Annotated in this window: 62 protein-coding genes (1 of these 62 cut by a window edge); 31 read left to right on the top strand and 31 right to left on the bottom strand. The window is 37.8% G+C overall.

Annotated features, from left to right (window positions below):
• Positions 1–36, top strand: the end of a protein-coding gene (locus tag AC59HC_RS18045) for a DNA-3-methyladenine glycosylase I (RefSeq protein ID WP_343644189.1). Its footprint begins 525 nt before the window's first position; the window shows 36 of its 561 coding nt (coding positions 526–561); its start codon lies beyond the left edge, outside the window; the stop codon is at positions 34–36.
• A gap of 104 nt (positions 37–140) precedes the next feature.
• On the opposite strand, the gene AC59HC_RS18040 is transcribed toward AC59HC_RS18045, so the two are convergent.
• Complete coding sequence (locus AC59HC_RS18040; RefSeq protein ID WP_411413962.1) at positions 141–518, bottom strand: winged helix-turn-helix transcriptional regulator; 378 nt, start codon at positions 516–518, stop codon at positions 141–143.
• A 91-nt stretch (positions 519–609) separates the two neighbouring features.
• On the opposite strand from AC59HC_RS18040, the gene AC59HC_RS18035 reads away from it, so the two are divergent.
• The gene (locus AC59HC_RS18035) at positions 610–1140 is read left to right on the top strand and encodes an NAD(P)H-dependent oxidoreductase (RefSeq protein ID WP_496559107.1); all 531 of its coding nucleotides are present in this window, start codon (positions 610–612) and stop codon (positions 1138–1140) included.
• Positions 1141–1232: 92 nt separating this feature from the next.
• On the opposite strand, the gene AC59HC_RS18030 is transcribed toward AC59HC_RS18035, so the two are convergent.
• Both AC59HC_RS18030 and AC59HC_RS18025 read right to left on the bottom strand, forming a co-directional pair.
• Complete coding sequence (locus tag AC59HC_RS18030; RefSeq protein ID WP_496559106.1) at positions 1233–2819, bottom strand: patatin-like phospholipase family protein; 1587 nt, start codon at positions 2817–2819, stop codon at positions 1233–1235.
• A gap of 92 nt (positions 2820–2911) precedes the next feature.
• Positions 2912–3811: a magnesium transporter CorA family protein gene (locus AC59HC_RS18025; RefSeq protein ID WP_202839000.1), complete on the bottom strand. Its 900-nt coding sequence runs from the start codon at positions 3809–3811 to the stop codon at positions 2912–2914.
• Positions 3812–3884: 73 nt separating this feature from the next.
• Between AC59HC_RS18025 and AC59HC_RS18020 the strand changes: the two genes are divergently transcribed.
• Together AC59HC_RS18020 and AC59HC_RS18015 are read left to right on the top strand one after the other, a co-directional pair.
• Complete coding sequence (locus AC59HC_RS18020; protein WP_202839002.1) at positions 3885–4907, top strand: 3-oxoacyl-ACP synthase III family protein; 1023 nt, start codon at positions 3885–3887, stop codon at positions 4905–4907.
• Positions 4908–5265: 358 nt separating this feature from the next.
• Positions 5266–5973 carry a hypothetical protein gene (locus AC59HC_RS18015; RefSeq protein WP_202839004.1) on the top strand — a complete coding sequence of 236 codons (708 nt, stop codon included), beginning with the start codon at positions 5266–5268 and terminating at the stop codon, positions 5971–5973.
• A gap of 78 nt (positions 5974–6051) precedes the next feature.
• Here AC59HC_RS18015 and AC59HC_RS18010 read toward each other — a convergent pair whose 3' ends face one another.
• Positions 6052–7212: a thioredoxin family protein gene (locus AC59HC_RS18010; protein WP_496559105.1), complete on the bottom strand. Its 1161-nt coding sequence runs from the start codon at positions 7210–7212 to the stop codon at positions 6052–6054.
• 301 nt (positions 7213–7513) lie between these two features.
• On the opposite strand from AC59HC_RS18010, the gene AC59HC_RS18005 reads away from it, so the two are divergent.
• On the top strand, positions 7514–9121 hold the full coding sequence (locus tag AC59HC_RS18005; RefSeq protein WP_496559104.1) for a tetratricopeptide repeat protein: 1608 nt from the start codon (positions 7514–7516) through the stop codon (positions 9119–9121).
• Between the two features lie 338 nt (positions 9122–9459).
• Here the strand turns inward: AC59HC_RS18005 and AC59HC_RS18000 are convergent, their stop codons facing one another.
• From AC59HC_RS18000 to pruA, 3 genes are all read right to left on the bottom strand, one after another.
• Positions 9460–9660: a hypothetical protein gene (locus tag AC59HC_RS18000; protein WP_110011430.1), complete on the bottom strand. Its 201-nt coding sequence runs from the start codon at positions 9658–9660 to the stop codon at positions 9460–9462.
• A gap of 298 nt (positions 9661–9958) precedes the next feature.
• Positions 9959–10180, bottom strand: coding sequence for a cytochrome C551 (locus AC59HC_RS17995; RefSeq protein WP_202839012.1), 222 nt, complete (start codon positions 10178–10180; stop codon positions 9959–9961).
• 401 nt (positions 10181–10581) lie between these two features.
• On the bottom strand, positions 10582–12207 hold the full coding sequence (gene pruA, locus AC59HC_RS17990; RefSeq protein ID WP_110011428.1) for an L-glutamate gamma-semialdehyde dehydrogenase: 1626 nt from the start codon (positions 12205–12207) through the stop codon (positions 10582–10584).
• A gap of 405 nt (positions 12208–12612) precedes the next feature.
• On the opposite strand from pruA, the gene AC59HC_RS17985 reads away from it, so the two are divergent.
• From AC59HC_RS17985 to AC59HC_RS17925, 13 genes are all read left to right on the top strand, one after another.
• Positions 12613–12978 (top strand): hypothetical protein, encoded by a 366-nt coding sequence (locus AC59HC_RS17985; RefSeq protein WP_496559103.1) that lies wholly within the window; start codon positions 12613–12615, stop codon positions 12976–12978.
• A 153-nt stretch (positions 12979–13131) separates the two neighbouring features.
• Positions 13132–13434 (top strand): urease subunit gamma, encoded by a 303-nt coding sequence (ureA, locus tag AC59HC_RS17980; RefSeq protein WP_002977652.1) that lies wholly within the window; start codon positions 13132–13134, stop codon positions 13432–13434.
• Positions 13435–13445: 11 nt separating this feature from the next.
• Complete coding sequence (gene ureB, locus AC59HC_RS17975) at positions 13446–13814, top strand: urease subunit beta (RefSeq protein WP_034697259.1); 369 nt, start codon at positions 13446–13448, stop codon at positions 13812–13814.
• Between the two features lies 1 nt (position 13815).
• Positions 13816–15537 carry an urease subunit alpha gene (ureC, locus tag AC59HC_RS17970; RefSeq protein WP_343644088.1) on the top strand — a complete coding sequence of 574 codons (1722 nt, stop codon included), beginning with the start codon at positions 13816–13818 and terminating at the stop codon, positions 15535–15537.
• A 113-nt stretch (positions 15538–15650) separates the two neighbouring features.
• Positions 15651–16298, top strand: a complete 648-nt coding sequence (locus tag AC59HC_RS17965) for a hypothetical protein (RefSeq protein ID WP_496559102.1) — start codon at positions 15651–15653, stop codon at positions 16296–16298.
• Complete coding sequence (gene ureE / locus AC59HC_RS17960) at positions 16288–16797, top strand: urease accessory protein UreE (protein WP_429813391.1); 510 nt, start codon at positions 16288–16290, stop codon at positions 16795–16797. Before AC59HC_RS17965 ends, ureE begins: the two co-directional genes overlap by 11 nt.
• The gene (locus AC59HC_RS17955) at positions 16790–17482 is read left to right on the top strand and encodes an urease accessory protein UreF (protein ID WP_202839031.1); all 693 of its coding nucleotides are present in this window, start codon (positions 16790–16792) and stop codon (positions 17480–17482) included. Before ureE ends, AC59HC_RS17955 begins: the two co-directional genes overlap by 8 nt.
• Before the next feature lie 124 nt (positions 17483–17606).
• Positions 17607–18245 (top strand): urease accessory protein UreG, encoded by a 639-nt coding sequence (gene ureG, locus AC59HC_RS17950; protein ID WP_047094673.1) that lies wholly within the window; start codon positions 17607–17609, stop codon positions 18243–18245.
• On the top strand, positions 18246–19034 hold the full coding sequence (locus AC59HC_RS17945; RefSeq protein ID WP_062674606.1) for an urease accessory protein UreD: 789 nt from the start codon (positions 18246–18248) through the stop codon (positions 19032–19034).
• A 163-nt stretch (positions 19035–19197) separates the two neighbouring features.
• A complete protein-coding gene (locus tag AC59HC_RS17940; protein WP_496559101.1) occupies positions 19198–19899 on the top strand; it encodes a hypothetical protein in 702 nt (233 codons plus the stop codon).
• A gap of 217 nt (positions 19900–20116) precedes the next feature.
• Complete coding sequence (locus AC59HC_RS17935; protein WP_496559100.1) at positions 20117–21004, top strand: urea transporter; 888 nt, start codon at positions 20117–20119, stop codon at positions 21002–21004.
• 157 nt (positions 21005–21161) lie between these two features.
• Positions 21162–23408, top strand: coding sequence for a TonB-dependent receptor (locus AC59HC_RS17930; RefSeq protein ID WP_411413973.1), 2247 nt, complete (start codon positions 21162–21164; stop codon positions 23406–23408).
• A gap of 193 nt (positions 23409–23601) precedes the next feature.
• Positions 23602–24492 carry an AraC family transcriptional regulator gene (locus AC59HC_RS17925; RefSeq protein ID WP_411413974.1) on the top strand — a complete coding sequence of 297 codons (891 nt, stop codon included), beginning with the start codon at positions 23602–23604 and terminating at the stop codon, positions 24490–24492.
• A gap of 131 nt (positions 24493–24623) precedes the next feature.
• Here AC59HC_RS17925 and AC59HC_RS17920 read toward each other — a convergent pair whose 3' ends face one another.
• Positions 24624–25730 (bottom strand): DNA topoisomerase IB, encoded by a 1107-nt coding sequence (locus tag AC59HC_RS17920; protein WP_496559099.1) that lies wholly within the window; start codon positions 25728–25730, stop codon positions 24624–24626.
• Between the two features lie 199 nt (positions 25731–25929).
• Positions 25930–26367 carry a DUF6526 family protein gene (locus AC59HC_RS17915; protein ID WP_110011422.1) on the bottom strand — a complete coding sequence of 146 codons (438 nt, stop codon included), beginning with the start codon at positions 26365–26367 and terminating at the stop codon, positions 25930–25932.
• Positions 26368–26582: 215 nt separating this feature from the next.
• Here AC59HC_RS17915 and AC59HC_RS17910 point away from each other — a divergent pair, with 215 nt between their 5' ends.
• From AC59HC_RS17910 to AC59HC_RS17895, 4 genes are all read left to right on the top strand, one after another.
• Positions 26583–28352 carry an aminopeptidase P family protein gene (locus tag AC59HC_RS17910; protein ID WP_496559098.1) on the top strand — a complete coding sequence of 590 codons (1770 nt, stop codon included), beginning with the start codon at positions 26583–26585 and terminating at the stop codon, positions 28350–28352.
• Positions 28353–28957: 605 nt separating this feature from the next.
• The gene (locus tag AC59HC_RS17905) at positions 28958–29524 is read left to right on the top strand and encodes a Crp/Fnr family transcriptional regulator (protein WP_062674624.1); all 567 of its coding nucleotides are present in this window, start codon (positions 28958–28960) and stop codon (positions 29522–29524) included.
• Positions 29525–29577: 53 nt separating this feature from the next.
• Positions 29578–30600: a saccharopine dehydrogenase gene (locus tag AC59HC_RS17900; protein WP_433631661.1), complete on the top strand. Its 1023-nt coding sequence runs from the start codon at positions 29578–29580 to the stop codon at positions 30598–30600.
• Entirely contained in the window at positions 30597–31175 is a 579-nt protein-coding gene (locus AC59HC_RS17895) for an NAD(P)H-dependent oxidoreductase (protein WP_411413978.1), read from the top strand. The genes AC59HC_RS17900 and AC59HC_RS17895 overlap by 4 nt, the downstream gene beginning before the upstream one ends.
• A 114-nt stretch (positions 31176–31289) precedes the next feature.
• On the opposite strand, the gene AC59HC_RS17890 is transcribed toward AC59HC_RS17895, so the two are convergent.
• The 3 genes from AC59HC_RS17890 to AC59HC_RS17880 form a co-directional block, all read right to left on the bottom strand.
• On the bottom strand, positions 31290–32012 hold the full coding sequence (locus AC59HC_RS17890) for a siderophore-interacting protein (RefSeq protein WP_343641975.1): 723 nt from the start codon (positions 32010–32012) through the stop codon (positions 31290–31292).
• Positions 32013–32102: 90 nt separating this feature from the next.
• Positions 32103–32966, bottom strand: coding sequence for a helix-turn-helix domain-containing protein (locus AC59HC_RS17885; RefSeq protein ID WP_343641973.1), 864 nt, complete (start codon positions 32964–32966; stop codon positions 32103–32105).
• 175 nt (positions 32967–33141) lie between these two features.
• Positions 33142–33777: a LysE family translocator gene (locus tag AC59HC_RS17880; RefSeq protein ID WP_343641971.1), complete on the bottom strand. Its 636-nt coding sequence runs from the start codon at positions 33775–33777 to the stop codon at positions 33142–33144.
• A 205-nt stretch (positions 33778–33982) separates the two neighbouring features.
• Between AC59HC_RS17880 and AC59HC_RS17875 the strand changes: the two genes are divergently transcribed.
• The 4 genes from AC59HC_RS17875 to AC59HC_RS17860 all read left to right on the top strand — a co-directional run bounded on the left by AC59HC_RS17875 (position 33983) and on the right by AC59HC_RS17860 (position 36736).
• Positions 33983–34696, top strand: a complete 714-nt coding sequence (locus AC59HC_RS17875; protein ID WP_343641969.1) for a hypothetical protein — start codon at positions 33983–33985, stop codon at positions 34694–34696.
• 94 nt (positions 34697–34790) lie between these two features.
• Complete coding sequence (locus tag AC59HC_RS17870) at positions 34791–35327, top strand: hypothetical protein (RefSeq protein WP_343641967.1); 537 nt, start codon at positions 34791–34793, stop codon at positions 35325–35327.
• Positions 35328–35401: 74 nt separating this feature from the next.
• Positions 35402–36046 (top strand): sensor histidine kinase, encoded by a 645-nt coding sequence (locus AC59HC_RS17865; protein WP_496559097.1) that lies wholly within the window; start codon positions 35402–35404, stop codon positions 36044–36046.
• A gap of 9 nt (positions 36047–36055) precedes the next feature.
• Entirely contained in the window at positions 36056–36736 is a 681-nt protein-coding gene (locus AC59HC_RS17860) for a response regulator (RefSeq protein ID WP_429813422.1), read from the top strand.
• Between the two features lie 66 nt (positions 36737–36802).
• Here AC59HC_RS17860 and AC59HC_RS17855 read toward each other — a convergent pair whose 3' ends face one another.
• The 11 genes from AC59HC_RS17855 to AC59HC_RS17805 all read right to left on the bottom strand — a co-directional run bounded on the left by AC59HC_RS17855 (position 36803) and on the right by AC59HC_RS17805 (position 41357).
• Positions 36803–37066, bottom strand: a complete 264-nt coding sequence (locus AC59HC_RS17855; protein WP_496559096.1) for a RebB family R body protein — start codon at positions 37064–37066, stop codon at positions 36803–36805.
• 84 nt (positions 37067–37150) lie between these two features.
• Entirely contained in the window at positions 37151–37408 is a 258-nt protein-coding gene (locus AC59HC_RS17850; RefSeq protein WP_034697227.1) for a RebB family R body protein, read from the bottom strand.
• 85 nt (positions 37409–37493) lie between these two features.
• On the bottom strand, positions 37494–37751 hold the full coding sequence (locus AC59HC_RS17845; RefSeq protein ID WP_034697225.1) for a RebB family R body protein: 258 nt from the start codon (positions 37749–37751) through the stop codon (positions 37494–37496).
• Between the two features lie 76 nt (positions 37752–37827).
• The gene (locus AC59HC_RS17840; protein ID WP_034697223.1) at positions 37828–38085 is read right to left on the bottom strand and encodes a RebB family R body protein; all 258 of its coding nucleotides are present in this window, start codon (positions 38083–38085) and stop codon (positions 37828–37830) included.
• 78 nt (positions 38086–38163) lie between these two features.
• Entirely contained in the window at positions 38164–38421 is a 258-nt protein-coding gene (locus AC59HC_RS17835; protein ID WP_110011409.1) for a RebB family R body protein, read from the bottom strand.
• 463 nt (positions 38422–38884) lie between these two features.
• Positions 38885–39112, bottom strand: a complete 228-nt coding sequence (locus tag AC59HC_RS17830; RefSeq protein WP_496559095.1) for a hypothetical protein — start codon at positions 39110–39112, stop codon at positions 38885–38887.
• 20 nt (positions 39113–39132) lie between these two features.
• The gene (locus tag AC59HC_RS17825) at positions 39133–39516 is read right to left on the bottom strand and encodes a hypothetical protein (protein WP_496559094.1); all 384 of its coding nucleotides are present in this window, start codon (positions 39514–39516) and stop codon (positions 39133–39135) included.
• Between the two features lie 41 nt (positions 39517–39557).
• The gene (locus AC59HC_RS17820) at positions 39558–40385 is read right to left on the bottom strand and encodes a hypothetical protein (RefSeq protein ID WP_227941900.1); all 828 of its coding nucleotides are present in this window, start codon (positions 40383–40385) and stop codon (positions 39558–39560) included.
• Entirely contained in the window at positions 40382–40570 is a 189-nt protein-coding gene (locus AC59HC_RS17815; RefSeq protein ID WP_227941899.1) for a hypothetical protein, read from the bottom strand. The genes AC59HC_RS17820 and AC59HC_RS17815 overlap by 4 nt, the downstream gene beginning before the upstream one ends.
• A 38-nt stretch (positions 40571–40608) precedes the next feature.
• The gene (locus AC59HC_RS17810) at positions 40609–41124 is read right to left on the bottom strand and encodes a hypothetical protein (protein ID WP_227941898.1); all 516 of its coding nucleotides are present in this window, start codon (positions 41122–41124) and stop codon (positions 40609–40611) included.
• Between the two features lie 17 nt (positions 41125–41141).
• Positions 41142–41357 carry a RebB family R body protein gene (locus tag AC59HC_RS17805; protein WP_034697211.1) on the bottom strand — a complete coding sequence of 72 codons (216 nt, stop codon included), beginning with the start codon at positions 41355–41357 and terminating at the stop codon, positions 41142–41144.
• 427 nt (positions 41358–41784) lie between these two features.
• Here AC59HC_RS17805 and AC59HC_RS17800 point away from each other — a divergent pair, with 427 nt between their 5' ends.
• Positions 41785–43224: a hypothetical protein gene (locus AC59HC_RS17800; RefSeq protein ID WP_429813431.1), complete on the top strand. Its 1440-nt coding sequence runs from the start codon at positions 41785–41787 to the stop codon at positions 43222–43224.
• A 67-nt stretch (positions 43225–43291) separates the two neighbouring features.
• Here AC59HC_RS17800 and AC59HC_RS17795 read toward each other — a convergent pair whose 3' ends face one another.
• Positions 43292–44176, bottom strand: a complete 885-nt coding sequence (locus tag AC59HC_RS17795) for a CPBP family intramembrane glutamic endopeptidase (protein WP_496559093.1) — start codon at positions 44174–44176, stop codon at positions 43292–43294.
• Between the two features lie 172 nt (positions 44177–44348).
• Between AC59HC_RS17795 and AC59HC_RS17790 the strand changes: the two genes are divergently transcribed.
• The 3 genes from AC59HC_RS17790 (at position 44349) to AC59HC_RS17780 (ending at position 47036) form a co-directional block, all read left to right on the top strand.
• Positions 44349–44921, top strand: coding sequence for a helix-turn-helix domain-containing protein (locus AC59HC_RS17790; protein ID WP_496559092.1), 573 nt, complete (start codon positions 44349–44351; stop codon positions 44919–44921).
• An 87-nt stretch (positions 44922–45008) separates the two neighbouring features.
• Complete coding sequence (locus AC59HC_RS17785) at positions 45009–46496, top strand: serine hydrolase domain-containing protein (RefSeq protein WP_202839080.1); 1488 nt, start codon at positions 45009–45011, stop codon at positions 46494–46496.
• A gap of 111 nt (positions 46497–46607) precedes the next feature.
• The gene (locus tag AC59HC_RS17780) at positions 46608–47036 is read left to right on the top strand and encodes a DUF3592 domain-containing protein (protein ID WP_202839082.1); all 429 of its coding nucleotides are present in this window, start codon (positions 46608–46610) and stop codon (positions 47034–47036) included.
• A 41-nt stretch (positions 47037–47077) separates the two neighbouring features.
• On the opposite strand, the gene AC59HC_RS17775 is transcribed toward AC59HC_RS17780, so the two are convergent.
• The 3 genes from AC59HC_RS17775 to AC59HC_RS17765 are packed head-to-tail and all read right to left on the bottom strand — an operon-like array spanning position 47078 to position 49219.
• Entirely contained in the window at positions 47078–47974 is an 897-nt protein-coding gene (locus tag AC59HC_RS17775) for a cyclase family protein (RefSeq protein WP_202839084.1), read from the bottom strand.
• Between the two features lie 31 nt (positions 47975–48005).
• Positions 48006–48614 (bottom strand): Crp/Fnr family transcriptional regulator, encoded by a 609-nt coding sequence (locus AC59HC_RS17770; RefSeq protein ID WP_202839086.1) that lies wholly within the window; start codon positions 48612–48614, stop codon positions 48006–48008.
• Between the two features lie 59 nt (positions 48615–48673).
• Positions 48674–49219, bottom strand: coding sequence for a hypothetical protein (locus tag AC59HC_RS17765; protein ID WP_202839088.1), 546 nt, complete (start codon positions 49217–49219; stop codon positions 48674–48676).
• 227 nt (positions 49220–49446) lie between these two features.
• On the opposite strand from AC59HC_RS17765, the gene AC59HC_RS17760 reads away from it, so the two are divergent.
• Positions 49447–50496 carry an alpha/beta fold hydrolase gene (locus AC59HC_RS17760; RefSeq protein ID WP_496559091.1) on the top strand — a complete coding sequence of 350 codons (1050 nt, stop codon included), beginning with the start codon at positions 49447–49449 and terminating at the stop codon, positions 50494–50496.
• A gap of 66 nt (positions 50497–50562) precedes the next feature.
• Here AC59HC_RS17760 and AC59HC_RS17755 read toward each other — a convergent pair whose 3' ends face one another.
• The 4 genes from AC59HC_RS17755 to AC59HC_RS17740 form a co-directional block, all read right to left on the bottom strand.
• Entirely contained in the window at positions 50563–51705 is a 1143-nt protein-coding gene (locus AC59HC_RS17755; RefSeq protein WP_202839097.1) for a 1-acyl-sn-glycerol-3-phosphate acyltransferase, read from the bottom strand.
• Positions 51706–52144: 439 nt separating this feature from the next.
• On the bottom strand, positions 52145–53395 hold the full coding sequence (locus tag AC59HC_RS17750) for an McrC family protein (RefSeq protein ID WP_202839099.1): 1251 nt from the start codon (positions 53393–53395) through the stop codon (positions 52145–52147).
• Entirely contained in the window at positions 53395–55896 is a 2502-nt protein-coding gene (locus AC59HC_RS17745) for an McrB family protein (protein WP_496559090.1), read from the bottom strand. Before AC59HC_RS17745 ends, AC59HC_RS17750 begins: the two co-directional genes overlap by 1 nt.
• A gap of 42 nt (positions 55897–55938) precedes the next feature.
• Complete coding sequence (locus AC59HC_RS17740; RefSeq protein ID WP_429813457.1) at positions 55939–56355, bottom strand: hypothetical protein; 417 nt, start codon at positions 56353–56355, stop codon at positions 55939–55941.
• Positions 56356–56733: the final 378 nt, after the last annotated feature.

Genomic DNA, 56733 nt, shown 5'->3' with positions numbered 1-56733 from the left:
CAAAAGCCTTTGTGGAAAGAGGTTGAGGGGAAGTAGAATACAACTATTCTTTCAATTAATAAGCCTGGATTCTACGGAATTACATATAGAACTGTTTGACATTATGCATACATTGTGTATTCCGTAAGAGTCTCATTATTTTAATCATTCTTTGATGTCTCCTTCATCAAATCTTTATGTTCTTTGCCCCATTTTTCAAACTCAAGGATAATGGTGTTCAGTTTATAGCCTATTTCTGTTAGCTCATATTCTACCCGTGGAGGAACTTCGGCATACACGGTTCTGGTGATGATTTTGTCCTCTTCCAGCCTTCGAAGCTGAAGGGTAAGCATACGTTCGGTAATGTTCTGAAGCTTTTTCCTAAGTTCTCCAAATCTCATTTTTCCATTGATCAGATAACAGCATATTGCCAATGCCCACTGTCCTCCGATAATATTGGAAGCATAGATTTCCGGACATTCATCAGCAAGTGCTTTTTTATTGGCAAAATTGGTTGAGGTTTCCTTTATTTTAGTCATTACTTACATTTTTTATAGTACCATACAATAGGTTGCTAATGTACGAAATGTAAGTAACGTGTTGTAATTTTGTGATAGAAATTTAGACATAATGAAAACATTAGTGATTGTGACGCATCCTGATATTGAAAAATCAGTGATCAATAAAAAATGGATCGAAGAGTTAAAAAAATATCCTGAGAAATACACGGTTCATCAACTGTACGAAGCTTATCCTGATGGAAAAATCAATGTGGCAGAAGAGCAGAAGCTGATGGAATCGTATAACAAGATTGTATTTCAGTTTCCTTTTTACTGGTTCAGCAGTCCGCCGCTTTTAAAACAATGGCTGGATGAAGTGGTTTTGTATGGCTGGGCGTATGGAAGCAACAGCGGTTTCAAACTGGCCGGAAAGAAAATGACACTGGCTGTTACCGCAGGAATAGATGAAGATGGATATTCTGAAACAGGGGAATATAAATACACGATGAATGAACTTTTCCGACCTTATGAACTGACTTTCGATTATATAAAAGCCAATTATAAAGAACCTTTTGTGTATTATGGAATTGAAAGAGATTCTTCCGATGAATGGATCAACAGAAGTGTTCCGATGTATCTGGATTTTCTGGATAATTTATAACTGAATAAAAGTAAAGTTGAACTTGAATTAAAACGGGTTCAACTTACTTTTGTATGTATTTTTTTTAATACAAAGAAAAATACTTGAAATCTTTATCCCACCGTAGGCGTATCCTCTTCTTTGAGTATTTTTTTCTCCTTCATCGTAAGCATCATTCTTTCATATTTGTACTTTTCCCAATCAAATGTGTTGAGAAAATCAAGGGCAGCCTGAAAACCTCTGTTGAAGAGTTCTTCCTTTTCTTCTCTTTTCATAAAGAAATTCAGCCAGCTGCTGGTCCCACAGTTAACGGTCTGTATACTGTATAGCTTATAAAAAGTATGTTTGGTAAGGAATGTTTTATCATTAAACCCTTTCAGGGTACTGATGATATTCCCTGCGTAGCTGAACGGTGTTGTAAGGATTTCTTCACTGGTTTTTCCTTTTTCAGAATGAATGGCAGAATCACTGGTTAGCTGTACCCCAAAAAGAGGCATTCTCGGATAAAAAACTTCATCCGCGTGAAAAAGGTCAATAGGGAAGTTGGAGATACTGCCGCCATCAATGAAAACTCCTGCCGGATTTATATTTTCCGGTTGGGTATTCATCCAATACCTCCAGGCATATTTTACAGAATCATCGTTTCTGTTAATTTGTTTCTGGAAAGGTTCAAAGAAAAAAGGTACCGCCATAGAGGCTCTTACAAATTCAGCCGGGCTGATGTGTTTCAGTTCCTCTTCGGACCAGTAGAGATTGGCCATCGTAGGAAGTTCTACCTTAATTTTAGCATTGATATCAGTGGTAATAACCACATATTCTGAGGAAAGAAGGTAAAACGGATTGTTTTTATAATAATCATTATTGACGGCGCTTTCGTAGAAAATTCTGTATCGGGTTTGGTCGATATGTTCCTGATTTTTGACTTTAATTTTTTCAATGCTTTGCAAAGCCATGAGATAATATTCCTGCCCGTTCCCATAGCGGTAGCTGAGATTAAGGTCTTTTTCTTTCTGAATGAATTTTTCGTTAAGATGGGCAACTGTTTTTATTCCAAATTGATCCAGAGCATTTTGCATGGTATTCTGAAAAACATTTCCGGGATTCAGTCCGCTGTTTTCTTTCCTGAAATTATTATACAGTTTTTGGATGCAGAAAAAGAGGATGACAGCCGGAATCAATGGAATCAGGAACATTAGTTTGGCGTTCAGTATGGTTGTAGGAGGAGCCAGAAAAGGAATGCTCAGCAGAATAATGAAGAGAATGACCGCAATGATAGCATTGATCTTAAAAAAATCTTTATTGTTCAGCATCGCATGAAGGGTCGTCTTTACATATGTTTTCCCATCCATAAAATCTGCAAAATTCCAGCTGAAAAGTATATCCTTGATCAGCTCACTTTTAGGTTCTTCTTTGGTTTTGCAGGCTGCAATAAGCATGGTATTAATAGCTCCGGCACTCGTTCCTGCTACTTTCAGAAAACGGATTCCGAATATTTCCAGACCATAAAGATAGCCTACCAGTGCACTTCCCCAGACACCGCCACCTTCTTGTACAAACTCTATATACTGATTACCGGACTGATCCAGAAGATCAGAGAATTCTTTGGCAGCTATATTCCCGTGTAAGGCAAGCAATTTATCTTTGGATGCTTGTGAAAGAGAAGGATCTTCCAGAATTTTGTTGAGGTTTTCGGTAGTCATGGTATTTTGTTTTGAGGGTATGCCGGTAAAAGACAAAGATCATCAATTGGATTATTAAAATCCTTGTGTCTTTATATTGATATAAAAATGAATCACCATTGTTTTCGCCTTACATAAATAAATGTACTGATTACTACAGTAGCCATCGCTCCCAATGTTATAAAATATCCATACTTATGATGAAGCTCAGGCATATTATCGAAATTCATCCCGTAAACTCCGGCAATGAAAGTGATTGGTAAAAAGTAAACAGAATAAATGGCCAACACCTTCATCACCTGGTTGGCTTTTTGGTCCGAAAGTGCCAGGAACATGGAGATAAGGTTGGTAATCTGAATGTTTAAATGATCAAAATCGGCAACTACATCTTTATGTTTGTCTTTCAAATCGACAATTTCTGAGTCCTGTAAATTCAAGAGTTTAAATTTATCAATAGCATCTGTAGAAATTACCAGTACACGGGAATTCAATCCTGATTTTCGTTTCAGTTTGTAAAGACGGCGGATCTGGCTGGTATGATTCGTGTTTTTAAGAAAAATTTCATTCTCTATATTGTCCATCGTTTCGAACAGACTTAAAGATTCATCATCAAAACTTTTCATAATCAGGATAGCAATCATAAGGGTGATTTGCTGAGGAGTAACATCTTCCTGAATGAGGGAGACTTTTTTCTTGGTCTCTGTGATACTTCTGGTTTTCATCCTGTGGATGGTAATAATGGTATTTTCAACCAGAAAAATTCCAATCTTGGTACTGATATCACTGATGGTATTCAAATTCTTTCTTTCCAGCTCTGTACTTTCGCGGAGTAAAAAGAATTTTACATTCCCGTCTTCTTCATATTTCGGAAGGTGATTAGGATCCATCGTATCTTCCAGAAGAAGGTTGTTGATTTCATATCTTTCATGAAGAAATTTCAGGTCTTCTAAAGTAGGAGCCTCTACATCTACCCATTCGCACTGGGAGGTTCTGTATATCGTATCAATTGGCATAAAGTAAAAATACTAATATTTTGAAAAACTATGTGTTAAATAAGTTTTATCTTTGCCAAAATTAAAAAACTATATGATTAAAAGTACAATAAAAGGTGTGGGATTTTATGTTCCAGATAACGTTGTTACAAATGATGATTTAGCAAAACTAATGACTACCAATGACGAATGGATTACGGAAAGAACAGGTATCAAGGAAAGAAGACACAGAAAAAACAGATATGACTCTCAGGAAACCAGCGCTTATCTAGGTTTTAAAGCTGCGGAAAAAGCCATCCGTAATGCTGGTCTTACCTCAAAAGATATTGATTACATTGTTTTTGCAACGCTTTCACCGGATTATTATTTTCCGGGATGTGGTGTCCTGCTTCAGGACATGCTGGGATGTGATACGATCGGAGCATTGGATGTAAGAAATCAATGTTCAGGATTTGTATATTCTATGAGTGTGGCCAATGCATTCATCAAATCCGGTACTTATAAAAATATTCTTGTGGTAGGAGCAGAAGTTCATTCTTTCGGATTGGACTTTTCTGACGAAGGTAGAGGAGTTTCTGTTATTTTTGGTGATGGGGCAGGAGCAATTGTTCTTTCTGCATCAGAAGATGAGAATGCAGGAGATATTTTAGCAATGAATATGCATTCTGAAGGAAAATATGCTGACGATCTTTGTACCCAGTTCCCGGGTTCAAAATTCGGATGGAGCGACAGAATGAGAAAAGATCCTGAAAATGTAACGAACAAAGAAGTATATCCGATCATGAACGGAAACTTCGTATTCAAGCATGCGGTAACAAGATTCCCCGAAACCATGATGGAAGCTTTGAACAAAGCCGGAAAGACGGTTGAAGATCTTGATATGTTTATTCCGCACCAGGCGAACTTGAGAATTGCCCAGTTTGTACAGGAAAAATTCGGATTACCGGATGAGAAAGTCTTCAACAACATTCAGAAATACGGAAATACAACCGCTGCTTCTATTCCTATTGCTTTGAGTGAAGCGATAGAACAGGGAAAAATAAAAAGAGGTGACCTTGTACTTCTTTCAGCATTTGGAAGTGGATTCACCTGGGGGAGTGTTTTGTTTAATTTTTAATTTTTCATCATTTAATAAATTAGGCAGTTTTTTTAATTGATTTTATCTAATTGGTTGATTTTTAATTAATTGATTTAGGTAATGCATAACAAGACAAAATAAATCAAAAACCATAAACTTTAGTTTATGGTTTTTCTTTTGTAAAAGATTATATATTTTTTATTGTGATCATAGTAGTTGATTTTATTCTTTGCTTGTCAATATGTTGTATTTTTTTTTGTTGATTTTTAAACTTGCGAAGAGTATAGAACTTATAAGATATTTTATCATTTTTAATTGAGAATATTCATTATTATTAGGATGATTTGATTGTTTTTTCTTGTAATTTTACTTTTATTAAAAATTCTAAAAACAAAACATGAAAAACTATTTATTATCTGGGGCTTTTTTAGTTCCTTTATTTTCGTTTGCCCAAATTGGGATAGAAACTTCGACTCCTCAGAAAACTTTGCACGTTAACGGATCATTACAAGTGGTCAATGAAATCAATGTAGGAGGAAATGCCACAACAGCAGGTTCTGCAGGAACCACCGGTCAGATTTTAACTTCTAATGGACCAGCAGCCGCTCCTTCATGGCAAACCCTAAATACAATAAGCGGAACTATTAACGGCGCTTATTATGTACAGGGAACTACTACTGCCAGTGCTAATGCAGGACAAACAATAGATGTACCGGGAGTTACCTATACAGTAACTGTTCCGGCAGGAAAAACGCAAACCTTTTTGTTTACGATTATAGGTTATGCCCTTGATATATCCTCAGGAACAACTTCTCAGGGGGTTTTCACGCTTTTGCAGAATGGAACTAAAATTTCGTCTGCTTATGTCTCTAAAGCAGGTATTTTCTCTAATAGTGGTTTGTCGGGAGGATTAGTAAATATGCCTGTTCCTGTTACTTTTTTAAAATCTGTCAGCCTGTCTTCAGGAACATATACGTTCAAGGTTCAGTATGTTTCTTGGGTTGGTACAGCAAGTGTAAATGTAGTTCCTTCCACTTTTGCCGGATATAATGGTGATACCGAAGCAATGCTTACCAAGATGCAGATTCTGGTATATAATAATTAGAATTAAGCACTTTCTTAAAAAAACAAACCCCGCAGAACGGGAGTTCTGCGGGGTTTTGTTTTATGATTAGAATAACTCTTAAAGACTCTTCAATAATTTTTCTGTGTCTGTAGAATCCTGTCCTGTGCTTTTTGCCAGTTCAATAGACTTTTCAGCCCATATTTTTGCATTTTTCTTGTCACCTACCTTATTGTAAAGATTGGCTAAAGTATCTGTATTGGCAAAGTTCTGGTTTTTCTTTACAGATTCCTGCGCCCATGCAATGGCTTTTTCCAGAGAAGCTTTATTGCTCACATTTTCAAAGAAGTTCCATGCAAGAGAGTTCAGTTCTTCAGAACCTGCTGCAGAATAATCTTTGTAGATATCAAGGATCAGCTTTTCATACTCAGGAATATCTTTATTCTTTAAAGCCCTGTTTGCTTTCATTCTTTTTAAGATCTTGTCGGCCTCTTCTTTGCTTAGAAATTTCTGAGCTTCAGCCATAAAATAACTGTCATCCCATTTTTTAGTCTCTGCATTATAAGCTTTTTTAGAAATGGTATTCAGCTTGATATTTTTCTCAAACTTTTCGTATTTATCTTCCGGAAAGAACTTAACGATATCAGCCTTTTTATCCTGAAAAATTTTGTATAAAGGACTGTCTGTAGTCTGTACTCCTGAAAGAAGCATTTGGATATCTTCCTGATCTAAAATTGTTTTCTGCTGAAAGTAACGGTTAAGAACTTTCCCGGCAAACTCAGCATCGTTATACATAGTAAGGCCTGCAAGATTCTTTAAAAACTCAGGATCTTTTTCCCCTTTTTCAAACTGCTGTTTCAGAGAAGTAAGTGTTTTGTTTGGATCTTCCGCGTCTTTTGCAAACTGGATAAAGTCTTTTTCTTCCACATATCCTAAAGTTCTGTGTACAGCTTCACCATTTCCGTCAATAAACAGGTAAGTAGGAAATGCTTTTACATTATATTTTTTGGCCAGCTCAATTCCTTCTCCTTTTTCCATATCAATTTTAGCATTGATAAAGTGGGAATTATAGTAATCACCTACAGACTGAAGTGGGAAAATATTTTTAACCATCAGTTTACAAGGTCCGCACCATGAAGCATATGCATCAATGAAGACCAGTTTTTTTTCTTTTTTTGCTTTGGCAAGAATGGAGGCAAAATTGCCTTCTTCAAATTTAATTCCCTGTGCCCAGGCTAGGATCCCTATAAAGATTGAGGAAAGTATGGCTATTTTTTTCATAAAAACTTTTTATTCCATGCAAATGTAATAAATATGACGACACCTGAGCCGTCCATATTAAAAATAATTATACAGGAATTTTGGTTTTAAAACAGAAATCAGTTTATATTAAAGAAAACCATGTATTATTTCTGTCTTATTATTAAAATTAATACAAATTGATGTTTTTGGTTAAATGATTAAATTTCAATATAATATTTTAATAAAAAATAAAATATCACTAGTTTTGTAAAAAACAAAAAGACACTCCGTGAAATCAATGATGAATTATTATAAAATGAAAATAATAATTTGTTTTTCTATGTCTAAAAGTCTTTTGAAATTTTTGTTTTTGCTGGCAACAGCAATTCCCATATTCGCCCAGAAAAAAAATAACTTTGATCTTATCTGTGAAAGGACTTCTTCTGTTACAGCCTATAAAGATTTACCCAAAGCGATCAAAACTGCAGATTCTCTCTATATGAAGGCACAAAAGCCATCAGAGAAAATAAAATGTCTTGTCCTTTCTTCAGAGCTGTACCATCATGCAGGTGAGCTTAAAAAAGCAATCTGTTACAGTGAAAATGCCCATTCGGTAATCAATAAGATTAATGATCCTGAATGGATGGCTGTGGTGACCCGACTACTTGCGAGACAATATAGACAGGTAGGGTTATACGAAAGATCCAAAAAATATATTATAAAAGGGCTGCAGGCTTCAGCCCGGATCACCGATTTTCAGAAAAGTAATGAAGCCGCAGGACTGCTGAATCAGGAAATGGCTTTTTATGAAATGGAGATAGGGGATTATCCTAATGCCATACAACACATCGAATCCTCACTGAAATATTTTGAAAAGATCAGCAGTTATAATGAAAACAGAACGGCAGCGGCATCTTATCAACTATTGGGAGATGTCTATTTCAAACTTAGTAATTATTCTGATTCTGAAGATTATTATCGAAAAGCAGAACGTTTGCTGAAAAATGGAAATTGTACGCTGGGATTGGTTTATAATGGCCTGGGAGGAATCCGTTTGAAGCAGAAAAACTGGAAAGATGCTGAACTGTATCTTAAAAAAGCAGAAAAAATTGCCGATACTTCCCGAAGTCTTAAACTTAAAAAAGCAGTTTATTCCAATATTAATGATTATTATGAAGGAATAGGAGACAATTTCAAGGCTTCTTTATATGCAGTAAAATATGTGCGTGCCTATGACAGTATTGCAGCCCGCAATCAGAGTTTTGCCATAAAAGATTCTGAAAACCCCAAAGGAAAAGATAACAAAAAAAATGCGCAGATGAATGGAGTGAAGAATGCAGCTATTGTCATTCTGTCCATTTCATTGGTTGGTCTGTTTCTTTTTATCAGAAGGAAACAGAAAAAACAGCGGTCAAAGCTTAGAAATATCATCAGAACTCAGTTGAACATGATCGGTAAGAGGACACACTATCCTTTAAAACAATCTGGTGATTCTGAGTTTTCCAATATTTTTGTGGAAGAAATTGATGAAAAAGACTCCGAGACAGACCGAAGAAGGAATGACTCTCTGATGACCCCGGAAACAGAATCAAAACTGCTGGAACTGCTTGAGGATTTTGAAAAAGGTAATCTTTATAACAATAAAGGCATGTCCCTATCTTTTCTCGCCGGAGAATTGAACACCAATACAAAATATCTTTCTTATGTTATCAATCAGCATAAAAATGCAGATTTTAAAACGTATATCAATCGTTTAAGAATCAACTATATTGTAGACAAACTAATCAATGATGAGAAGTACAGACAGTATAAAATAAGTATCCTTGCTGATGAATGCGGATTCTCTTCCCACAGCAAATTTGCTGCGGTATTCAAGGCGGTCACAGACTATTCTCCATCAGCTTACATCAAATATCTGGATGGTGAAACGCGGTCAGATAAAAAATAGTCATTTTCCCGAAAATGATTAAAAAAGGACATTTTATTCAATTCTATATTGCTATTTTCACGAAAATGAACAACCTATTATTTTAAAGGAACCCTTTGCTATTATATCTTTGTGGCAGTTTCAAAGTACACAACAATTCTGTTACAGCTTATCACTTTTATTTCATTTTTGAACTAAGATCATTATAAGAGAAACTGCCATTCCCATTTTTTAAATTTTTTAAGGAAATATTCTGACCAGAATATCTGCCATATCCTATAATCGGGGTTGATTGCCCGGTTTTTTTTCAGTCAAGTTTTTTTAAGTGCAAATCCACAGACGTCTGTGGATTTGTGATTTTATTTAACTTTTGTACTGTCGGTTTTTACTTTTGAAGAATCCGGGGAAGGGATTGAATTCGCTACAGCAGAATCTCCCATTCTGTTTCTTAAGGAATCTTTATTGTGAGCATCTTTATATTCTTCTCTTTTTTCTTTGTTTTGAGCACAGCTTCCAAGGAAAAGAAGTCCAAGAACTGCTCCTATCCATAATTTTCTCATAATAGTTAATTTTGATTGTTGATGTTAATCAAATATAAGGATTAAAAGATAAAAGATAAAAGATAAAAGATAAAAGATAAAAGATAAAAGATGTTCCTTTAAATTTTGGATTCAATAGGGGTGGGTTTTAGCCCGCCGTTAGAAATAATATATAATCACAAACTGTAGTCAAAAACATGGAATAAGCGCCTTTTCAAGCCACAATTTCAATATCCTATATTTATATGGTTATCCAATAAAAAAATCTGCAGCGCTTTCATCTGCAGATTTTCCATTTTAAATTAAACGTATATACATGTTATTTGACAGGAGACGTTGCCATAGAATCCCTTTTGATCTTGATTGTATCAGGATTCGTCATTTTTTTAGTCATCGTATCAGTAGTTGTAGGCGGTATACTTTTTTGGGTACTGTCTACTGTTGCTGAATCTCTGCTACTTGTTGACATTGTCGATTCTTTGGTTCCACAGCTCACTGCAAATATTCCTATTCCGACGGCTGTTAGCAATAACTTTTTCATATTATTTTATTTTGGGGTGTATAATAACAGAAAATCAATAATTATTCCTAACAGGACATTTAAAATCGTAAAATATCGGTAAAGTTTGTTAAAAGATGTTAGGTAGCAGGTAGCGGATTGTAGGGATGAGGAGTTAGGTATTAGGAGTTAGAGTGTTGGAGAGTAGGAGGGTTAGAGAGTTGTGGGGAATTGAGTATTGAGTATTGAGTATTGAGTATCGGAGGAGTAAAAGTGTATTCTGGATACCCGTAACTTTAAACCTTGAACTCTAATCCCCGCAACTCGCATCCTGAACCTCGCATCCGCCTATCACCACAAAAAAGCCCCGAAACCGAAATTCCGAGGCTGTATTCAAAGAACAGACAACAATTACTCATTGCCTATTACTCATTATTTATTAATTATCCCAGGTATGGATATTTGTAGTTTTTAGGAGAAACAAAAGTTTCTTTTACGCTTCTTACAGAAACCCATCTTAGAAGATTCATTTTAGAACCTGCTTTATCATTTGTTCCTGAAGCTCTACCACCACCGAAAGGCTGCTGTCCTACTACAGCTCCCGTTGGTTTATCATTGATGTAGAAGTTACCTGATGCATTTTCTAAAGCTTTGTAAGCTTCAGCAATTGCGTAACGGTCTTGTGAGAACACAGAACCAGTCAATGAATAAGGAGATGTTGAATCTACAAGCTTCAACGTTTCTTTCCAGTCCTGATCTTCATATACGTAGATCGATAAGATTGGGCCGAAGATCTCTTCTACCATACTTTCATAGTGAGGATTTGTAGTTTCAATTACTGTTGGGTGTACGAACCATCCTTTAGAATCATCATATTTCCCACCGATTGCAACAGTAGCTTCACCTGAAGCGTTTGCTCTGTCGATATATCCTTTACATTTTTCGAAAGAATTCTTGTCGATTACAGCGTTGACGAAGTTAGAAGTATCTTCCGGCGAACCGATTTTGATAGTGCTCATCTGAGCTTCCATTACTTTTTTCACATCAGCCCAAAGAGACTTAGGAATATAAGCTCTTGAAGCAGCAGAACATTTTTGTCCCTGGTATTCGAAAGCACCTCTTACCAATGCAGTAGCTACAGCTTCCACGTTAGCAGACGGGTGAGCAATAACGAAGTCTTTACCACCAGTTTCTCCAACGATTCTTGGATATGTTCTGTAGTTGTGGATATTATCACCGATCATTTTCCACATTCCCTGGAATACTTTTGTAGAACCAGTGAAGTGAAGACCTGCAAAATCCGGGTGGGCCAATACTTTTTCAGCAGTTTCTTTTCCATCTGTAAAGATCATGTTGATAACCCCTGCAGGAAGACCCGCTTCTGTTAATACATCCATGATTACTTTTGCAGAATATACCTGTTTGTCAGACGGTTTCCAAACCACTACGTTTCCTAACATGGCCATACAAGTCGGAAGGTTTCCGGAAATCGCTGTAAAGTTGAATGGAGTTACTGCAAAACAGAACCCTTCTAATGGTCTGTATTCAACGCGGTTCCAGATTCCGTTATCAGAAACCGGCTGCTCAGCATACATTTCTGTCATGAACTCTACGTTGAATCTTAGGAAGTCGATGAACTCACAAGCAGAATCAATTTCAGCCTGGTGTACGTTTTTAGACTGCCCGATCATTGTTGCTGCATTAATCACATCTCTGTAAGGTCCTGCCAAAAGATCGGCTGCCTTTAAGAAAATTGCTGCACGCTGTTCCCAGCCTAGTTCATTCCATTCTTTTTTAGCTGCCAATGCCGCGTTGATAGCGTCATCCACATGCTGCATACCACCCTGATAGTAGAATCCGAAATCATGAGCATGATCCTGTGGAGACTGAAGCTGTACTTTTGTTTCAGTTTTTACTTCTTTTCCATTGATAATCATTGGGATTTCTACCTTTTCAGCCCACATTTTTTTATAAGTGTCGATAAGGCTTTTAACTTCCGGAGATCCCGGTTCGTATGAGTTTACAGGCTCGTTTACCGCTAATGGTACTTGCGAAATTGCTTTTGACATATTACGTTTTATTATTTTATTAAATTAATAAGATGTGTATACAAATTTACAATAATTATAAGGAAAGAAAAAATGCAGCCTTTTTTTGTCAGATAAACCAGAAAAAAGATCCGGTAATGTCATATACGTTTTTTTTGAGATTAATTTTTATTAAATTATGGTCTATTATGAGGATTCTTTAGGTTTTAGAAAAAAACACATCATTTTATTAGAATTATAGGAATTAAGACAATAAAACATTTGTCATAGTTTAAGAATTGCTGTTAATGGCTGTAAATAAATGGTTTATGTTACAATGTTAAAATTATATAAATTCACATTTGTTGCGATTTTGAACATTTTAAATAATTTTTTTGATAGCCGGAGGGATCAGATTGTTCTAATTTTACATCATTATTATCAGGTATGAAAAAAAGAGTCTTATTTTTCTCTTTTGTGATATTTTTCTCAGCGTTGTGTGCAGGTCTTTTTGCACATAAAGGAAAAACTCAGGCATATTCTGATATCCTTTCAAAAATTCATCTTTTACAGCAGAAATCTGATCAGCAGACCCAGCCTGAACTCTATAGTTTTTCAGATGTGCAGGATGTGCAGGATTCCAACGACTGGGAGAAAGTAAAATTTGATTATTCAATACTTGCACAGAATTGGTTACACTATTTCTTTGCAGATTATACTTACAACACACGGGTTGCGGCCGTTCAAAACCGTATTTACATTACAGCGCCAAGGTACATTCTGTATCATTCCCTGCAGATAGCGGGCTGCTAATTCTTTTTAATTTTTAATGATCCGCTATGGTTTGTATTCCCATGAGTACAGACTAGTAAAAATCATTCCCGATTTACATTTTTGAACATGTCTGTTTGCCTTTACGGAGAGGTGAATACGATATTGTTTGTCCAATTTTAAATAAAAAATATTATGCACTTAACACCGAGAGAAACGGAGAAGCTTATGCTGTTTCTGGCAGGCGAACTCGCTCTGAAAAGAAAAGCAAGAGGCCTTAAATTAAACTACCCGGAATCCATCGCTCTGATCAGCCACTTTCTGCTTGAAGGCGCAAGAGACGGGAAAAAAGTAGCCGAACTGATGCAGGAAGGCGCTAATCTCTTAACTAAAGAGGATGTAATGCCGGGCGTTGCGGAAATGATCCACGATGTTCAGATTGAAGCAACCTTCCCAGATGGGACAAAACTGGTAACCGTACACAATCCAATCCGCTAATACTACTGATTATGATACCAGGAGAAATTTTTGTAAAAGAAGGAACAATTATCTGCAATGAAGGCAGAGAAACTGTAAAAATAAAAGTAACCAATACCGGAGACAGGCCTATTCAGGTAGGTTCACACTTCCATTTTTTTGAAGTTAATAAAGCGATGAGCTTTGACCGCGAAAAAGCTTTCGGAAAGAGACTGAATATTGTAGCAAGTACTGCAGTACGTTTTGAGCCGGGAGAAGAAAAAGAAGTGGAATTGGTAGAAATAGGAGGAACCAAAAAAGCAATGGGCTTCAATAATCTTGTCGATGGGCAGGTAGATTCTGAAGAACAGAAAAAAGTAAGCCTTGCAAAAGTTGAAGAGTTAAACTTTAAAAATCATTAAGATGAGCTTACACGTAGACAGAAAACAATACGCCAATATATTAGGTCCTACAGCGGGAGATAAAATCAGGCTGGGAGACACTGAAATTATTATTGAAATCGAAAAAGATTTCACTCATTTTGGTGACGAAGCCGTTTTCGGCGGAGGAAAAACCGTTCGTGACGGGATGGGACAGAATGTCACGGCCAAAAGAGACGAAGGCGTTCTGGATCTTTGTATCACAGGAGCGGTAATTATTGACCATTGGGGAATTGTAAAAGGAGATATCGGAATCAAAGACGGAAAGATCGTAGGAATCGGAAAAGCCGGAAATCCTGATACGATGGACGGTGTAACACCTAATATGATCATCGGCGCCTCAACGGAAGTTCACGGAGGGAAAGGATATATTGTAACTGCCGGAGGAATTGATACTCACATTCACTACATCTGCCCTCAACAGATTGAAACATCTCTTTACAGCGGAATCACCACAATGATTGGTGGTGGTACAGGCCCCAATGACGGAACCAATGCTACAACAGTTACTCCCGGAAGATTCAATATGCAGAAAATGCTGGAAGCAGCAGAAGAATATCCTATGAATCTTGGTTTCTTCGGAAAAGGAAACTGCTCGGCAGAAGAACCTATCGAAGAACAGGTAGAAGCAGGTGCTTTGGGAGTGAAAATCCATGAAGATTGGGGAGCAACTCCTGCAACCATTGATGCAGCATTGAAAGTAGCCGATAAATATGACGTTCAGGTGGCCATCCACACAGATACTCTGAATGAAGGAGGGTTTCTGGAAGATACCATGAGAGCCATCAACGGAAGGGTAATCCATACTTTCCACACAGAAGGAGCAGGCGGAGGCCACGCGCCGGATATTATTAAAGCTGCTATGTATCCGAATGTATTGCCGGCTTCAACAAATCCTACGCGCCCTTACACCGTAAATACAATTGATGAGCACCTGGATATGCTGATGGTTTGCCATCATTTGAGTAAAAACATTCCTGAAGATGTAGCATTTGCAGATTCACGTATCCGCCCCGAAACCATTGCAGCAGAAGATATTCTTCATGATATGGGCGTTTTCAGTATCATGAGTTCAGACTCTCAGGCGATGGGAAGACCAGGAGAAGTGATTACCAGAACATGGCAGACGGCAAGTAAAATGAAAGAGCAGAGAGGTGATCTTACTGAAGATAAAGACAGTGGAAATGACAATTACCGTGCAAAAAGATATGTAGCGAAGTATACCATCAACCCGGCTATAGCACACGGTATTTCAGAATATGTAGGATCCATTGAGGAAGGGAAATTAGCGGATTTGGTGATCTGGAAACCGGCCTTATTTGGAGTAAAACCGGAAATGATTGTAAAAGGAGGATTTGTTATTGCTGCTAAAATGGGAGATCCCAATGCTTCTATTCCGACGCCTCAGCCTATTATTTACAGAAATATGTTTGGAGCCCATGGAAAAGCTAAGTTTGGTACTTGCGCGAACTTTGTTTCTCAGATCTCAATTGACAACGGAACCATTGCTTCTTACAAACTGGAAAAAATGATTCTTCCGGTGAAAAACTGTAGAAATATTGGTAAAAAAGACCTTATCCATAATGATAAGACACCTTTAATTGAAGTGAATCCTGAAAACTATAAAGTAACGGTAGACGGAGAATACATCAGTTGTGAACCGGCAGAAACACTTCCTTTAACACAGTTGTATTACTTGTTCTAAGATAAATTTTACGAATAAAACCTAACAGGTTTCAAAAACCTGTTAGGTTTATTTAACAACAAAAAAAGATTTATCAGACCCTATTTTAAAACAATTATAGAACTAAGTGTAAAATGAAATATTTAAATAAAACAGTTTTTTCTCTTGCGATAGCTGGTGTATGTATACTTTCAGGAAATCTGAATGCCCAGTTTTTGGGCGGACACAGGCTTAAAAGTGATGAAGACGGACCCAAAGGGCAGTTTATGGTGTACGGTTCATTAGACTATTCAAAACTTACAACACCATCAAGCAGCAGCAGTACCGTTTCCAGTGCACCGCTTGGAGTAGGGTACTTCATCAATAATAATGACCTTATCGGAGTTAATTATGCTTACTCGCAGAATACAGTGGATCACAATGTAGTTTACAAGCAAAATGAAGCAGGAATCTGGTATAGTCCTTCAGTAATGCTTGGAAAATATTTTATGTTGATTGGTCAAGTGGATGCCCACTATGTTTGGGGACAGCAGCTTTCAACAGCAGCGGATGCCATGCAGAATTTTAACGGATTCCGTCTTCGTGCCTATCCTTTGATCGGAATCGTATTAGGAGGAGGCAGGGCACTGAAATTCAAATTCGCAGAACTTTCAATGCTTCAGACTAAAACAAAAGAAGAGGGCTGGACGAAAAGCTATGTAGCCGGAATCAGCGGTTCAACATTCGGGGTGGGAATCTCCAAAAACTTAGACTTCAGAAAAAAAAACAAAAATGATAATTAATCAAATCATAGGCAATCTTGCTGAAAATCCTACGGAGAAAGCCATAGACTATCTTGATCTGGAATGGTTTGAAACCACCAAAAGAATCCAGCGTAAAAAAACCAGACAGGGAACTGATGTTGCCATCAAGTTTCTCAGAGAAGGACAACGATTACGTGAAGGTGATATTCTTTTTGAGGATGCCGAAAAAATAATTGCAATCAATGTTCTGGAAACGGAAGCCATTGTGATGTCACCCACCTCACTGCTGGAAATGGGAACTGTATGTTATGAGATCGGAAATAAACATATTCCGCTTTTTATTCAGAATGACAAAGTGTTGCTTCCTTTTGAAATGCCGATGTTCAGATGGCTGGAAGCAAGCGGCTTCAAACCGGAAAAACAATCGGTGAAACTGCTGAACCTTCTTAAATCTAATGTAGAGCCTCACGGACATGGAAGTCTCGGCTCCACAATCTTTACAAAAATCTTAAAAATGGCGGCTCCGAAAGATGAATAATATAAATTTCCTGTCAGGATTGCTTCACCTTGCAGATCCTACACTTCCCATCGGAGGATATACCCATTCCAACGGACTTGAAACGTATGTGCAGGAAAGCATTGTACATGATCTGGCAACCGCGAAAGAATTTGTACAGAACATGCTTCAGTACAACCTTAAATTCAATGACGGCGCTTTTGTAAAACTTGCTTATGAAGCAGCAGAAAAGGGAGATTTGCAGCAGCTTTTAGAACTGGATAATGAATGTAAGGCGATAAAATGTCCAAAGGAAATCCGCCAGGCCAGCCAGAAACTGGGTCTCAGACTGATTAAAATATTCAAAAGAAGAGAAAATTCTCCTTTAATGGAAGCTTTTGAGAAAGCCATTCAGCATAAAGAAGCTAATTCCCACTACTGTATTGTGTTCGGAGTGTATGCTTATTTAATGAAAATTCCTTTGTACGAAGCCCTTTTAGGATTTTATTACACTTCGGTTGCCGGGATGATTACCAACGCTGTAAAGCTTGTTCCTCTTGGACAGCTGGATGGACAGGATATTTTATTTTCACTCTATCCCGTCATGGAAAAAACAGCTTTAGAAACTATAGATCTGGACAGAGACATGGTGGGACTTTGTAATACGGCCTTTGATATCAGATGTATGCAGCATGAGAGGCTTTATTCAAGACTTTATATGTCGTAGAAGGTGAAAGGTAAAAGAGCAAATTGACGAATTGCCCATTGAGTGAAACGCACTTGCGATCGAAAAATATTCACAATCAAAAAAACTTAGCGCATATAGCGTTAAAAAATAAAATTTAAATAAAATGGAAAACAGAAAATATATAAAAGTAGGAGTAGCAGGACCTGTAGGTTCAGGAAAAACTGCATTGTTGGAACGTTTAAGCAGAAAATTATTCGGGACTTATGATCTTGGAGTCATCACGAATGATATTTATACCAAAGAAGATGCTGAATTTATGGCGAAAAATAGTCTTCTTCCTCATGACAGAATTATCGGAGTAGAAACAGGAGGCTGCCCTCATACCGCCATTCGTGAAGATGCAAGTATGAACCTTGAAGCGGTAGACGAACTGGCAGCACGTTTTCCGGAAATCGAACTGGTTTTGATTGAAAGTGGAGGTGATAACCTTTCAGCGACATTCAGCCCGGACCTTGCAGATGTTACCATCTTTATCATCGACGTCGCAGAAGGAGAAAAAATCCCTAGAAAAGGAGGTCCTGGTATTACAAGATCAGATTTACTGATCATCAATAAAATTGATCTTGCCCCTTACGTAGGTGCCAGCCTTGAAGTGATGGAAAATGATGCCCGAAGAATGAGAAAAGGAAATCCTTTCGTGTTCACCAACCTCAAAACAGATGAAGGACTGGATAAAGTAATAGGTTGGATTAAAAAATATGCCCTTTTAGAAGAAATTGAAGAACCGAATTTGGTAAGATAAATGGATAGTCATTTAAAAATTATTGCAGGATTTAAGGGAGGAGAATCCTATGTGAAAGACCTTTATGTCTCGCTTCCTTTCAGAGTAGTTTCTGTTGGGCAACGAAAAAGTGACAAAAAGCTCTATCAGATGGTGATGAGCTCCTCTCCGGGAATTCTGGATGGAGATCACTATCATTTGGATGTTGCGCTTGAAAAAGGAGCTGCGCTTCAGTTGCAGTCACAATCCTACCAAAGGCTTTTCAACATGCAGAACAAAGCGCTTCAGGAACTCAATGTTTCTATGGAGGATGAAACTTCTTTCGCTTATGTTCCTCATCCGATTGTTCCTCACGAGGATTCCAACTTTAAAAGTAAAGCCAATATTCATGTTGGTAAAAACAGTCAGATCATCATCAGCGAGATTATTACCTGTGGGAGAAAACATTATGGAGAAGTTTTTAAACTGAAACGTTTTCAGAATATCATGGAAATCTATCATAACAACAAGCTTGTGGTGAAAGATAACGTTCTGATTCAACCTGACATGATCCCGATCAGCAGCATCGGAAATCTGGAACAGTATACGCACCAGGGAACTCTGATCTTCTATAGTACAAAGGAAAATGTAGACAAAAATGGATTGATTGAAGAGATTGTTGAAGCCGCCGCACAGCACCATGAGCAAATGGAAGTAGGGGTTTCTGCAATGGATGAAAATGGTTTTGTAGTAAGAGCTTTGGGACATGGAGGAGAGTTGATGTACAACTTTTTCCTGCATATTCAGGAGATTCTCTGGTCGTTGGAGTAAAAAGAGGTCCTTGTCAAGGTTCAACCTCATGATGATTCGTCTACAAAATTTGAAAGAAGCATATTCAATAGAAGCGGGCTTTAGACCGCTTAACAAAAAGAAATCTTCCATTGGCTTCAGTCAAAACTTAATAAAGAATCTGAAATAACAGAATTAATAAAAAATGGATAGTACAGTTTGGGCACTTCTTGTAAGCGCCGTTTCAATAAGTTTTATACACACCGCTTCAGGGCCGGATCATTACCTGCCTTTCATAGTGATCTCAAAATCTAAGAAGTGGAGCGGCATGAAAACAGCCATATTAACGGTTGTCTGCGGTTTCGGACACGTATTCAGTTCTCTGATTTTAGGTTTTATCGGAGTTTTCCTCGGATGGCAGCTGAATAAAATCTCCTGGTTTCAGGATATGAGAGGGAATTTCTCAGGATGGGCACTGCTGATCTTTGGCGGTGTTTACCTTGTGTACGGCCTCATCCAGGCGATCAGAAACAAACCGCATAAGCATTTTGATGTAATGGGTGATGATGTGTACGTATACGAACATAACCACAGCGAAATCGTAATGCCTCAAAAAAGAATAAAGGTAACACCGCTTATCCTGTTCATGATTTTCGTGATGGGGCCAAGTGAACCTTTGATCCCCCTATTATTTTATTCAGGAGTAAAACATTCCATGTCTGAAATTGCCGTACTGGTAACTTCTTTCACAGCAACTACAGTATTAACCATGCTTGGGATGGTTCTTTTGGGGCGTTATGGTTACTCAACATTATTCAATACCGAAAAACTTGAAAGATATATGGGAGTAGTAAGTGGAGCAGTAGTAACTGTGTGCGGAGTTGGAATGGTCTTTCTTGGATGGTAAACGGGTTTCGGGGTTTTGAGTTTCGGGATTCGAGCGGGAGAGTTTGAGAGTTTTAAGGTTGAAGAAAAAATTAAAGCTGAAAAAGAAGAACTGTCAATCTCATATCTTTTATCTTAATCTAATCCCCGCAACCCACAACCCACAACTCGCAACTCGCAACCCGAATCTAGCAACGAAAAACAAGCAACAACCCCATTATTAATAAATTAAAAAAACTATGGACGAATTTTTCAAAAAACTGCCTTTTTTAGACCATATTTTAAAAGGAATCGGGCAGATTATGCTCCAGGAAAACAGATGGACAGGACTCCTGTTTCTGATAGGGATTTTTATGGGAAGCTGGCAGTGCGGAGTGGCGGTATTGCTTTCAACAGCAGCCGGAACTTTTATCGCAATGAAGCTTAATTATGACAAATCTGAAATCAATGCGGGACTTTATGGTTTCAGTGCAGCTCTTGTAGGGGTAGCATTGGCATTTCTATTTGAGACAACCTTGCTGATCTGGATTTTAATAGTTTTGGGCGGTGCATTGGCGGCTGTTATTCAGCATTTCTTTATCCAAAAGAAAATACCGGTGTTTACTTTTCCTTTTATCATTATTACATGGATATTGGTATTTGTACTCCATCATTTTACCAATATTCCGCCTTCTGAAATGCTAAGCAGTGAAGTGGTTCCTTCAGAATATGATGACTTTCTTACCTGTACCAATGGCTTTGGGGAAGTGATATTTCAGGGAGGAGTGCTTTCCGGGATTATTTTCTTTCTGGCGGTTTTTATTAGCTCTCCGATAGCTGCTTTATATGGATTGGCAGCGTCTATTTTGGGTGCAGGATTATCACAGTTGAATGGCGAACCCATCAAAGAAATCCACATGGGATTATTTGGATTTAATGCTGTGCTTTCCGCAATTGTTTTTTCCGGAGTCAAAAAAACGGATGGTTTATGGGTATTGATCGCCGTTCTCATTACCATTGCCATTGATGATCTTTTAATAGACAATCACTGTCTGGATATGGTGGGTGGAGTATTTACTTTCCCATTTGTAGCCGGAACATGGATTACACTTTTGATTCAAAAAATATTTCTTAAAACAAAAAAATAAAAAGTTGGAGAGTCTTAGAGTTTAAGAGTGAGAAAGTTCAATGTTTAAGGTTTTTTCATAATGATTGACAATTCACTTGCGAAGCAAAATTCACCATTGATATTCCTCTAACTTCTAACCTCTGGTTTCTAAAATCAAAATATAATTAAACTAAAAAATGAAAGTAACAAAAATAGCAGCCGTATTTCTGGCTATGGCATTCAGTGGAAAAATGATGGCGCAGGAAGCAGAAAAACAGTTGCTGATAAAAGATGCAGATGACAAATTTCCCATTGCCGATGCTTTGGTAAAATATGACCACGGAAACAGCCATACCCACACAGGAACAGACGGAACATTTTCCATTCCTGTAAAATCTCTTCCCGATACCCTTGTGGTCAGCCGTCAGGGATATGATGAGGTAAAATGGGTCGTGACCAATGATGATGATAAAAATAAAGTTATTTTTTTACAGCATAAGCCCTTTCAGATTTCTGAAGTAGCCATCAATCACAGTTCATTTCTGTCTGCTATTACCAAGGTTGATCTGAATAAATTTCCGGTAAATTCAGCGCAGGATCTGTTGAGGAAAGTTCCAGGATTATTTATTGCACAGCATGCCGGAGGAGGAAAAGCAGAACAGCTTTTTTTAAGAGGATTTGATGCGGATCATGGTACCGATGTAAGCGTCAATGTAGACGGAATGCCTGTGAACATTGTTTCTCACGCCCACGGTCAGGGATATTCTGATTTACATTTTGTGATTCCTGAAACAGTAAACAATATCGATTTTGGAAAAGGAGCCTATTACATGGACCGTGGGGACTTTAATACCGCTGGTTATGTTGATTTTCAGACCTACAATGGCTTGAAAAACAGTATGATTAAACTGGAAGGAGGTTCTTTCAACTCCAAAAGAGTATTGGGAATGTTCAATATTCTGCATGATGATCTTGGTAGAAAGAATGCGTATGTGGCAGCGGAATACAACTATACCGACGGACCTTTTGATGTAAAACAGAATTTTAACAGGGTTAATATCTTCGGTAAATACAATCAATGGCTGACTGACAAAGATTACTTCAATATCCAGTTCTCAACATTCAATTCTTCATGGAATGCTTCCGGACAGATTCCGGAACGTGCTGTAGACGAAGGAATCATTGGCCGATGGGGAAGTATAGATCCTACTGAAGGTGGGAAAACTTCCAGAACAAACCTCCAGATGAACTTTAAGCACATTATTTCTCCTTCCGAGCAGATTGATGCGATGGCTTTTTATTCAAAATACAATTTCAACCTGTATTCCGATTTTACCTTTAATTTAAAGGATAAAGAGCATGGAGACGAAATTCAGCAGACGGATGGAAGAAATATTTACGGTGCTGAAGTAAAGTATACAAAGACTTTTTCTTTTGCCAACAGCTCTTTAAACTGGACTTCAGGAATCGGACTAAGAAATGATGATATCAATACCTTACAGCTTAATCACGTTTATCACAGAGACCTTCTGCTGGACAGACTATCCGATGTGACAGGAACGGAAACCAATCTTCATGCCTATTCAGGATTGATATGGAAGACAGGAAAATGGACCATCAATCCGGCTTTGAGAGTGGATCATTTTATCTTTAATATGCACAATCTCCTGGATGTGGAGCAATTACCTTCCGGACAGTCGAAAGAAGCAACAAGACTGAGTCCCAAACTGAATTTTTCCTATGCTCAGAATGACAATGTCATGTGGTTCCTGAAAACAGGAATGGGTTTCCACTCCAATGACCTGAGAGTAGTAGTTCCCAATAAGAACGAAAATACTCTTCCGTACTCCATCGGAGCGGATTTTGGGGTAAGATTACACCCGTTCAAATCCTTGATCATTACTCCGGCATTATGGTATATGGATCTTCAGCAGGAATTTGTGTATGTAGGAGATGATGCAGTAGTAGAACCTTCCGGAAAATCAAGACGTTTCGGGGCTGATCTTGGTGTTCGTTTCCAGCCATTGGAAAATTTTTACCTGAATGCAGATATCAATTATTCCCACGCCAGATTTACCGAAGAAGAAAAAGGCCAGGACTACGTTCCGCTGGCTCCGGTAGTTACCAGTACCGGATCTGTCAACTGGGATTTCCTGAATGGTTTTTCTCTGGGACTTCAGTACAGATATCTGGGAGCAAGACCCGCTGTTGAGGATAACAGCATCAGAACAAAAGCCTATTTTGTGAATGATTTGATGCTTTCCTATAACCGTCAGAAATGGGGAGCGAATATTCAGATGAACAACCTTTTCAATGTAAAATGGAATGAAGCTCAGTTTGCCACAGAAACGCAGTTAAAAGGAGAAGCAGAACCCATTACAGATCTTACTTATACACCAGGAAGTCCTTTTGGAGTGAGAGTAGGAGTGTATTATAAGTTCTAAACATGAGAGTGGGAGAGTAGTAGAGTGAGAGGGTGAGAGAGTTTGAGAGTAGAAGGGTTGAAGAGAGTAAATTATGGGTTTCGGGATACGTGTTTCGGGGTCTTTACTATTTAGACTTTAGCTTTTTCACTCTTTTACTTACCTCCTTTGCTTTAAAATATTTTGTATAACTTTAAATAATCATAACAAGGATATGGAAGTACTATCCAATTTTCAATATAAAAAGCTTTTTCTGCCGAATATTACGGATAAGATATTGGCTAATAATGCTGATATACAGCTGTATCGGATAGAAAATTATCTTAAAGGTATTCTGATGCCGGTGATTCCGTATCGTACCACATTCAATTTTATTATTTTCGTTACCAATGGCCATATCAGACAATATCTTGAAAATAAAGAATATCATGCTGAAAAAGGAGGTGTGATCTTTATTAAGCAAGGGACAATTACCGCAACCGTAGAGCTGTCAGACGATATTGAAGGTTTCTTCCTTGCTTATGAAAATAATATTCTATCTGAACAGGAACTGCCAAAACATAAAAGCAGTATCTTTTTCATGACACCTTTCCTGAATCTGGACAGCTTAACCTACGGAACCATCACACAGCTTCTTCCGATAATGGAACAGGAATTATGGTTGAATAATCTCAATGTGAATGATGTCGTTGTGACAATGCTTCATTTGATTCTGATCAAAATGCTGAGTACAGATTCTGATACCCATCACAAATCTGCAACACGGCCCATGGAGCTGTCCCTGCAGTTCCGTGATCTTTTGTTCAAATACCATGTCGGAGAAAAGAGAGTGGCTTTTTATGCTGATAAATTGTCTGTTACAGAAAGTTATCTGAATAAATGTGTCAAAGGAGTTACTCAGAAATCCCCAAAACAATGGATCAATGAGATTGATATCAATTACAGCAAAGCATTACTTCACTCCAGTAAAGATATTGCAGAAATTGCCTATGAACTGAATTTCCATACCGCATCCCATTTTACCCAGCTTTTCAAAAAAATTGCAGGAATCACCCCGAAGGAATACAGGATTCAGTTTTTGAATAACAGCAGGATTTCAGTCTGATATAAAGAATCGAATTTGTGTAATGTCAATGGTCAATTTTTGCTGCGTAAGGGAATAGTCAATGATGCTGAAGTACAGAATAAAAAATTCACTGCGAAGCAAATTCACCATTCACTATTGATTGGTCTCCCTTACATCTTTTCATTTTCCAGAATCTTCAGCACCAGTCTTTCTTCTTTTGTAAGATCGGCTTTTCCGTCATTTTCTTCTATCACTTCCAGTTCATCAAGATATTTTTTGATACTATTATTCTCATAAAGGTTAATGACTAAAGGATGAACATAATACTTTTTGCAGACAGCCGATGTATTTCCCAGGTTTTCTGCCACGATATCCAGGGCTTCTTTTACCTTCTTTTTATATTCAGTGTCATTTTCCGCATATCCGATCTCTTTAAAAGCGATCAGAGCACTTACGGTTCCGGACCATGTTCTGAAATCCTTAGCGGTAAAATCTTCACCACTGATCTCTTTAATATAGTCGTTCACCATCCCGGAATCGACGGAATGGCGGTTTCCTTCATCATCAAAATACTGAAAAAGCTCTTTCCCGGGAATATCCTTGCATTTCTGAATAAGCCTTGCCAACCTTGGACTCCTGAGGTCGATTTGATGCATGACACCTTTCTTCCCTTTAAAAGAAAAAGAAATTTTTTGTCCTTTTACCTTTACATGTTTATCCATTAATGTGGTCAGACCAAAAGAACCGTATAATTTTTCATATACGTTATTCCCGATACGGATATTGGTTCTTTGCATAAGGCTTACAATTAAGGCAAGGATTTTTCGTTTCTCAAAATTTCTCAGGGCAAGATCCTGTTCTATATGCAGACGGATGTCCGGTAATGCATATCCGAACTGAAGCATTCTGTAAAATTTTGTATGATTTCTTAAAGCACTCCACAGAGGGTGGTAGCGGTACTGTTTTCTTTTTTTTACATCGAAACCCGTGGCCTGAAGATGGCCATTGTCAAGAGCACAGATCCATACATTTTCCCACGCAGGCGGAATCACCAGTTTATTGATCCGGGTAATTTCGTCTTTATCCTTTATTTTTTCTCCGTCTTTATAATAGGAGTATTTCTTCCCGGTTTTCTTACGGGTAATTCCGGCGGTTTCCGCATCGGTGGTATATACGAGATGTACCGCCTTTGCAGAAGCTTCCGGATCCTTCATTATTTTAACAATTTTTGAAGGCTTAAGGTGAGAAATGATTTCCAAATCTGTATTCTTCTCCATAAAACATGGTTAAGAGTTTTTACCCCTCGAAAAAATCAGTAAAATAATCCCTACTATCACACAGACTAAGATTATTCCCCACCACATTCCTGCCTTAAAAATTGTTTCTACGGCTTCACAACTTGTTAATGTCAGTATACTTAACAGTATAATACTATAAAAGCTCCATTTTTTCATAGGTATATATTTTGTAGGTGTGTTAAATTCTGAGTCGGTCAGCTCTCCATTTTTTGATAGACCTTTTAATTTCGTCTCCTGAGATGTTTTCATGAAGTGCTCTGTATAAAAGCTCTTTGAATTCATCATCATACGTAAATCTCAATGCAGCAATCTGATCGAATTTCAGTTTTTCAGCAGTTTCATCAGACCTTTTATTGAAAATTTCGAAATAACGCTGTTTAAATTCCAGTATAACCAACCGGTTTTGAAGTCCCAGCGCATAATGCTGCCTTGTCATCAGTGCCAGATAAAAAAGCAAAAAAATCACGACAGAAAACAGTATCCAGATCAGCTGATTTCCGGGGTCATCCCAGATTTTGTAAATTCCTAAAATCTCCAATATCATAAGCAATGGAAGATAAATAAAATGATGTGGCGGATAAAATTTCCTGTGGTTATTGTAGTTTTGCTGTTTCATGCAATAAAATGTAGCAATAATCTTTCCAAAAATTTATTATTTTGATAATGTGGTAGTTTTTTTTACTTAAAAATGGTTTGTTTTGTTAAATATATTTAGTTGTTTAGTTTTTTTCAGAACACTTTAAGAATAAAGAATTATTAAGCAAAATAGCCGGTAGATTTACCTTCAGACATCAAATTTTTTGTAACTTTCGGTGGTTAAAAATAAAAAGAATGACTTCAAAGGAAAAAGTTGCTGCGCTTCGTGAAGAAATGCAGAAAAATAATGTTGATGCATTTATAGTATATTCTGCAGATCCGCATATGAGCGAATACCTTCCCGAAGAATGGCAGGAGAGAGCCTGGCTTTCCGGCTTCTTAGGTTCTGCCGGTTTTGTGGTAATTACCAAAGATAAAGGCGGACTTTGGACAGACGGAAGATACTTTACACAAGCTGCTATAGAGCTGGATGGTTCCGGAATTGATCTCTTCAAAGATGGAATGGAAGGAACTCCCAATTATATCGACTGGATTATTTCAGAAATTCCTTCAGGCGGTAAAGTGGCGGTAAATGCTGTTGCAGCCTCTCATGCCAACTGGGAACTGCTTTCTCAAAAACTCAACTCCAAAAATATTACGCTGTCAGATATTCCGCTTTTAAAAGAAGTATGGAAAGACAGAGGAACTCCATCTGCTAATCCTATCTTTGTTCATCCGGTTGAAAGAGCCGGTAAATCAGTATCCGATAAAATTGCTGCGATCCGTCAGAAAATGGAAGAGCAGGAAGCTACCGTACACATTATCTCAAGTCTTGATGATGTGGCATGGACACTGAACCTGAGAGGAAGTGATGTAGAAAGCAATCCTGTATTCTTAGGATACATTGTGATTACTAAAAATGATGCTGTTCTGTTCACAGGATTAGAGAAAATGGAAGTGGCTGCAAGAAAACAAATGGATGATTCCTTTGTAAAAATGATGCCTTACGAAGAATTCTACAATTATCTGAAAACTTTCAAAAACGAAAAAGTTTTGGTTTCTCCGAACAGCAACCAACAGATTTTTGAAACATTAAAATCAGACAATCAGTTTATCAAAGCTCCGGTTCCCGGCAATCTGATGAAAGCTCAGAAAAACGAAGCTGAGCTGAATGGTTTCAGAACAGTAATGGTAAGAGACGGAGTAGCAATGGTGAAATTCCTTTACTGGCTAACGCACAATGCAGGAAAAGAAGCCATGAATGAATATTCTATCGGGCAGAAACTGAGAGGATTCCGTGCAGAAGGTGAAAACTTTGTGGGAGAAAGCTTTGGTTCTATCGTTGGATATAAAGATAACGGTGCTATCATGCACTATTCTGCTAAAAAAGAAGGAAGCAAAGAAGTAACGAACGCGGACACAATCCTGGTAGATTCAGGAGGCCAGTACCTTGAAGGAACTACAGATATTACGAGGACTTTTGCCTTAGGAACCCCTTCGGAAGAGTTTAAAAGAAATTCAACATTGGTGCTACAGGGATTGATCCGTTTATCTATGGTGAAATTCCCGAAAGGTACAAAAGGAGTACATCTTGATGCTATTGCAAGACTTCCGCTATGGATGGAAGGTAAAGATTTCAACCACGGAACAGGACATGGAGTAGGAAGCTTTATGAATGTACACGAAGGACCGCAAAACATCAGAAAAGATCTGAATCCTCAGGAACTTCTTCCGGGAATGGTTTGTTCAAATGAACCCGGATACTATCTTGAAGGACACTATGGAATTCGTCATGAAAACCTGATTGCAGTAAAAGAAGCAGAGAAAACAATTCACGGAACATTCTATGAATTTGAAACATTAACATTCTGCCCGTTCTTCAAAGATACTGTGGTAAAAGAAATCCTTTCAGAAAGCGAAATCGCATGGCTGAATGGTTACCATAAAACTTGTGAAGAAAAGCTTGCTCCACACCTGGATGGAGAAGTTAAAGAATGGTTCCTGCAACTGGTAAGCCCTCTTTAATAAACATTCAAAGGTGAAATCAGGTGTCAATCATCACTTTAAACCTTGAATGATAAACATTAAACTGGATATTGTTAGATAATCCAAAAGTCCTGTAAGGTATTTCCTTCAGGGCTTTTCTTTTTATACAACCGTATTTTTACGGATATAATTTTAGGGATTCCACTGATGCATAAAAAATAAGGTTCACCTATCTTTGTTACAACAAAACATCATTCATATCTTCATAAATAACTCAAGTAAATTCAAAACGGTAGATCATCTCGTCCTGAGATGATTTTTTTTGTTTTCAATTGAAATTTGTATGACTATTCCTTCTTTAAAAAGAGGCTATCCCAAGTCTAAAAGTGTCATTCTGAACACAGACTGAAAGTCTGCGAACGCAGTTCAGGAATGTAGTGAAGAATCTCACGATTCTGATTATTAATGAGATTTTTCCTTCGTCAGAAGTCGAAGATTCGACATAGTCAATGACAAAAGCCAAATTATTTCACTTTTGAGATAGTCTCCGTGTTTGCTTTCTTAAAACAGAATTTTATAAAAATGAAAATGCTGCGTTTACAAAGAAGTATTTTATTTATTTTCGCTGAAACTTATTTGATATCATGGAACGTGACTATTTTCGAAGCTTTAATCTGTTTTCAGAAGATGAAATTGAAGAATTTCTGAAGTTTTCTGAGTTCAGACTTATCAATAAAAATGATTATTTCATACAGGAAGGAGAGCTTTGTAAGGAAGTAGGCTTGGTGAAGTCTGGTATTTTCCGTTCTTTTTATACTTCTGACGAGGGAAAAGATATGACATATTGCTTCAGGTTTCCCAATCATATGATCGCTGCCTATTCGTCATTTGTTTCCGGATGCCCAAGCAAAGAAAGTATGCAGGCTATTACCAATGCTGAGGTGATTATCATTAAAAAAGAAGCGGTAGATGAACTGGTAAAAAATAGTGTAAACTGGACGAAATTTTTAAAGATTATTGCAGAGCAGGAATATCTTGAACTTGAAACACGGTTTTTCCAGCTCCAGAGAGACAGTGCCGGCCAGCGGTATGAAACATTATTAAAGAATCATCCTGATTATATTCAAAACATTCCATTGCAGTATCTGGCTTCCTACCTTGGCATTACCCAACGTCACCTGAGCCGTATCAGAAAGGAAATTTCTTTTTAGACATTTGTCCTGCTTATTGAAACAGCAGCACTCTACTTTTGTCAAAAAAAGTTATGGAGCAAAATATTCTTATAATTGGAGGAAATGGGTTGGTAGGTAAAACAATTTCCCGTATTCTGAAATCAAGAAATCCTCATCTTACTGTTTTCATCGGAGGAAGAAAAGGGGGGAAAACAGACAAAGACCTGAAAATCGATGTCACAGATCCTTCCTCTTTTAAAGTGATCATTGAGAAAAAAATACAACTCATCATTCTTTCTGTGAATGATAAAGAAGATCATGTACTTCGTTTTGCCATTGATCATCAAATAGATTATCTGGATATTACCAAGCCTACTCCGGCTTTGGTGAAAGCTTATGATATTGCCAGAAAATCAGACATCAACAGCAGAATTGTCTTCAGCTCAGGATGGATGGGCGGGATTGTCCCGGGGTTGGCTAATATTCTTTCAGACTCAGGAGATATTAATGAAGTAAAACTCTTTGTCTATTATTCCGTAAAGGATCTTGCAGGGGAAAGTTCAGCTCACTTTATGGCAGAAAATGTAGCCGTTCCTTTTGTTCATTATAAGAACGACAAACCCGTTTCAATACGGCATTTTCTTGATACGGAAACCTTCAATTTCTCTTTTGGAATTGGGTATAGAAGTGCCTATAATTTTGATGTGCCGGATCTGTATATTTTCAACAAAGTAGAAAGAATTTCCGATGTGACTGTGAAGATGACCTACAATTCAAAATTCATTACCTGGCTGCTGGGAGCATTTCAATATCTCAGAATCTACAATATTTTGTCTTTAAAAGAAAGAAAAATGATTTTTGGGTCCAGTGGAAACGGAGATCAGGCGGTCTTTGAAATTGTAGTTGATGATCATTCAGGACAAAAGAAACTGAGTTTGCAGAGTGAAAAAGGACAAGCAGAATTAACCGCTTTATCTGCTGTTCTGCACACCGAAGAACTGCTGAGAAATCCTCATGAAAACAAGGTGTATTTCAGCCATCAGCTGCATGAGCCTTTATCATTAATGGCACAGCTTAATGCCTACGATTCTATCAATATTAATGTGAAATCATGAAAAAAATAGCCATTATCAACGGGCATCCCAATAAAGATTCTTTCAATTTTGGGGTAACAGAAGCTTACAGGTTGGGAGCCTCAGAAGCAGGAGCAGAAGTGCGGGAAATTGTAATACGGGATCTCAACTTTAATCTCAATTTACAGTTTGGATATCAGAAAAGAATGGAGCTTGAGCCGGATCTGATCAAAGCCTGGGAAATTATTCAGTGGGCAGATCATCTCGTTTGGGTACATCCGGTTTGGTGGGGAGGATTTCCTGCCTTGATGAAAGGATTTATAGACCGTCTTTTTTTACCGGGAATGGCCTATAAATATCGTGAAAATTCTGTGTGGTGGGACAAGCTTTTAAAAGGTAAAACAGCCCACATTATTACCACATTAGACCAACCTGGATGGTATTACCGTCTGTTTTTTGGCAGACCCAGTGTCAATCAGCTTAAAAAATCCATACTTGAATACTGTGGGGTAAAACCGGTGAAAGTGACTTATGTAGGTATTATCAGGAATTCTAAAGAGGAGCAACGGTCTCAATGGCTTAGTAAGGTGAGGGAATTAGGAAAGAAGTATAAATAATTTGCACCTTATTTTTTGGGTAACGGAAAATGATAACTTTATCTGGTAATAATGGTGTTTTATTAGCAGATAAAGTTTCATTATTAAAGTAGAAACACTTTTGTTGATCCATTTTTACAGTCCTTTTTTCCCTTCAATCCAGTAGGCTTGTGATTTGATGCACTTCGGGGAAACACCTCTGGCTTTAAGGAATTTCCTGATCAGAGACATTCGTCCTCCGTTTCCTGTGATATAAAAAATAACCTCATCATCAGAGATGGATTCTTTTTCTTCTTGCAGAAAATCATTCAAAGCTTCAATCATTCTCATGGTATTGTTTTTAGGACAGTGATAGCCATATAAATTAAGCTTTTCAAGAGCAGAACAATCATCAAGCTCATGAAGACAAATGAACAAAGAACCCGATTCCTCCACCGCTTCCTTGATCGAAAGAGAACTTCCCAATGATGTTTCATCTCCCAGAGAAAAATGAATCCGGGCACCGGGAGTAAAGAATTGTTTTCCTCTGGGCATTAAAAGTTTTATGGAATCTCCTTCTCTCAGTTGGGTTACAAAATGACTTCCTGCAGCAGACATGTCATGCAAATGAAACAAAATATCGAAAGTTCCTGCTTCTTTGTTAAAATTAAAAGGAGAATAATTCCTGAAATCCCTGTCGTTGATTCTTATTCCAATGGCATAGGCAGGTTCATAAGGAACATTCTCTAATTCTGTTTCAAAGCGTATCAGTCGAAGATCATTGGTGATCTGTTCTATATGGTTAACGGTGCATTCTTTGAATTTTGAGGACCAGACATTTTCTACGGTGTCATTGATCCATTTTGGTAGGCTCGGCATAAATCATTTTTATTGCAAAGGACGTTGCAAAATCAGAAAATACCGATAGCGGTTTCGGGGAATTAATTGGATTATTCGTGGTTGATGATCTTATTGATGCCGTCCTCTGAATTCTGATGGAGATTGATCTTCAAGTTTGGAAAATAAACGGCTGAAATAGGTATGATCACTGTATCCCAGTTCATAAGCTACTTCTTTTACACTCAGATTGGTAAAGACCAGCAATCTTTTGGCTTCGATTAAAATTTCCTGATGAATCCAGTGTTGTGCAGGCTTTCCTGTGACCTCACGAACCGTTTCCGTTAAATATCCTCTTGTAATGTTCAAAATTTCTGCATATTCTGATGGACTTTTCATGGTTTTGAAATTTTTCCGAATAAGAGCCCTGAATGCACGGGTTAATTGTAAAGCACGGTTTTCCTCTGAAGCCGGAGAAGTATTTTTCTGAGAATACAACTGGGCAAACATTCCGAGAAAGGCATTAAGCAGTGATTGAACAATGAGAAATCCTTCTTTAGTGGAAAGCATTTCGTTTGTATATGAGAAATGAAGTAGGCCGGCTGTCGTATTGAGGTTTTTGACAAGGTTCTTATCCACAGACAGCGGCTGTATTTCACCCAAAGATTCATCAAAAAAAGAACGAACTGTATCCGGAACAAGTTCTGCTTTTACTGCTACAAACCATCCGCAGACCTCTTTCATAAGAAGTCCCTGATGTACCTGTCCCGGCAATACACAGAAAATAGTGGATTCTTTGGCTTCAATAGTTTTAAAGTCAACCATCATTCTCACATGACCGCTCTCCATACAGGTGAAAATATAATGACTGTCCCGGTGTATACCTTTGCCCAGAAGAATATCCCCAGAATCATAAGGCTGTTTATCCATCCTTTTGATATGGAACTGATGGTGGGTGATACCATTTAAATCATAGGTGGGAATGGTCTGTTTCATCTTTAAACCTGTTGTGATGAGGATAATACGGAACAGCAAAATTACGTATTTTCACGGTTTTACATCCCGGATTTTAATCTCAAATTCGCGGTGCATAATCATGATGCTTTCTTTAAGTCAGATTTTATATGAATATACACCGGAATTCGGAACAGAAGGAAACCTGTTCCGGATTTTATTTTGCTTTTGAAAATGCCATTTTTATGGCTAAATAAGTTAATACGCTGGCCATAAACCATTTCTGGACCTTTATCCACACCGGATTATTGGAAAAGAATACAGCAACTTTTGCAGCTGTTAATACAATGATAAAGTTGATGCTGAAGCTGATCAGAACCTGAATGATCCCTAGTTCCAGACTTTGGGTAAATATCGAACCATACTCGGGTTTGATGAACTGAGGAAAGAAAGACAGGTAAAACACAGCCACTTTCGGATTCAGTACATTCGTTAAAAAACCAATGGTGAAAAGCTTTTTGGGACTATCATGAGCACCATTTTTATCAACATCAAAAATATTTCTGCTTTTGGGCTTGATAGCCTGATAAGCAAGATATAAAAGATAGACTGTTCCCAGGGTTTTAAGAACGGTATAAGCGAGTGGAACAGCCAGTAAAACAGCGGTAAGACCAAATGAAACCATGATGATATGGAATAAAAATCCACATACGACTCCGGCTAATGAGATAAATCCGGACTTTTTCCCTTGTGTTATCGACTTTGATATCAGATAAATCATATTAGGACCGGGGCTGATGACTAAAATGAGTGCAGCCAGTATGAAAAATAGTAGCTCGTGGAATGGAATCATGACAGTTCTTATTTAAATGAGAAGGTTTCCGGTGCAAAGATAAGAGGTGTTTCCTGTTTAATTTTATCAGGGACAGAAGAAAAATTCATTTTTATTCAATTAAATTTTATTTTCCACCTGAATGTGATTTAAAAAGAAATACCAGTCTCTTTTTTTTGTAAATTTCAACGCATAAAATAATTATCATTCACAAATAAATATTATCATGACTACTGAAAACATCTTTGAAGCTATCAGAAAATGGAAAAATCTTATTGATTCTTACAAAAATGGAATTGATACCAATGGAGCAGAAATTTTGAATTATTTGAATCAGGGAACTCACTTCAGCGTTTCAGGTGAAGACATTGAACAATGGAAAAGAAATTTAGGAACCACCGAACCCAAAATGATTCACGCCTATGTAGGCATTCATGAAGGGCAGCTGAAATTTTTCCTGATCGATTCCAAAAGTGATAAAGATGCTGATTTCAATACCATCCTGACGAAAGACTTCTTACGCGAGTTCAGTGAATCAAAAATAGAAAGCAGTAATGATATAGTGGCAGACGTTCCCCCGATTACTTCTGAATCAGCCATTAACCGGAATTTCAGATGGAATATGTTCGGAACATCGTGGATAGAAGCTCAGAAAACGGCGGATATCTTCCAGTTGATTTCCATTCCGTTTTCAGATTATGAGAATATTGGAATTACCACAGGACAGACCTGTACCAGCTTCTTCGGACTTACTGATGATCTGGAGAAGAAAGATCCCGACTTCCCTTATCATATTGAAATCATTACCGTGAAAAGTCTTGCCATCAATCATATGAGCGAGACTGCTGAAAATTATTCCACCCCAAGACCTCCCTTTACGATTATTGATACTCTTAATGATTATCAACTTCTGAAGCAAAGTACCAGTGTTGTCGTATAACAGCTTATCCCTGTATCTGCAAATTATAATTAATCTCGTCCTATGTACCGGATTGGTTGTATTGATAAAGGAAGAGATCAAAACAAAACTTCCTGTGATTATACTTCTCTCGGGGGAACTGATGCTGGAGTTGTCGGATTTAACAGGCCGGCTGATGAAATTAAATACACTCAATATCTATAATTATATATTGAGCCAGTTTTTTGGTTTGATGATCCTTACTGTGATTTACAGCAATTATTATATCCGGCTTTCCCGTCAATTAAGGTGGATGATTTACTGTTATGCTGTACTGGTGCTGATTACCAATGTGCTGTATGTTCAGAATGATACAAAGGTTACTTTTTATTTCAACATTATCACCAGTATTATTATTTGTAGTTATGCGGCCTCTTATTTTATGAAAATTATCAGGGAAGGTAGGGTAAACAGAGATCTGTTTATTGTGAACATCATCGTTTTTCTGTTTTTCTCTATAGAATGTATCATCTCCACTACCTTTAATTTCTTAATCAGCAATCATCTGAACTGGGTAGCTCCTGTCTGGCTTTTTAGAGGCATTCTGCTATTGTCTTTTTATCTTGCTTTTATTAATCTGGGATGGGGCGTTGGGAAAATCAGGATCAGATAGTTCTATGGATTTGGATTGGTATTGGGCTGTTTTTTTTAACAACATTATTCATTACGTTATTGGTAATTAATTACTTGAAAAGTATAAAGAAAAATAAACAGAAAGTCTCAAAGCTGGTCCGGAACACCCAAAAAGAATATCGGGAAAATATGCTGCTGGTACAGGAACAGGACAGAGAAAGGCTGGCAGAAGAACTTCATGATAATATTATCTCACAATTGAATCTTATCCGTTTGAATATCAATGATAAAAAACCGGAAGAATTGAATCGTGATTTAAAGAAATCGATGCAGCTGATCCGGGAGTTATCTCATAATCTTACGCCGCCTGATCTCGATGAGATAGAACTGGAAGATTTAATTGCAGATTATCTTGATCAGATCAATAAAAATATAGAGGTCGCTTTTAGTCATATGACGATCAGAACCCCGATCAGCAACCCTGTAAAACTAAATCTTTTCAGAATTGTTCAGGAACTGATCACCAATATTTTAAAACATGCTGAAGCTACCAGAGTAGATGTCTCACTGAGAATCTCTCTGAACTATTTAATATTAACCATAGAGGATAACGGCCGTGGGTTCGCTATTGAAAACCAGTCAGGAGGGATCGGGCTGAAGAATATTCAGTCCAGAGCTCAAAAAATTAAAGCCATCTATAAACTTAAAACCCAGCCTGAAAAAGGCACAAAATTCATTGCTTGTATGGCAATACAATAAAAAATAAACATGGAACACTCAAAAATTAAAATCGGAATTGTAGATGATGATCTGCTGTTTGTACAGCTTTTGAAAAATTATATTGAAAACAATGGAGATTATCAAGTTGTACTTACCTCAACGGGAGGATATCAGTTTCTTAAAGAAAAGGATTCTGTTTCTTTAGATATCCTGATTCTGGATCTGAGAATGAGCAACGGTGACGGTCTTGAAGTAATGGCCGAACTGGCTCAAAAAGAAAGTGAAACAAAAATCATTGTTCTTACCAGCTTCTACCGCCGCTCATTCATGGGGCAGATGCTGAAAATGGGTGCTCATGCTTTTTTACCCAAAGAAATTGAACTCGAAGAATTATTATCCGTAATCAAGACAGTTCATCATACCGGACATTATTTTTCCAATGACCAGATTAATGTCATGAGAACCCAGCTTTCCAATAAGCTTCCGGAGTTTCACGCGTTCTCCAAAAATGAACTGACAGACAGGGAAATTGATGTTTTAAGACTAGTCTGCCAGCAGCTGAGTACCAAAGAAATTGCAGATTCTCTGTTTATTTCACCCAAAACAGTAGAAACCCACAAGACTAATCTCATGATTAAAACCGGCGTGAAAAATATGGCCGGACTTGTTATTTATGCCGTACAGAATAAGGTAATAGATCCGGATGAAATTATATTGTTCGATAAATAGTCTGATCCAAAAAGAATCAGGGAGCACTTCAAAGTACTCCCTGATCACAAGAAATCTAAAAAAACACTATAATTTAGGATGTAATATTTTAGCAATAGAAACTGCATCTGCCACAGTGTCAAGGCTGTAGATCTGGATAACGCCCTGTGTAGTGGCTGCCTGACCTAAGATGTTCTGCTGGTTTTGTGCATTCACTGCATTTTCAAACATAATTCCTGTAGAATGTGCTGCAGATTGATACACGTTGGCTAGTGCCATTGCAGGAGATTCTGCTACTACTTTTACGTTGGATTGCGTTACCGCGTCTGTGATTTGTTCGTTTACTGGCATAATGATTATTGTTTATTTGGGTTAAAAACAACCGGAATTTCCGGTTGTTCGGATAATGGTATTTAAGCTATTCGCAAAAACGAATTAAGGATTAAGGATTTTAGCGATTGAAACTGCATCAGCCACAGTATCCAGGCTGTAGATCTGTGCAATACCCTGTGTAGTCGCCGCCTGAGTAACAATGTTTTGCTGGTTCTGGGTATTCACTGCATTTTCAAAAAGAATTCCCGTAGAATGTGCTGCTGATTGGTATACGTTGGCCATCGCCATGGCAGGAGATTCTGCTACTACTTTTACGTTGGATTGCGTTACCGCGTCTGTGATTTGTTCGTTTACTGGCATAATGATTATTGTTTATTGAGGTTAAAAAACAACCGGAGTTTCCGGCTGTTCGGATAATTGATTATAATAGGTTCGTAAAAAGTGATTACGGAGTAAGGATTTTAGCAATAGAAACCGCATCGGCTATCGTATCCAGACTGTAGATTTGAGTTACTCCCTGTGTAGTCGCTGCCTGGGTAACAATATTTTGCTGGTTTTGAGTGTTGATTGCATTTTCAAACATAATTCCTGTAGAATGTGCTGCTGACTGATATACGTTACTTAGAGCCATTGCAGGAGATTCTGCTACTACTTTTACGTTGGATTGCGTTACTGCGTCTGTGATTTTTTCGTTTACTGGCATAATGATTATTGTTTATTTTGATTAAAATTACCGGGTTTTCCGGTGGGTAATTTATTCTGCGGTAGGCAAAATCTGATTAAGGTTTAAGAATTTTAGCAATAGAAAGAGCATCAGCGATGGTATCTTTGCTGTAGATTTGAGTTACACCCTGTGTAGTGGCTGCCTGGGTAACAATATTATGCTGATTTTGAGCGTTGGTCGCATTTTCAAACATAATTCCTGTAGAATGTGCAGCAGATTGATACACATTACTTAACGCCATTGCAGGAGATTCTGCCACTACTTTTACGTTAGACTGCGTTACCGCGTCTGTGATTTGTTCATTAACTGGCATAATGATGATGATTTATTGGGTTAAAAAACAACCGGGCTTTCCGGCTGAGGTGATTACTTTTATCAAAAAGTTTAAAAATTAAGGCTTAAGAATCTTAGCCATAGATACTGCGTCTGCTACAGTGTCCAGGCTATAGATCTGCAGGATTCCCTGAGTGGTTGCCGCCTGGCCTAAAATATTCTGCTGATTTTGCGTGTTTACCGCATTTTCAAACATGATTCCTGTAGAATGGGCTGCAGATTGATACACGTTGGCTAGCGCCATTGCAGGAGATTCTCCTACTACTTTTACGTTCGATTGTGTTACTGCGTCTGTGATTTGTTCATTAACTGGCATAATTGTAATTGTTTTTTTTGAGATCGGATCTCGGTTAATAAATTATTGAAGTAAACTAGTTTATATCTGGGTTTTAAACTCACCACAGATCCTGCAGATCAATGCGTTTCAAAAACATTGGTATAGACAGGTTATGAATAAATTGGCTCTGAAGGGTGGCTCTGAATACAATGGCTGAAACCCCTGTCTGTAAAATCTGCGCGAGTTTAAAGCATATTTTTTCTAAAAAGGATGCGGTCTTATTTTTAATATCTGTCTTAAAAATAAATTCCTGTTGCAGGTATGCCGTCAATGCCGGATTCCTTTGGGCTAACGATGGATTCTGAATGATTGTTTTTGTACATTGACAGCATCTGAAAGGCGGTGCAAAAATAAATGTTGACCTGATTGTATATATGCTGAGGGCACCGGATTTCATCTTTGCAGAGAAATAAACCGCATCCGTAGTTGTGTGGAACAGGAATTAGAAACACTGTTTTCTAAATGACTCCAATTCCTTTATTTTTATATTTTTGGAACTCATTTTTTTTAATCCCATCACATAATGGCTGATCCCGGTCATAGCATTCCGTTGCTGATTCAATGCAGAATTGATTTGCATCTGTCCGGTGGAATGTGCGCTTACCTGTGCGGAAATAGCCTGAGGTACTGCGGTAGACATTCCGGTAACGATTGTATCAATTTCGTTCATATTAATTCGTTTTGGTGGTTCTAAGGTTTGATATTACCCAATCTTGTATTCAGCTTATTCATCCGCTCCATTATTTTAAGTTCTTTCTCCTTTACCTTTGCTGTAGAGGCTTCCTGCAGCTTTTTCAGCTGTTCTTCATAATTCATGACAGGGGTTTCAGGCGGTGGTGGAGCAGCAAGAGGAGCAGGAGCCGCTTCGTGCTGTTTTACGGCTTCTTCCAGTTTTTCCAGGAGAGGTGCAAGCGACTTCATGGTCTCTTTGACAGCTTTGTCCCTGATATAACTGATAATTTCATCTTCATGTCTTAAAACAAAAGGCATGATTTCTTTTTCCACCATCTCAGGTTCCGTTACAGATACCGGAGGTTGGGGAGCAGGAGCTTTCCTGCGGATTCTTTTACGCATATTTATTGTTTTATACTATTGTAAAGAATAAAAATGTCTTGTTACAGCAGATAGTTAATAAATGCAGACGCAGATTTCCAATCCCGGTTGAGGTCTTTAACAACGTTATAACCTGTAATTTCTAAAGCAATACATGCAGAGATAGCGCTGGCAGTCAGCATTTCTTTTAACTGATGCGGAGGAAGGGTCAGGATATAATCATCCGGAATAATCAGAGATTTACTGCCGGATGGAACTTCATTTACTATGATACTCAGGATTTCCTGAAAATAATGGGCGATGAGCTTGGAGGCCTGAAATTCCAGTTCTCTTTTTAAGGCAACCATCTCATCCTGGGTAACCAGTTCGGAAATGGCACTTACATCTACATCATGCACGGAGTACTGAGCTTCACCCGTATTAGAGGGAGTAATCGTAATATCTGATTTCAGTATCCATTTTGATCTTTCAAGATTGATCGTGAGAAGTTTTGAATCATAATCAGGAACTGCAATTTCGTTCAGGGTGGTAAGAGGCAGGATTCTTACATTGCAGTAAAATACTTTTGGATCATCCAGCTTGACCATGATTACGGCAATTCCTGTCGATTTATCTTTAGGTTCCACTACAAAAGACTGAAAATGGTTGTACCTTTTGCCTCCTCTGCCGATGCAGTTAACCAGTCGTAAAGACGGTTGAATATTAATGTCTGATGTCTGAAGATTAAATACAAATCGTTCCGAATTGTGCTCCGTCTTTTTAGGTTCTGAACTTTTGGTGTCCAGATAACTGATTTCATTGCTTTTGAGCAGATAAAGTCTTTCATTTAAATCATCTAAGCTTTCCAGATTTAAAATTTTGGCGGGTTTGGTTACTGAGGAATAATTCATCTTTTATTTATTTTAATTTTTTCAATGAGCTGGGCTATTATTGTTTTTTTCTTGGGATCACCTTCAGTTTCGACCGAAGGAATTACCGCTTCTTTGATCTCCGGTTTTACAAGTGGCTGTGTCAGTTTAACCGACTTTAATACTAATTTTCCCCCATGATCAGCCGTGATAAAGCTTTTTCTCATACTTTCTGTTTCTGAGGAGACTTCTTCCGGAACCGGATCTACCCGTTTTTTTTTTCGGGATCTTCATCTTCAGAGGAAACTTCCGTATAGGATGGGGGAGAAGGAAGTGCTTCTGAGACAGGAAGCGCGTTGACATTATAGATCGTATTGGAAATTTTTGCCTTTACTTCAGCATAATCACTTACCATTTTGAATAAGTCTTTCATCATTTCATTGCCTTTTCCTGCATCCTGACCCTGAATATTTTCAGCCATCTGAACAGAAGTTTCTTTACTCCCCGGCGCCGGCCCGAAAGTGGTTCCATAGGTCAGTAGATTATTGGCCAGTCTGCTCAATGCAATAAGACCTACCTGCTCAAATCCTTTTAAAAAAGACTGTAAATCCTGAACCATCATTCCTGTAGACTGTTCTATCATTACTTTGGTTACTCCGGTCATTGGAGAAGCTTTAGGCGGAGCCAGTACCTCACTGTTCACAAATACTACAGCTTTCTCCGCCGGAGTGGTAGCATTGGCCGCCTGGGATTGTTGGGTTTCACTGTTGTTTTCACTCATGATGGTAAGGTTTTAAATTATCCTTTTAAAATTTTAATGGCATCTGCAACAATCGCAGGGTTGAGCTGGTTCAAGTTCTGCTGGTTTGTCACAGAATTCTGAATGGAAATTCCACTGGCATGGGTGGCCATCTGGTAAAGCATACTCATAGCCTGTGCGGGAGACTCACCAAGTACCGTAACGTTAGTCTGCGTTACTGCATCTGTAGTCTGGGTGTTTACTGTTTCTGCCATATTCTGGGTTTAATGGGTTACTATTGTTTTTAATTTCAAATATCTTTTTCAAAGACTTTCATTTCACTCAATCTTTATATTCTTTTTTGATTAAGTCTTCACTATGAGATTGTTGATCTCTTTGTCTGATACAAATTTCAGCAATCAGAATAAATCTTCATTAAGGGAAAAAACGGAATTTTAAAAAATAATGGAATTCTCTTATGAGTGAATTTTTGATAGAATGAATGTATTTTAAAAATGATAAACCCAAAAAACAATTCTATAAGTTTAATTTGATAAACACTCGAACACTCGAATCCCGAATACATCATCCGCAAATAAGGGAAAACCCCTAGTTTCTGAAAATGGGAGCTTCCCCTCTACACCAGTCCTTGCTTTACCTTGAAATTTGTCTGATAACCTATTCTAACATTAAAATTATATTATGAATAATCAGAACAGCGAAGAAACAGTAATTCCCTTTATCATAGTGCAGCCGGGATACGCAACAGGAGACATGTTTGCCATTGCCGCCACATTAATAAACAATGAAAGATACCATGTGTTGATTTCTACAACAATGGATAAAGACAGAAATATGACAGATCCTTATGATAACAGCAAATCTATTATAGAATTCTACAAAAGTTCCGGAATAGATGAAAGCAGGATACATACTCATAATGTTGCAGAAGTGCGGAGTCCGGGGCTGGCAAGTGAACTTAAAAAAAAGGTAGTAACCCTTGTGAAAATTTATGATAATAATATCTCAAGAGGAGAAATAATCAGAAACTACTACAAACCTGTAGGAGAAGGCACACGGTATATCGCCGACAACTTTTCTGATAACATGAGAACTGCATTAAGAAACGCATGGGACATCAACGGAAGCCAGGATGATGCCATAAGAATATGGCTGGAAACCCAGGGAATTCCGACAAGCGGTAATAATCTATTGATTTTATGGTCCCGTTTCAGCGGAAAGGGAGGTGATATCCATATAGAACATGATACCAGCTATTGGGGAATCAAGCAGATTGTGCACAGGGTGGCGGATATGTATGATGCCGTTATCATTACCGGGGATAAAGGATATCTGAAAGAAAGAGCAAAGAAATATGATGAAACAGCTGAGGAGATTAACAGCAAGTCTCCATCCAGAAAAGTTTTCAATATTACGGAATTCTGGAAAGGAAACTCTCCGGAACTGAAGGCATGGGGAGGAAACACCCGTATGGGACAGTTTAAGCTGTATGAGTATTTTGATACACACTTTAAGAATGTAAAACATCTTGGCTTCAGAAGTGGTAATCTGGAAGTAATGGCTATGCTGGGATATAAGGTTCGGTATATGGAAGAAAAAGGCAGTGAAAGCGGAGACAGAATGACCAGCTGGTTTGATAAAGGGGATGGTTTTACAAAGGGAACTGGTAAAGCAACAGGATATGAGAGACTTGTATTGACAGAACCTCCTACAAGATCCGGTAAATTTATTCAATATCAGATTCAGGAAATAAACAAAGAAATCCGGGAAAGGAAGCAACCATTTGAAGATCACATTACAAGGTTAAAAGAAAGTGGGGAAAGTCCGCAAAGTCAAACTATTAAAAACCTTGAAAAAAAGATAAAAGAAATAAACGATGAAGGAGAGGCCAGAAAGAAAATATATGCGGGTCCCGAAATGGCTCCTTCCCGTAAAGATAACATTCTTCCGAGTGCTATACCTAAAAAAGGTAAGGAAAGCTTTTCAGAAGGTTTCAGCGAAAACGATATGAAGATTATTCTGAGTTATCTGCAACCTGCAGACTGGATAGAAAGAGAAACAGCATATGAAAGGTATGTCCCTCAGCGAAGTAAAAGCTACGAAAAACTGCTTGAAGGTTAAGAGACAGCATCCTGAAACTATTCAGGATGCTGTTTTTGTTTACATTAAATATAAAAATTGCACATGATCAATTTAAAATTCTGTTTTCATCTACCGGCAATTCTTTCCTCTTCCTCCAGAAGAAATAAGCCACAACAGCCGTTGCAATAGGCAGCGCAATACCAAACTCATCAATATAATAATTCGTGTTTCCCGTATCTGCAGTTAGAGGTGTAAAAATAGACTGGATAAAAAGATTATGACTGGCATGTAAAATAACACCTGTCCATAAACTTCCGGATTTCAATCTTAACCATGTAAAGATGAAACAAGCGGCAAATATCATCACCGTAAAACACGTAAGAGCCAGCCATTTGGGGCCGCCTGTATTATAATTGGAGAAAAGCAGAAGAGGATAATGGTAGATCGACCAGATTACACCCATCCAAAGAGAAGTAGCGGTATAGGAATTGATCTTGGCCAATTGAGGCGTCAGAAGACCACGCCAGCCTATCTCTTCTCCCAGTGCAGAGCCTACCGAACGTACCATACCAAAACTACTCATCAGAATAATATACAGGATGATCGTAAGGCCATCAGAAAGGTTCCAGCCCATTCCTTTGCCAATTTCCGCTACAAATTCATGATTATAAAAGCCGCCGGCACCGCTGATCCAGATGATGAGGTAAGGTACCAAACTATAAAGAACAGGAATACAATAGGCCATAATCTGGTATTTTGTCGGTTCCCATTTCCATCCCAGGGAAGAAATGGGAATATTTCTGATACGGCAGGTAAGAAATGCAGCAATAGCGGGGCACCACATGACAATGGTTGCATAAGAGATTATTCCGCCGCCAAGTTTTCCGGTGCGGATACACATATAATAGACAGGAAGACAGAAAAGCAGGGTAAGAATGAGATAGGTAGCAATATTCTTCCTGACTTCGGATTTGGATATTGTATTTTCCATAAACTGATTTGGTGTTAAAGTTTATAAATGACTGAAAAATAGAAAGTTATTCTTAAATAAAAATACACTTATTTTTTATATGAATAATAATTTAAACATCAGCGGATGTAAGAAAAGATTTTAATAATGAAAACAGTAAATTAGCCAAAATATTTTCCGAATACCCTCAACAATGTCCAAGCTAAAAGCCATAAGAGAACAAAAAAATCTGACTCAGGAAGAACTGTCAGAACAATCAAAAATTTCTGTAAGAACCATTCAACGTATAGAATCGGGAACAGAACCTAAAGGACATACCCTCAGAGCACTGGCTCAGGCTTTAGGAATAGAAGAGGTTGAATTGCAACAGGATCAACCACAAATAATTTCAGAAACAGATAAGGTTGAAATAGAAGTAAAAGAAGGGGAAGCTCCAATCAATTATTCATACATTAAAATCATTAATCTTTCCTCGTTAATATTTACTCTTTTACCGCCACTCAATATTTTTGTACCGCTTATTCTCATGCATAGTATGAAGCAGAGAAACAGTCTGGCCAGACAGATTATTTCCGTTCAGATGATCTGGACAGTGATGGCACCTATTACCTTTATGCTCGGCATCTTTTTAAAGTTCGGAAAGCAGTTTACCCTGATCCTGATGATCCTCATTGTTCTCTCCAATGTATTTATTATCCTTCGGAATGCAGCTGAGATAGATAAGAATAAAAAACTCTATTTCAGACTGAAATTCAGTATGATATAAAACCTGTCAGGACTTTGTCGGGTTTTTGTCGGGTTCATTTTTAGCAGAAAAACAAAAGGAAATCGAATCTTTGTCAAAAAAATAACAATGACAAAGTCTTCAAGGTTCACCCTTCCTTTTTTTATGCTGTTCATGAGTGTCACGCAGGCACAAACAGAGAAAACAGATTCTCTGTATAAAACCATTATGTCGAAAGACAGCCTGTTTTTTTCTGTAGGCTACAATACCTGCAACATCAAGCAGATGGAAAATCTGTTGAGCGAAAAGTTTGAATTTTATCATGACAAAGGAGGTTTTGAGGACAGGGAAAAATTTATCATTGATTTTAAAAACGGATTATGTAAATCCCCGGAGACCTACCAGATAAGAAGAGTGCTTATTAATAAAAGCACAGAAATTTATCCCATGTATAAAGACGGAAAGATCTACGCTGCCATTCAGAATGGAGACCACCTTTTTTATGAGAAGATAGTAAATCATGCTGAAAAACTGGTTGGGGAAGCAAAATTTACCCATTTATGGATACTGGAAAATGGTGAGTGGAAGCTTAAAAATTCATTGAGTTTTAATCATCATCCGAAGCAGACTACCGATAGTGAAACGATGTTTGATAACGATCATTCCATGCAAAGCTGGCTGAAAGAAAATAATATTCCTGCCCTGGGATTAGGAATTATAGAAGGAGGAAAGTTGCAGCAGGTGAAAGTTTTCGGTGAGATCAGGAAAGGGATTGCAGCACCTGATAATGCCTTGTTTAATGTCGCATCACTTACAAAACCTGTTACGGCAATGGTTGCATTACGATTGGTAAGTCTTGGGAAATGGAAGCTTGATGAACCTCTTGATGCCTATTGGACAGATCCAGATATTGCCAACGATTCAAGGTATCAAAAATTAACCACCAGAATGATCCTGAGCCATCAGACAGGTTTTCCGAACTGGAGATGGATGAATGCAGATAAGAAACTGAACTTTCAGTTTGATCCCGGTACAAAATACCAATACTCAGGAGAAGGTTTTGAATACCTTCGGAAAGCACTGGAAAAAAAGCTTGGAAAATCACTGGATCAGCTGGCAAAAGAACTTGTTTTTCAGCCATTCGGGATGAATGATACCCATTATATCTGGGATCAGAATACCGACGAATCAAGATTGGCTATAGGATATGATAAAGATGGTAAACCTTATCCAACCGAAAAAAACAAAACGGCCAATGCGGCTGATGATCTTTATACTACGGTTGAAGATTACGGCAACTTTATGGTCAGTGTCATGAATAAGAAAAATCTGAAACCGGATGTTTTTCAGGAAATGATCAAAAAACAGGTCAAAGTAAAAGATCAAAAATATTTTGGACTGGGGTTTGAGATATACGACCTTGGAAACGGTGATTATGCCTTATCCCACGGCGGAGCTGATCAGGGAACACAATGTATTGCCATCATCATACCCGGCTCAGGGAAGGGAATTATAATTTTTACCAATATTGATGACGGTTATAAAGTATATGAGAAGTTGGTTCTTCATTATCTGGGTAATGAAGGAAAGCAAATTGTAGATATAGAAACCAGATAACAGATTGTTTTTTAAGGGTTAAATAATGATGTGATAAATCTTTGTATCTTCGGGGTATCAATCTGAAAACAAGAAAGATAATCAAAATATATGTTTTCAGGATGAAATAGTATGGACAGAAAAAAAACGAAAGCTATGTGGCAATATTATATCATCCTTGCAGCAGGAATCATTCTGTTTGCAGCAGCATTAATGAGCTTTAAAAATACTCTTTCATTCTTAAAAAAAGCAGAAAAGGCAACGGCAACCGTTACCTCATTAAGGGAATATGAATCAGAGGGAACCGTATTCAGTCCGGTCTTTACCTTCCGGTCCCAAAATAATATGGAACATACTTTTGAACTGGCGGAAGGAACCAATCCCTCGGCCTGGGCCATTGGAGAAACAGAGACTGTGATCTACGATCCTGAGGATCCTTCCTCAGTAAGTTTATATACCTATTTCAGAATTTTTGCCTGGCCTTTAATCCTGATTTCAATAGCACTGCCACTACTGGTGGTGGGAAGCGGGTATTTTATTGCAGAACGGTTTTTAAAATAATCTTCATTATCAATTTCTTGAGCTGTTTTCAAGGAAACTCTTTATAAGTTTTGTTGTACTGAAGCAAAGGCCCTTACCGGAAAAGTTCCGGCTCCTTTGAATTTTGGAGGGGCAGCCGTAAAGGTAAAACCTTCATCAGGAAGCTGTTCCAAACGACAAAGATGCTCCGCAATTACTATTTCATCGCCCAGAAGAATGGTGTGTACGGGACGGTTTTTGCCTTTTGTGTTATCAATATTATGAGAGTCAATCCCTACAAGTTTTACCTGGCAGTCTTTAAGATATTCTGCCGCGCTTTGCGTAAGGTAAGGATGATTTTCATAATACGTCTCCGTATTCCAGTGGCTATCCCATCCCGTATGGATAAGTACCGCTTTATTTCTGATTTCCCGGTTTCTGAGATATTGATCTGTAATCTCCAATGTTTCCGTATAAGGAATCCGGATTACTACCGCCTCTAATTCAGCCAGTTTTTCCAGTTCCATTTCAGCGGTGTCTTTTCCGTTTTCAAACCTGTGGAAAGGACAGTCGATATAAGTTCCTGTATTCGTAACCATTTCAATCTTACCAATTTGAAACGAAGTTCCTTCCTCATACAATTTCTGAGATTCCGTTCTGCTGAGATAATCACAGATGTGAGGAGCGGGAAGCCCTTTATAAGTAATAAGTCCTTCTTCAATCGTGTGGCTCAGATCGATCAGCCGTTCCACAGGAGGTTTTTGTTGTACAGTCTTTCTTTTATGGGGTTCGTTAATGACCTGCTTATTCAGGATATTGACTTTACCAGCCATAAGAAGCCGGAGATCATCAATAATATAATCAATCAGTTCCTGGTCTGTAATATGATCTCCTGCAATGTCAAGTCTGAATTCTTCCCCTTTAAGGCTTCCCCCATTGGTAAAATACACTTCAAAATCAAATTGTACCCTTTTGTCCATTATTAAAATATTTAGACAAAAGTGAAGAAAATCAGATTCTGTTTACTTGACTTAAATCAATTTGCTTTATTTTTTTACTTCGGATCCTGCTTAAGGTTTCAGGACTCATCCCCAGATAAGAAGCAATATGGAAAAGAGGAATTCTGGTTTCAGAATGCGGAAACTGTTCAAGAAAATAAAGATACCGTTCATAAGAATCCTGAAGCAGGAAAGAGCTTTCACGGCGGCATTTTTTAATAAACTCTTTCGTAAGGATTTGATTCATGAACTGATGCCATTTCGGATCTTTTAAAAGCTTGTCTGTCAGTTTTTTGGGAAGAATAATAATTTCTGAAGCTTCCAGACATTGAAAATTAAGAGATGTTTTTTCGCCGGTCAGATAGCTTGTCAGTGCTGTAAAAAAATCGTGTTCAAAGAAAAATTCAGTGTTGATCTCTCTATGGTTTTTTATATAAAAACTTCTGATAACTCCTTTTTGAAGAAAAAAAAGGCTGTCTGCCGTTGAGTTTTCCCGTATGACATAACTGTTGCTTTCCAGATGCCATACTTTTGCTTCGGCAAGGATCATTTCTTTCTCCTCATCGGTAAGATCAAACAAAGGATATAGTGCTGTTTCGAAGAAAGGAGTAAGATTATGCATCGTTTTGAAGGTTTAAACAGTGAACAGAAACTGCAGCTGCAAAAATGCAGCCCTTAGTTCTATTTTACTTTTTCAAGAAGATATAACTTACCACCGGAAAATCCCTGTTTAGGCATAAGATTGCCTTCCAGAACCATTGTTTTATTGGTTACATCGATAACGGAAATATAGCTATTGGAATTGTATTCGATATAATTCTCCTTTTCCTTCGTTGAAGGATTTTTTCCGAATTCCATTGAATATTTTACCCAATCTTCATCCTGTGTGCTGCAATGTACGGGCTTGAATTTAGACTTTTTAGCCTTGAAAACAATCTGATCAAAACCTTCCGTACATTCTGAAGTAAATGATCCGTCAGGATTCTGATCTTTTGAAAAATCTTCAAAAGAACCACGGTAAACGCCCACTACTTTCCAGGTACCATCCAGACGGTCTTCATCAATTTTCCCCTTTGCTTTGCTCACTGCCCAGCTGATTCCGTTAACGGTTCCCTTTACCGCTTTGTAACTTAAATTTACCGCTCCGGAAACCACTTTAGTAGCTGTTCTTACCACACATGAATGGAGAACGAATACAGCCGAAGCCAGCAATAGGAATTTCTTCATTTTGTCAATTTTTTCAGATACGAAGATAGTGCTTTTAGAAAAAAATTATAGTGATGAATAATGTTTTTGTCTATTAACATCATAATATATAGCGCTGTTGTTTTTTCTCCTGTCCGGTTTACCGCCCGAAAATCAGTATTCAACGTTTAATATGACCTGTTCAAAGTATTTGTTCTTATTCCGATCTCTGCTTTGCCATAATTTTACCATCACAAAACATCACTATTATGAATACTACATTGAACTTCAGAAAAAAAATACAATCCGTTTTGTCCCTGATTATTTTTATGGGAACAGGATTATTGTCTTTACACGCACAGACATATACCACGGGTGAAAAAGACCTGGAAAACACAGCGGTCAGATCTGCGTTTCAAAATACAAAGCAAATCAAAGCCGGGTTGTTGAACGTTGGATATGCAGAAGTAGGTCCGGCCAAAGGAAAACCGGTTATCCTTCTTCATGGATGGCCCTATGATATCCATAGTTTTGAAGAGTCCTCCGCTATACTTGCTGAAAAAGGTTACCGTGTTCTGGTCCCTTATTTAAGAGGGTATGGTACAACGACCTTTGTTTCTCCGGATACCAAACGAAACGGTCAGCAGAGTGCTGTTGCATTGGATATCATCGCTTTTATGGATGCCCTGAAAATAGATAAGGCCATCATTGGTGGTTTCGACTGGGGTGCAAGAACCGCAGATATCATGGCAGCACTGTGGCCTGAACGATGCACCGGACTGGTAGCGGTAAGCGGCTATTTGATTGGAAGTCCAAAGGCAAACGAAAAACCTTTGCCTCCGAATGCCGAGCTGTTATGGTGGTATCAGTATTACTTTTCAACGGAAAGAGGGTATAAAGGTTACAAAGCAAATACTACATCATTTAACAAATTGATATGGAAAACGGCTTCCCCAAAATGGACTTTTGATGACCAGACCTATGAACGTTCTGCCAAAGCATTCGATAATCCTGATCATGTGGATATTGTAATTCACAATTACCGCTGGCGTCTGGGATTGGCTAAAGGAGAAAAACAATACGATGCGCTTGAAGCTAAACTGGCAAAATCTCCATCGATTACAGTTCCAACCGTTACTTTGGAAGGCGATGCCAACGGAGCTGCATTTCCTGCACCGGAAAGTTATGCTTCAAAATATACAGGTCAATATGCACATCATACTTTAACGGGTGGAATTGGACACAATTTACCACAGGAAGCTCCAAAAGCATTTGCAGATGCAATCATAGAGGTGGATTCTATGTCGCAAACCAGATAAAAATCTGAAAGAATTACAACAAAACCACTGCTCAACAACAGTGGTTTTTATTTATTTTATCCTAAACTAGTTTTTAGATTCTTCTTCAAGCTTCAGCTTATTTACCAAAGGATTGGCATACATGGCCAGGAAATACTCTCTGGAAACAGGATCTGAAGGATCTATGCGCATTTCAAGTCTGCGGACAAACAACTGTTTTTCCTGCTCCGTATATTCGGAAGCGTAAGTATTGGTGTTGTGAAGCAGATCATAGGCAATGTACTTGGTTGGCCAAAGTTTATAATTACTGATGATAGAACGGTCAATCACCTGTGCAATGGCCTGCAGCTGTTTGTTTTTGTTGTCAATGGTCGCTGCAATTTCATCCAGTTCTTTATCCAGAACATCACCGGCATGAAGGTGAATGCGTTTCTTTTGACCCAGAATTCCGCTGATAATGTTGGTGAAATCTTCATTTTTCCCTTTAATGTATTCCTCATCCCTGTGCTGTGCAAGCAGCTGAGGCATTTTTAAGGAATCTGTAGGATCATACTCATAGGAGATAGAGATAGGAACAATCTTTAAGGATTTAAAATAATCTGTCAATGATTGGTCTCCGGCTGCCATGGCAAGCATTTTCAAAACACCTTGCTGGGTAGAATCGTTGCCGTCTTTGGTACGGCCTTCACGCTGGGCAATCCATACAGAACGGTTTTCCTGAAGCAGAAGCTCTTTAATATATTCAGACATGGTCTGTGAGCTTGTCAGCTGTTCACGAAGGGGCAGACCTCTTTGTACCAAAAAATTCCGGTTCAGTTTTGCCAGCACGTTTAAGAACTTTTTACGGACAAGATTATCACCAATGGCAGAAGCAGTCATTACATAACCTCCTTCCAGCAATACCAGATTAAGCAGTGAAGTATCCAGAACGATATCCCTGTGGTTCGAGATGAATAGGTAAGCAGTGTTTTTATCCAGCTTATCAAATCCAGAAGTCGTTAAACCGTCAGAACTTTTTGCAAGGATCTGGCGAACGGCAAAGGCCACAAACTGATGCTGAAAATCACTGATGGAATGAACATTCTTAAACTGTTCCAGCCAAACCTGCTCATCTGTATCAGGAAAAGTAAAATTCATAAAGGCTTTCATCATGGGATCACGGGCAATGCTCTGTAATCTCTCATTCACTTCCTGATCATAGAAATACCGGATTTCATCAAACTTAGACATGCGGTTAGGTAAAAATTAAAACTTTTTGCAAAAGAACGAAAATTTATCGGGGGAGAGGGTATAAAGGGTGTTAAAGTATTATGAAGGGCGTAGGAGTTGGTTGAAACAGCTGTACAATAAGTATCATGACGCGCTCCTTCATCCGTTCACTATGCACACATAAACAAACACACACAAATAAACGTTGCGGATAGACTAAGTGAATAGTCTGTAGTATGTTGAAGCAAGTAACTATTCACGTACACACCAATAAACGTTGTGGATAAGCTAAGCGAGCAGTTTGTATTATGTCTGAAGCAAGTAACTATGCACAAACAAACGTAAATACAAATAAGCGCCCACTTTGTCATTCCGACAATAATTAGCTGTGCACGCACACAGAAACATCCACCTAGTCATTCCGCAGGAATCTAAACTTTTATAATAATCGAAATTTACCTTAATAAGTTTTGTGTGAAGCGAGAAAATTTTCTTTTACAAATGATACAATATTCTCTTTCCATTGCTTTATATCTTGATGAGTCGAAATGAAAGCAACTCCGCAAGTCAGTGTATCGGTGGCATCATCATGTTCTATAGCCGAATAATCCCCTTTAATCAGTTTACTTTCTTTTCCCGGATATATCAGAGCTGTTTTTGTTGCTTTAAAATATCGGTGATAAGCATACATCTGCCTTAGATCTTCGGTTGACGGAAAATAATTTCCGTTTAAGTTTTTCCATTTTGTATCCAGAACAATTCTGTTTCCATTAGCTTCCAGAACAATATCAGGTTTCATTCTGCTGGCTCCGTTTTCTGATCTCCAGAATTCTTTGGATTGCTGGGCTCTTACTTTGATATCAATATGCTGTATATTTTTCTTTAAAACAACATATATAAACTGTTCCCAAAGACGGTTCATATCAAACATTAAGGCAAGTACATTATTTTTCCCTCTTGAAACATCAGGATGATAGTTCAGCAATAGCAGCTTTGCGATCTGCAGAGCTTTTTCATAATGTTGATTTTTCCGGTCAAAGTTGATTTTCTCAAATGTTGAATCTGTGACTTTGACATCACTCATTTCGGGGAAATTCAACAGTAGCATACCAATTCTGCTGCTCAGATCCGGCTTGCTGTTAGTCTGTTCAATAAGCTTCAGAGCTTTGTAGAGAATGCGGTGTATTTCATGATTGACATCATAATGAGAGTACTTTACATAAAATCTTTCGTGGTGAACCAGATTCTGAGATATATGTTTTGAAAACTGCAGAGCCCCCTTTAAAGCATGCAGATTTCCCTCTTTCCTGTTGTATCTTTTGATGAGTCCACGGTGAAGCAGATATTCTAATTCTTTTACATACAGTTCATAATAAAGATCCAGAATAGAGTTTTTTTTCAGCTTTAACGAAGCACTGCTGGAGACCTTTACTTCAAATCCCCATACCGTTCTTATCATGTCGTGCAATAGCTGTCTCCATTCATCTTTGCCGTTATGATCTGCTTTCGGAAGAATTTCAATGGTTGTTTGGGCAATCTTTATGACTCCTACATGTTGATTAAACTTTACACCGTTTTTTATAAGGCTAAAAAAAGGAGTTCCATCTCCATAATAATTCTCTAAAGCCTGGTCCAGTTTTAGTTTTTTATGTTCATCAGTAAAGTAGAGCTTTTCATGCTCAAAAACAACAATGGATTCTATTGGTTTCATTAAACAGACTGATTCATTAACAATAGAAGAGCTTTAGAGAAATCCATGTCGGTATCTCCAATTTTATAATGATGATCTGGTTTTCTGTAATCTATGATTTCATACGATTCTCTTTCTGAATACTCACTTTCATAGTCATCAAATGCTGCAAAAACAGATGATTCGGTAACTTTCTTTTTCACAAATCCTTTGCCCAGTACTAATCCTATTTTGCCGTAATCACCAAAGAAATACTCCTGTAGTAGAGGAATGATATTTTTATAAAAAGAATCTCTGATGGTTGTATTGTCTTTTCCTATAAAATAAGCATGTCCAATGGCGTGATCTTTATCAATCAGTTTTTCTATACGGTTGTTTATGATGGTCAATAATTTTTCAAAATCTATTCTTTCAAAATCAAACCTTTGAAAATATCCGGATTCTCTGACGATATTATTTTTTTTATCTTCTTTCATCTGTTCCCAGATACCTTCTTTTTCTTTTTTGAAGTCTTCAGAAACACCTAAAACAGAAAATAATTTATTCTCTTCAGTCAGATATTCTTTGTCGGTCCATTCATAGCTTTTATACTCCCATAATAGATTTTCTATCATTGCTGACGGGTTCAGAAGCTCAGGTTTAGGAGACATTTCTTCAAATGAAAATCGTCTTCTCAACGCTGTGTCCAAAGCTTCCACACTTCTGTCTGCTGTATTCATGGTTCCGATAATGTATAAATTGGAAGGAACTCCGAATTTATCTTTGCTGTATGGAAGGGTGATCTCCAGTGCTTCATTATTGCCGATACGTTTATCCTCTTCAATAAGTGTAATGAGTTCTCCAAAGATTTGAGACACATTTCCACGGTTGATTTCATCAATGATCAATACATGAGGAAGGGGAGGAAGAGTTTCTTCTTTTACTTCGGTAATAGATTTTTCTTTTATTTTATTATTGATATAATTTAAAACAGACCAATACGCTGTAGAATTGGAACCTCCGATCACTTCTCTGAATTCCGTATTCACATTTTTAATTACGGACAGATCAGGAAATGCCTGCTGCAATTTCTCAGCTCTGGAATAAGATATCGTATAAATTTTTGAATCTTCAGAATAAATAGGCTTGAGATTTAGATTTCCTTTATCAGAAATATCCACTATTCTCAATCCCAGATTCGGAGTTTGTATGGTTAATACAAGCGGATCTCCATCTTCCAGATGTCTGTTTGCATCCTGAACAAGATCACTCCAGGCATCATCAAAGGTATATGGTGTTATTGAATTTTCACTTTTTAATCTTGGTTTTCTGGCTTTATCAGCAATTCTTTTGAAAATTCCACTTTCAACCTCGTAGATGACTTTTTTATTTCCGTTCTCATCTTCATCAATTTTAGGTTTAATCCCTTCAATAAAATCTTCGTAGCTCATGCTCTGATGGAAGGTGGTAAACACAATTCTTCCTTCATCTACCAGCTTTTTATATTCGTCCTTGATTTGCTTTCGGGTATGATCAGACAGAACAAAATCAGGGTTAGCGATCTGAATAGCTTTATTAATGGTATTGTAGGTCTTACCGGTTCCGGGAGGGCCGTATAAGATTTGGTTGAGTGGCTGTTTCATGACAGAATGAAAAGTAGTAAAATTTTTAACGGTATAATCCAGAAATTTCTCAAAATAGTCTAGGCCCTCATAATCAAAATTGGGAATTTCTTTTTTTATAATTTCAATAGTTTCAGAATCATATTCATTCAGTTTTTCCTCTGAGATGAGATCTTTGGAATGAGAAATCTGATAAAGGAATCCGAATATCATCCCATGAAATATGCCAGAAGGCTGGTCGTAATTTTTTACAAACCAGGTATCAAAATCTTCCAGAATGGTCCAGCTTTCTTCTTCATTCTCTTCATCATTCACATTAGCAGAATATCTGTCAAATCTTTCATACATTTTAGAAATCATTCTTTCCTGTTCCTTTGGCAGAAAGCGATTTGCTTTAAATGTAGGATGAGTATTTTTCATAGCAGTGATCTCTTCATCTACAATATGAATTACTTTTTCCAGCATTGTATTGAGATCATGAATAGATGATTCAAAACTGTCATAAAGCTCTGGCAGGTAGATCGCAAAATATTCCATTTTTAGAGTTTCTTTACCCTCACCATATACCAAAGGATCCAGATTCTTCAAACGGGGTTTTATATTTCTGATAAGCTCCAGAGCATATTGATTCTGATCATTGTTGGGATCTTTTGTCTGATAAAACTGAATATAAAGAGATAATTTGTTCCCTTTTTTCAAAGCAAAAACCAGATTAATCAAGTCTGTGGATGAGCCGGGATAAGAAACGGGTATATTCCAGAATGTAGTAGAGAAATAACGGGATCTTTCGGTTCCGATAAAATAATTTTGCTCTGCTCCTTTAGAAGCTTTCTGTCTTACTGAAAACGTAAAATCAGGATTTGTATCATGCAGGTGCTTTAACCAGTTATAGGCTTTTACCTGTAATTCGTGGTAATTCATATAAATGTTTTGACTTAGTATAGTTTAGGTTTTAAACTTTGTTTATAGCAAAGAAAGGATCTGATTACAATCCTTTTGATTTTCTGCATTCATATTTACAGTAGATTTTACATTTGGAATAGATTTCATAATAATATGACTATTTGGAAATTGATTGATTCTACGGGTAGGTTTTTTAAATTTTGAATTGGTAGCCAGTATGAGAATATCCACATTGAGTAGCTGAAAAGCATTTATTGCTTGTAGCGTATATTTGGAATAGTCTCCCATAGTATAAAAGCCTATAGTTGTTTGGTTTATTCGGGTTACTATACACTCAAAATCTCTCTGTACAGGATTTCCAAGTATTTTTTTAGGAGTACTCCGGTTTCCTTGTATATTGATTAAAGAATCATAAACAAGATTTAAAGTAGTCGATTTGCCAGAATTACCTTTTCCTTTTAGAGCAATTATTCTCATATCTTATTAGTTTTCGAGGACAATAATAAAAAAAATATACAGGTTCTGTTTACGGGAAAGCATAAAAATTTCAATAAAAATTCTCTTTAAAAACAGTTCTATCCCCTTCCAAAGTCCCTCTAACCCCTTCACCAAGCCCCTGAAGGGACTTTATGAACGGTCTCCACCCTCTTCATGAAGGGGATATACCCCCTTGGGTAAGGGGGTAGACGGACTTGTATAAGGGGCTCCACCTGCTCATATAAGAGGGTAGAGACCGTTGTCCAAAGGGGCGGAGACGGTTGCTATACTACCTGGAGGGTGTTAGGAAGGTAAGAGGGGTAATAGATTATTGTAAGAATCATGCGTACTATTCATCTGGCTTCATCAGTGGCGTAG

Source organism: Chryseobacterium sp. DZ-32 (assembly GCF_059587025.1).
This window is presented reverse-complemented; position numbering and strand designations above follow the sequence as displayed.

Bases quoted from the DNA above. Each gene is read 5' to 3' on its own strand.
- AC59HC_RS18040 (WP_411413962.1), bottom strand. From the start codon at position 518: ATGACTAAAATAAAGGAAACCTCAACCAATTTTGCCAATAAAAAAGCA.
- AC59HC_RS18035 (WP_496559107.1), top strand. From the start codon at position 610: ATGAAAACATTAGTGATTGTGACGCATCCTGATATTGAAAAATCAGTG.
- AC59HC_RS18030 (WP_496559106.1), bottom strand. From the start codon at position 2,819: ATGACTACCGAAAACCTCAACAAAATTCTGGAAGATCCTTCTCTTTCA.
- AC59HC_RS18025 (WP_202839000.1), bottom strand. From the start codon at position 3,811: ATGCCAATTGATACGATATACAGAACCTCCCAGTGCGAATGGGTAGAT.
- AC59HC_RS18020 (WP_202839002.1), top strand. From the start codon at position 3,885: ATGATTAAAAGTACAATAAAAGGTGTGGGATTTTATGTTCCAGATAAC.
- AC59HC_RS18015 (WP_202839004.1), top strand. From the start codon at position 5,266: ATGAAAAACTATTTATTATCTGGGGCTTTTTTAGTTCCTTTATTTTCG.
- AC59HC_RS18010 (WP_496559105.1), bottom strand. From the start codon at position 7,212: ATGAAAAAAATAGCCATACTTTCCTCAATCTTTATAGGGATCCTAGCC.
- AC59HC_RS18005 (WP_496559104.1), top strand. From the start codon at position 7,514: ATGTCTAAAAGTCTTTTGAAATTTTTGTTTTTGCTGGCAACAGCAATT.
- AC59HC_RS18000 (WP_110011430.1), bottom strand. From the start codon at position 9,660: ATGAGAAAATTATGGATAGGAGCAGTTCTTGGACTTCTTTTCCTTGGA.
- AC59HC_RS17995 (WP_202839012.1), bottom strand. From the start codon at position 10,180: ATGAAAAAGTTATTGCTAACAGCCGTCGGAATAGGAATATTTGCAGTG.
- pruA (WP_110011428.1), bottom strand. From the start codon at position 12,207: ATGTCAAAAGCAATTTCGCAAGTACCATTAGCGGTAAACGAGCCTGTA.
- AC59HC_RS17985 (WP_496559103.1), top strand. From the start codon at position 12,613: ATGAAAAAAAGAGTCTTATTTTTCTCTTTTGTGATATTTTTCTCAGCG.
- ureA (WP_002977652.1), top strand. From the start codon at position 13,132: ATGCACTTAACACCGAGAGAAACGGAGAAGCTTATGCTGTTTCTGGCA.
- ureB (WP_034697259.1), top strand. From the start codon at position 13,446: ATGATACCAGGAGAAATTTTTGTAAAAGAAGGAACAATTATCTGCAAT.
- ureC (WP_343644088.1), top strand. From the start codon at position 13,816: ATGAGCTTACACGTAGACAGAAAACAATACGCCAATATATTAGGTCCT.
- AC59HC_RS17965 (WP_496559102.1), top strand. From the start codon at position 15,651: ATGAAATATTTAAATAAAACAGTTTTTTCTCTTGCGATAGCTGGTGTA.
- ureE (WP_429813391.1), top strand. From the start codon at position 16,288: ATGATAATTAATCAAATCATAGGCAATCTTGCTGAAAATCCTACGGAG.
- AC59HC_RS17955 (WP_202839031.1), top strand. From the start codon at position 16,790: ATGAATAATATAAATTTCCTGTCAGGATTGCTTCACCTTGCAGATCCT.
- ureG (WP_047094673.1), top strand. From the start codon at position 17,607: ATGGAAAACAGAAAATATATAAAAGTAGGAGTAGCAGGACCTGTAGGT.
- AC59HC_RS17945 (WP_062674606.1), top strand. From the start codon at position 18,246: ATGGATAGTCATTTAAAAATTATTGCAGGATTTAAGGGAGGAGAATCC.
- AC59HC_RS17940 (WP_496559101.1), top strand. From the start codon at position 19,198: ATGGATAGTACAGTTTGGGCACTTCTTGTAAGCGCCGTTTCAATAAGT.
- AC59HC_RS17935 (WP_496559100.1), top strand. From the start codon at position 20,117: ATGGACGAATTTTTCAAAAAACTGCCTTTTTTAGACCATATTTTAAAA.
- AC59HC_RS17930 (WP_411413973.1), top strand. From the start codon at position 21,162: ATGAAAGTAACAAAAATAGCAGCCGTATTTCTGGCTATGGCATTCAGT.
- AC59HC_RS17925 (WP_411413974.1), top strand. From the start codon at position 23,602: ATGGAAGTACTATCCAATTTTCAATATAAAAAGCTTTTTCTGCCGAAT.
- AC59HC_RS17920 (WP_496559099.1), bottom strand. From the start codon at position 25,730: ATGGAGAAGAATACAGATTTGGAAATCATTTCTCACCTTAAGCCTTCA.
- AC59HC_RS17915 (WP_110011422.1), bottom strand. From the start codon at position 26,367: ATGAAACAGCAAAACTACAATAACCACAGGAAATTTTATCCGCCACAT.
- AC59HC_RS17910 (WP_496559098.1), top strand. From the start codon at position 26,583: ATGACTTCAAAGGAAAAAGTTGCTGCGCTTCGTGAAGAAATGCAGAAA.
- AC59HC_RS17905 (WP_062674624.1), top strand. From the start codon at position 28,958: ATGGAACGTGACTATTTTCGAAGCTTTAATCTGTTTTCAGAAGATGAA.
- AC59HC_RS17900 (WP_433631661.1), top strand. From the start codon at position 29,578: ATGGAGCAAAATATTCTTATAATTGGAGGAAATGGGTTGGTAGGTAAA.
- AC59HC_RS17895 (WP_411413978.1), top strand. From the start codon at position 30,597: ATGAAAAAAATAGCCATTATCAACGGGCATCCCAATAAAGATTCTTTC.
- AC59HC_RS17890 (WP_343641975.1), bottom strand. From the start codon at position 32,012: ATGCCGAGCCTACCAAAATGGATCAATGACACCGTAGAAAATGTCTGG.
- AC59HC_RS17885 (WP_343641973.1), bottom strand. From the start codon at position 32,966: ATGAAACAGACCATTCCCACCTATGATTTAAATGGTATCACCCACCAT.
- AC59HC_RS17880 (WP_343641971.1), bottom strand. From the start codon at position 33,777: ATGATTCCATTCCACGAGCTACTATTTTTCATACTGGCTGCACTCATT.
- AC59HC_RS17875 (WP_343641969.1), top strand. From the start codon at position 33,983: ATGACTACTGAAAACATCTTTGAAGCTATCAGAAAATGGAAAAATCTT.
- AC59HC_RS17860 (WP_429813422.1), top strand. From the start codon at position 36,056: ATGGAACACTCAAAAATTAAAATCGGAATTGTAGATGATGATCTGCTG.
- AC59HC_RS17855 (WP_496559096.1), bottom strand. From the start codon at position 37,066: ATGCCAGTAAACGAACAAATCACAGACGCGGTAACGCAATCCAACGTA.
- AC59HC_RS17850 (WP_034697227.1), bottom strand. From the start codon at position 37,408: ATGCCAGTAAACGAACAAATCACAGACGCGGTAACGCAATCCAACGTA.
- AC59HC_RS17845 (WP_034697225.1), bottom strand. From the start codon at position 37,751: ATGCCAGTAAACGAAAAAATCACAGACGCAGTAACGCAATCCAACGTA.
- AC59HC_RS17840 (WP_034697223.1), bottom strand. From the start codon at position 38,085: ATGCCAGTTAATGAACAAATCACAGACGCGGTAACGCAGTCTAACGTA.
- AC59HC_RS17835 (WP_110011409.1), bottom strand. From the start codon at position 38,421: ATGCCAGTTAATGAACAAATCACAGACGCAGTAACACAATCGAACGTA.
- AC59HC_RS17830 (WP_496559095.1), bottom strand. From the start codon at position 39,112: ATGAACGAAATTGATACAATCGTTACCGGAATGTCTACCGCAGTACCT.
- AC59HC_RS17825 (WP_496559094.1), bottom strand. From the start codon at position 39,516: ATGCGTAAAAGAATCCGCAGGAAAGCTCCTGCTCCCCAACCTCCGGTA.
- AC59HC_RS17820 (WP_227941900.1), bottom strand. From the start codon at position 40,385: ATGAATTATTCCTCAGTAACCAAACCCGCCAAAATTTTAAATCTGGAA.
- AC59HC_RS17815 (WP_227941899.1), bottom strand. From the start codon at position 40,570: ATGAGAAAAAGCTTTATCACGGCTGATCATGGGGGAAAATTAGTATTA.
- AC59HC_RS17810 (WP_227941898.1), bottom strand. From the start codon at position 41,124: ATGAGTGAAAACAACAGTGAAACCCAACAATCCCAGGCGGCCAATGCT.
- AC59HC_RS17805 (WP_034697211.1), bottom strand. From the start codon at position 41,357: ATGGCAGAAACAGTAAACACCCAGACTACAGATGCAGTAACGCAGACT.
- AC59HC_RS17800 (WP_429813431.1), top strand. From the start codon at position 41,785: ATGAATAATCAGAACAGCGAAGAAACAGTAATTCCCTTTATCATAGTG.
- AC59HC_RS17795 (WP_496559093.1), bottom strand. From the start codon at position 44,176: ATGGAAAATACAATATCCAAATCCGAAGTCAGGAAGAATATTGCTACC.
- AC59HC_RS17790 (WP_496559092.1), top strand. From the start codon at position 44,349: ATGTCCAAGCTAAAAGCCATAAGAGAACAAAAAAATCTGACTCAGGAA.
- AC59HC_RS17785 (WP_202839080.1), top strand. From the start codon at position 45,009: ATGACAAAGTCTTCAAGGTTCACCCTTCCTTTTTTTATGCTGTTCATG.
- AC59HC_RS17780 (WP_202839082.1), top strand. From the start codon at position 46,608: ATGGACAGAAAAAAAACGAAAGCTATGTGGCAATATTATATCATCCTT.
- AC59HC_RS17775 (WP_202839084.1), bottom strand. From the start codon at position 47,974: ATGGACAAAAGGGTACAATTTGATTTTGAAGTGTATTTTACCAATGGG.
- AC59HC_RS17770 (WP_202839086.1), bottom strand. From the start codon at position 48,614: ATGCATAATCTTACTCCTTTCTTCGAAACAGCACTATATCCTTTGTTT.
- AC59HC_RS17765 (WP_202839088.1), bottom strand. From the start codon at position 49,219: ATGAAGAAATTCCTATTGCTGGCTTCGGCTGTATTCGTTCTCCATTCA.
- AC59HC_RS17760 (WP_496559091.1), top strand. From the start codon at position 49,447: ATGAATACTACATTGAACTTCAGAAAAAAAATACAATCCGTTTTGTCC.
- AC59HC_RS17755 (WP_202839097.1), bottom strand. From the start codon at position 51,705: ATGTCTAAGTTTGATGAAATCCGGTATTTCTATGATCAGGAAGTGAAT.
- AC59HC_RS17750 (WP_202839099.1), bottom strand. From the start codon at position 53,395: ATGAAACCAATAGAATCCATTGTTGTTTTTGAGCATGAAAAGCTCTAC.
- AC59HC_RS17745 (WP_496559090.1), bottom strand. From the start codon at position 55,896: ATGAATTACCACGAATTACAGGTAAAAGCCTATAACTGGTTAAAGCAC.
- AC59HC_RS17740 (WP_429813457.1), bottom strand. From the start codon at position 56,355: ATGAGAATAATTGCTCTAAAAGGAAAAGGTAATTCTGGCAAATCGACT.